The organism is Kistimonas asteriae, assembly GCF_018263925.1.
Lineage (GTDB): Bacteria > Pseudomonadota > Gammaproteobacteria > Pseudomonadales > Endozoicomonadaceae > Kistimonas > Kistimonas asteriae.
This window is the reverse complement of sequence record NZ_JAEVHF010000018.1, coordinates 1-57,671: the sequence shown is the minus strand read 5'-3', so window position 1 is coordinate 57,671 and position 57,671 is coordinate 1. Positions and strand designations below refer to the sequence as shown.

Here is a 57,671-nt window from a genome sequence, read left to right as displayed (position 1 = left end):
GCGGAGATCTCCGATCTTCAGGATGTCCTGGTCTATCAGTTACAGGGGCTGTCCGCTTATGCACATCGTGTACGCCCGTATGGGATCATTGATGATGAAGTGGATCGCTATGTTCCTCAGGCATTTTTTGCCACGCTGACTAACGTGAACTTTGATGATCAACGTCTGGTCACCTATACCCGTACAGCCATGCGCATGCGTGACCGTCTGCGCGATGCATACCGTCAGATCTGTGCACAGGAAAACATTGAAGCCGAACCCATGCACGGGGCTGCCCTGTTTGATATCTTGTCTGACAAGGTCACCCTGCTGACTAACGCCGCGACCGCCCGTGTGAACCGTCAGGCTGACAAAGTGGGAGAAGATATCGTCGGACTGCGTCTGTTGTGCCTCTATGGCCTGAAAGGGGTGGCTGCTTACCTGGAACATGCCCGGGTACTGGGTCAGCAGGATGTTTCACTCTACAGTGAATTCCATCGCATCATGGCCCGTCTCGGGGAAGACCCTGAGACCATGGATGAACTGTTAGGGCTGTCAATGGATATCGGGCATCTCAATTTCGGGGTAATGGCGCTGCTGGACAAGGGTTCAACGGATACCTTTGGGCATCCGCAGCCAGTCCAGGTCAATATGAAACCGGTTGCCGGTAAGGCCATTCTGGTGTCTGGCCATGACCTGATCGATCTTCAGCATATTCTGGAACAAACTGAGGGTACCGGCATCAATGTCTATACCCATGGTGAGATGCTGCCAGCCCATGCTTACCCGGAGTTAGGGGGGAAATATCCACACCTCGTTGGCAATTTTGGCACGGCATGGCAGCACCAGCAGAAAGAGTTTGCCCGCTTCCCGGGTGCGATCGTCATGACATCCAATTGCCTGATCGATCCGAACCCTGGCAGTTATGCGGATCGACTGTTTACCCGTTCCATTGTCGGCTGGCCGGGTGTCACGCATCTGGAAGGGAATGATTTCAGCTGCGTTATCGACAAGGCGCTGGCTTGTGATGGTTTCGAATATGACGAGCTGCCCCACCACACCACGACCGGATTCGCCCAGAATGCCCTGATGGCGGCGGCGCCTGCGGTGATTGAGCAGGTCAAGGCTGGTAATATCCGTCACTTTTTCCTGTTGGGTGGTTGCGATGGCGACAAGGTGGAACGGAATTACTTCACCCAGTTCGCTGCACAGGCGCCACAGGATACCCTGATCCTGACGCTGGCCTGCGGTAAGTTCAAATTCAACGACATGGCATTCGGTGATATTAACGGTATTCCGCGCTTTCTGGATGTTGGCCAGTGTAATGATGCTTACTCGGCTATTCAGCTGGCACTGGCGCTGGCCGAGGCCTTCGATTGCGGCGTGAATGATCTGCCGTTGTCACTGGTACTGTCCTGGTTTGAGCAAAAGGCCATCGCGATCCTGCTCACCCTGTTGGCACTGGGTATCCGTGATATCCGGGTTGGCCCGACGGCGCCTGCCTTCCTGACCGATAATCTGATTGAAGCCCTGAATACCAAGTTTGGTCTGCGCCTGATTTCTACGGTGGAGCAGGATCTCAACGACATTCTTGCCGCGTAATAAGAGAAGCCGGAGGTGAAGTATTCGGCGTTTCTGGAGTTTTTATGCAATTAACCTGTGTGGGAATTCAGCAGGAAACGGCGGATGTCGTCAGCTTCCTGTTTCTTGCCGATCAGCCGGTAGACTTTATTCCAGGGCAGTTTATTTCCCTGATGGTTTCCATTGAGGGACAGACTGCCAGCCGGGCGTACAGTATCAGCTCATTGCCAGGCGACTCACGCTTACGTCTGACCATCAAACGGGTGCCGGTTGGTCGGGTATCCAACTATTTACTGGACACTATTCGGATTGGTGATCGCCTCGAGGCGCTATCTCCTGCGGGCGAGTTCCACTCTCAGGCTGCCGGAAATAATCCGTGGTTGCTGTTGGCTGCAGGGTGCGGTGTCACACCGTTATTTTCCATGTTGAAAGCACGTTTGGCAGAGCAGTTTGATGCGGATATCTGCTTGCTCTGCAGTGTGCGCTCTGAGCTGGATCGGATCTTTTTCCGTGAGTTGACACAGTTAGCGGCACATTACCCGAACTTCCGGTTGCACTGGCTGGATGACAGCGCCGGTGAATGTTTGGATATGACAAGCCTGGCAGCGCTGGTTGATGATGTTGCCGAGCGAAGCGTTATGATCTGTGGCCCGCAGGGCTATATGGACGCTGCCCGGGATATGGTAACGCGCTCAGGGGCGAATAATGTCCATACGGAAGCGTTCCAGCCACCTGAGCGAGAGCAGGTAGTGTCCGGTAATAACGGATTCACCTTATCTGTCGGTGATATGAGATTGCCTATTGCTGAAGGGCAGACTGTTCTGGAGAGTCTGGAGCAGGGCGGTGTCCCGATACTGGCAGCCTGTCGCAGTGGTATCTGCGGATCCTGTAAATGTCAGGGAGAAGCAGAAAGGGTGGAACGCCTTTCCACGGTTGGGCTGAGTGCTGAAGAGATTGAGCAAGGTTATTTTCTAGCCTGTTCTGCACGGGCTATTGGCGATATGACTGTAGTCGTCAATCGGTGATGGCGTAAGTAGTGATGTTATTGGCCGGTCTTGTGATCGGCCAAAAAACATCTGCTGGATCAAGCATAAAGGGACTCAAGTGTGTGTGCGTATTATAAGGTTGTAGAAGTATTGCGTGTTTCTCAACGCAATGTAGTTTAATAGTCGATGGGTATAGCTAACGGCAAATACCTGCTTCTCGAAGCTGTTTCAGAGTAGTGTGTGCATTGTTGAAAAAGTAATTAACCTCTGCGACATCCTGATTAATCATGACCTGGTAGTTGCTACCTGACTGTTGAATGCTACAGCTAGCCTGCGTTATATCCCATGGATTTATGTCTGCCATAAGTATTTTTAAAGTGTTGAGTGCATTATTAAAAAAATAGTTAGTCTCTGCTACATGGCCGTTCATGATTACCTGATATCGCTCTCCCTGTTTTTTTATACTGAAGGTGGTTCGCGGGTCGGAATAGCCAGGTGGATAAGCGCTACAGTATATTGTTGTTGTTTGAATAGCGTCGTTATAGATTTCCTGTACTGTGATATTGCTCCCCGGCAGTAGGTTAATCAGCTCTGCAACAGCGGATAAGGGAGATAATATTGCTATTAATATAATGTTACTGGTTGCTTGTTTGATCATATTCATGTCGATAATTACCTCTGGTAAATCAGTTCTATTTGCTCATTTCGCGCCAGTCTTGGCAGCGTGTAGTGGTTTCTTTCAGGAAGCCTATAATCTCTAGTTGACGTGATATCAGTCCTGAACCATCTCGTTTTATTTCAGGATGCGTATTGGCAATGTGTTTGTTGATGCTATGTGCGTTGAAATCATGTGAGCAGGACGGACACTCTACAGGTAGGCTGGAAATGGTCTTGAGTGAGCTAGTATCAATGAGTTTTAAATAGGTATGGTGATTTCTTAATCGCCCCTGTGTTTTTTCATCGCAGTAGGGACATTTTAAAGGGTTTTCATGCGTAGGCCTTACCAGTTTTTTGATGTTGTTCTTGCGTTTAAATTTAACACTGCACTGGGAACAAATCACTTTGCAACAGCACCGGGTAACGAGTGGTTCTTGATATATCCTGGGCTCTTTGCACGATGAGCACATGATTGCATCAATTAGCATTGCGCTGCAGGTGCCTGGATTTATATGTTTCGTATGGACTATAAAGCCCGCATTAGTGATAACGCTATATCTTGGCTGACCTGTTGAGCTTATTTGCATGAGAATATCCAATAGTTGATATAGTTTGGCTGTAGCGACCTTTATAAGTTGTACTGTTGCCACATAAAATATGTGGTCACATCTTTCTGTAAAAATTCCCGTTAACGGAAGCATGATTATGGACTGATAAATAGGTAAGTGATTGCTAAGGAAAACTGTCAAAAGGGTAAGAGGCGCTGGCATATGATCATAGCTAAATAATTATTGAGGAGGTTTAATCTTTGTTGGCATTTTTTGTGTTTTTCGTTATTACGGATCAAATAACTCAAGCTCAATAGTGAAATACCTGCTGGTTGTTCCGATAGTAACGGGAAGCGGGTACAGTCATTTTCTCTTTACTGCTGCAATGAGGCGTAAAATGCATCTGGATAGCGCGCTGATCCCCGCGATTCTCGCATACAGTAGCTTGTTTTTGAGCCTGATTTCAGTGCTGGCAGCATTGTTTTTTGCGCCGTGGCAGGCAGTAAAGGCGAAGGCTTCCCGGCAGCACAGTCTCTATGCAGCCATACTGCTTTTGGTGGGTTTCTGGGTATTGGGCGTTAGGCTATCAGGCGCAGGTATTACGATCCACATGCTGGGTATTACCGCCGTTGTTGTGTTGTTTGGCTGGAGTCTCGCGGTCGTTGCTGGTTGTATTGCTCAATGTTGTCTACTGCTGCTAGATCTGTCTGATGCATACAGTCTGGGGATTAACCTGATGTTGATCGTTATTGTTCCAGCATCCGTCAGCAGGCTGGTGCTCTGGTGTATCGAAAAATTGCCGTTTACTAACCTGTATGCCTATATGCTGGGCGGTGGTTTTATCGGTGCGATTTTATCGGTTATTGTCAGTGCTACTGTTTTGGTCGGATTATCATTCTGGCCGGGCGCCGAATTGCTGCATGCTTCCCTGGCGAACATTACTCCCTACCTGTTCATGCTGGCCTTCCCCGAGGGGTTTCTCAACGGCACAGTAGTGACTGCGGCTACCGTATTTGCGCCAGATATTGTGCGTACCTTCAATGAGGACAAATACCTCAGTCGTTAAACGGTTCGGATATTTTCCGGCTTGCGCTACGACTCCCGGCAGCAGTGGTGCATAATGTTGGGCTGAATTCACAGAGTGCTTTCCGTTGCCGAGTATCATGCGCAGAATCCATTTGTTAAGCCCCCGTCTTGCCAACCAAATCGCCGCCGGTGAGGTGGTGGAGCGGCCGGCATCCGTGGTCAAGGAGTTGCTGGAAAACAGCCTGGACGCAGGTGCAGATCGCCTTGAAGTGGATGTGGAAGCTGGCGGCGTTAAACAAATCAAGATTCGCGACAACGGCCACGGTATTCCTCAGGATGACCTGGCGCTTTCACTGAGTCGGCATGCGACCAGCAAGATCAGCGCACTGGAAGACCTGGAAGCGGTAGGGACTTTGGGCTTCCGGGGGGAAGCGCTGGCTAGTATCAGTTCCGTGGCCCGCCTGACCCTGACGTCCAATGTGGAAGGGCAGGAATCCGGCTGGCAGGTGTTTGCTGAAGGACGAGATATGGAAACGGTGCAGAAACCGGCGCCGCATCCCATTGGTACCACGGTCGAAGTCCGTGATCTGTTTTTTAACACACCGGCACGGCGCAAGTTCCTGCGGACTGAAAAAACGGAATTCAGCCATCTGGAAGAAGTGATTCGGCGGCTGGCGCTGAGCCGTTACGATGTCGGTTTTACCCTGCGCCATAACCAGCGGGTGATTCACCAGCTACGACCGGCGAAAACCCAGGCGGAAAAAGAGCGGCGTGTTGCCAGCATCTTCGGGGCGAAGTTTATCGAGAATGCTGTGGCGGTGGATGTTGAAGCATCGGGCTTGCGTCTCTGGGGCTGGGTAGGGTTGCCGACCTTTTCCCGTGCCCAGGCGGATTTGCAGTATTTCTACGTCAATGGTCGTACAGTTAAAGATAAGCTGGTGGCGCATGCGGTTCGTCAGGCCTACCGGGATGTACTGTATGGTGGCCGTCATCCGGTGTTTGTGCTGTTTCTGGAACTGGATCCGGCGCAGGTGGATGTGAATGTGCATCCGACCAAGCATGAAGTGCGCTTCCGTGATGGTCGTATGGTGCATAACTTTCTCTACAGCACACTGAATCGGGTGCTGGCAGAAGTGCGTCCGGAAGATCAGTTGCCTCAGTCTGTCGTGCAATCCAGGCCTGCGACCATCAGTGGGATTGATGCCGGAGAGTTTGGGGGACAAGAGCGGATGCAACTGCAGCAACCCGTTTCTGCACCATCCTCCTCATTTGCGGCGTCTTCACTCTCTGCGGGTGGCAGTGTGTCACCTGTACAGCAAAGTTACAGTTACTCCGTTGACCGAAAGCCTGACGCGATGCCGGTTCGCGAGCAATTGAATGCTTATCGCAACCTGCATGAGCCGGCAGAACAGTCTGGCGAAACCGGTATTGGGCAGGTGACCGCTTCCTTGCCGGTTAGTGATGACGAGGATATTCCTCCCCTGGGCTTTGCTATTGCTCAACTGAAAGGCATTTATATTCTGTCTGAAAACCAGCATGGGTTGGTGTTGGTCGATATGCATGCCGCCCATGAGCGTATTACCTATGAACGCATGAAAACATCCTGGCATGAGCAGGGGATCAAAACACAACCGTTGCTGGTTCCCGATTCCCTTGCCGTCAGCAGTCGTGAGGCTGATGCCGCCGAAGAGCATGATGAACAGATTCGTCGTCTTGGTTTTGTACTTGAGCGTATGGGGCCAGAGACGATGGTTGTACGACAGATACCTGCATTACTGCGTGGCGCGGATGTAGAAAAACTCGTACGCGATGTGATTGCGGACTTCACTACACATGGCGCCAGTGATCGCATCGAAGCCCATATCAACGAATTGCTGGCTACTATGGCCTGCCACGGCTCTGTACGTGCCAATCGTCGTCTAACGGTGCCGGAAATGAATGCGCTGCTGCGGGATATGGAACACACCGAGCGCAGTGGACAGTGCAATCATGGGCGACCAACCTGGACGCAGCTCTCTCTGGAAGAGCTGGATAAGTTGTTTTTACGCGGCCGTTAAAGCGGAATCGATCTAAAGGTGGCAAGACTGGCTTTCAGTACGGCAAGTGGAGGAAGCCAGGTAACCAGCATGGCACAGATGAGTAATAGTGCACCGGATACTACCGGCTGGCTGAGTGGAATGGGTTTGCAGGCAGACCCGAATGAGCGCTTGAACCGGGTGCCGGAAATATCAAACGCGTAGATCTCATCCAGCAACAGGTGGATCAGGAAACCAACCCCCAGGAAAATTCCCAACAGCCAGGCAAAGGTGGCACTGACACCGACCACATGCCAGGCGATATCTGTCACAAGTAAACTGAGCGTCAGACCGGTCAACAGCGAATGCCAACTGCCTCGGTGTACCGTGAATTGTTTGAAAAGCGGCAGTGCGAGCCAGCGCAGGCAGAGATAGACGCCTATGATGATCAACCAGACTTGTGTCAGTGGCTGGGTGTGACTGAGGCGCACGATAATCACCACCGTCAACAGCAGGGCAATACAGTTAAAAACCACTTTCAGGGATGAGGAGTTATCGGCATCCACATCCGGTAGAAGGCCGCCAAGAGTACCGGTGAGCCAGAGCACCATGCCTTCGCTGGTTGTCGAGACACCGGCTGCTATGGCGGCACTGGCAAGTAAACCGCTGCCAATGCCCGCGAGGCTCAGGTGTGTATTAAAATTGGCCATGGCATCCTTGAGTACGCTTATCAAACAGAAGGGGCGGAATTCTAATGGCTGGATGCTCAGGAGCAAGTCATTGCAAGACGTAAAGATAAGATAAAAGGATCACCCTGGCAGGCGGTTTCGATTAGAATGCACGGCTTAATTTTTTATTTGAATGTAAGATAGTTGTACTTGTTTTTATGACCGATAACCGCAAACCTCTCGCCATCTTCCTCATGGGGCCAACGGCTTCCGGGAAAACGGATCTGGCGGTATCGCTCGCGCAACGGCTGCATTGTGACATCATCAGCGTTGATTCTGCCCTGGTGTACCGCGGAATGGATATCGGTTCTGCCAAGCCGGATGCTGAATTACTGGCCAAGGCGCCCCATCGGCTGATTGATATCCGGGATCCGTCCGAACCGTATTCTGCGGCTGAGTTCCGTCAGGATGCACTGAATGAAATGGCGGACATTTCCGGGAAAAGGCGTATCCCGCTGCTGGTCGGCGGTACCATGCTGTATTTCAAAACGCTTCGGGATGGTCTGGCGGAATTGCCGGCGGCTGATGACAAAGTGCGTCAGGAAATCATGGCACAGGCAGGGCAAGAGGGTTGGCCTGCCGTGCATGAACGGTTGACTGCGGTTGACCCGGTGTCTGCTGCCAGGATTCACCCGACGGATCCACAACGGTTATCCCGTGCGTTGGAAGTTTATCTGGTCAGTGGCCGGACCATGACGGAACTGCGAGAAGAGCAGGCTGAAAATAAGGCTGGCGGTGATGATTTCCCCTACCGCCTGATCAACCTGGCCGTTGCCCCTGAAGAACGCAGGGTTTTGCATGAACGGATTGCGCTGCGCTTTCACCAGATGCTCGAACAGGGCTTTATGGATGAGATGAATCATTTATATGCCCGCGGTGATCTGGACTGCAAACTGCCGGCGATTCGTTCTGTCGGTTACCGGCAGGCATGGGAGCATCTGGCAGGGGAACTAACATTCGATGAGATGGTCGAACGTAGTGTGATCGCAACACGGCAACTGGCAAAACGTCAGCTGACCTGGTTGCGGAGCTGGCCTGACCTCAACTGGCTAGACAGCCTGTCACCGAATCTGGTGGATGACGCCTTGAAAGTTATCACCCCTAACCTCACATAGAGGACATGGTTTTTCGGAAGGCTGATGTGCCGAGGGTCAGACGGCTCACAGGTTATTGATTGTCATCTGCAAGTTGGCCATGCAGTAGCTAGTATTACTTATTGTACGTATAAGGTGCCTGACCTAAGGTTGCTCGACCCTTGCAGGCTGTATGTGGAGTGATCAATTTCCTGTCTACGCAGGAAGAACATGCTACTCTAGATATACAGTCTTATCGGACTAGAGCACAGGCTTTAAATAATTCGACAAATAAGAAGGAGTACGGAAATGTCAAAAGGGCATTCCCTACAAGACCCTTACCTCAACGTTCTTCGCAAAGAGCGAGTACCCGTATCCATTTACCTGGTTAACGGCATCAAGTTGCAGGGTCAGATTGAGTCTTTTGATCAGTTCGTGATCCTGCTGAAGAACACCGTCAGTCAGATGGTTTATAAGCACGCAGTTTCCACTGTTGTTCCAGGTCGTCCCGTTCGCCTGCCCATGCAGGAGCCTGGACAAGAGGTTCAGGACTGAATCCTGAGGTCTGGTGCTCTCTGAATCTCGAGCTGTTTACGAGCAATCGCCCGGGCGAGTTCCGTACCTCTCCTAACAGGATTTGCAAAAAACCGGATACCGTTTCTAACGGTATCCGGTTTTTTGTTGTTGCCGAGTACCGGCTGATACGTGCATATTGCGCCTATCCATTGATTAATCAGGAGCTGTAGTTTGTTTTTTGAGCGCCATGAAGGTGGTGAAAAAGCGGTCTTGGTGCACCCTGAATGCTATAACGAACAGGACAGGGAAGATCCTTCCGAATTTCGTGAACTGGTGCGTTCCTCCGGTGTTGAAGAAGCTGCATTTTTAACGGTACCGGGTGGTAACATCAGCCCCCGCTATTTTGTCGGTATCGGTAAACTGGAAGAGATCCGTCAGCATGTGCTTGCAACCGGGGCGGAAGTGGTTTTGTTTAACCACGCACTGAGTCCCAGCCAGGAACGTAACCTGGAGCGTGAACTGAAATGCCGCGTGGTTGACCGAACCGGTCTTATTCTCGATATCTTTGCTCAGCGTGCCCGCACCCATGAAGGTAAGTTGCAGGTCGAGCTGGCGCAGCTGGAACACATGAGTACCCGGCTGGTGCGTGGCTGGACCCACCTGGAACGCCAGAAAGGGGGGATCGGTCTGCGCGGTCCTGGGGAAACCCAGCTGGAAACGGATCGGCGGTTGTTGCGGGTACGCATCAAATCCATTCATCGGCGCCTGGATAAGGTACGCAGCCAGCGTGATCAGAGCCGGCGTTCCCGTAAACGGGCTGAGATACCGTTAGTGTCGTTGGTGGGTTATACCAATGCGGGCAAGTCGACACTGTTTAATGTGCTGACCGAATCGGATGTCTATGCTGCCGATCAACTGTTTGCAACCCTTGATCCGACGCTGCGCAAGATTCAGATGGTGGATTTTGGTTCTGTTATCCTGGCCGATACGGTGGGATTTATACGTCATTTGCCGCATAAGCTGGTACAGGCTTTTCGGGCAACGCTGGAAGAGTCGGCGGGTGCTGATCTGCTGTTGCACGTGATCGACAGTCATGATCCAGAGCGACAGGAGAACATTGACCAAGTGGCCTTGGTGCTGGAAGAGATTGATGCCCATGAGCTGCCGCGTCTGGATGTCTATAACAAGATCGACCTGATGCCGGGTGTTGAACCTCACATTGACCGGGATGAACACGGTCGCCCGCGTCGGGTCTGGGTCTCTGCGATGAATGGGCAGGGATTGGAGCTGGTGCATCAGGCTGTCGCCGAGCTGCTGGCCGGAGACATTGTTCATGAATGCGTGCCACTGGGCTTTGGCAATGGGCGGTTACGTGCGCGCCTGTATGGCATGGGCGTGGTCCAGTCCGAAGCGTATGATGACAACGGACAACCTTTGTTGGAAATACGCATGCCCCGTGATGAGCTGGTTCGGTTGCTCAACCAGGAAGGGATGGATGCCTCTGCTTATGTCCTTGAACAGGATTAATTCGGTCTGATGGCATTGGTAATACGGTACAAAATGGTATAGTGATGCATTATCGGTAAGTACGTATTCATGCTTGGTCTTCTGCTATTCTGGTGCTCGCTGACCGCGCATGGTTGCTTCCGGTATCCGTGAAACTCTACAATCTGCGTTATTGGCAATCAGGAACGTAGCCACAAGGCTGCGGATGCCAGGGGCAACTGCCGTTATGCCGTACCGGCTTTCGGATCTTTATCCGATAGTAGTGGCGGCACCGCTCTTTCCCTGTATCCTTGCAGGATGCTCAGACAGTAGTTGTGCAACTCTGACGACGGAGAACTCTATGGCCTGGAACGAGCCGGGTGGAAATAAACAGGATCCCTGGGGTGGTGGAAACCGTGGTGGTAACCAGGGTCCGCCGGATCTGGATGAGGCATTACGCAAGTTTCAACAGAAACTCAGCGGCATTTTTGGTGGCAAGGGTGGCCCTTCTTCAGGCAGGCGTCCTTCCGGTGGTGGGGGCGGTGGCGGCCTGGTGGTCGGCGCGGTCGTCATCGCGATTGTGGCGTACCTGTTCAACGCAATTTATGTGGTGGACGAAAAGGAGCGGGCGGTTATCCTCCGCTTTGGTAAATATGTAGAGACTGTCGACCCTGGTCTGCATATGTATTTTCCGCCATTTGAAACCAAATTTCAGGACGTGGTAACCGAATACCGTTCGTACCCGGTCAGCCAGGAAATGCTGACTGAAGATGAGAATATCGTCGAGGTCGCGTTATCGGTCCAGTACAACATTTCCAATCTGCAGGATTATGTGCTGAATGTTGCGAACCCTGATAAAGCCTTGAAAGAGGCGACTCAGAGTGCGCTGCGCCATGTGGTTGGTAGTTCTGAAATGCACTCCGTGTTGACAGAAGGCCGTGAGGTGCTCGGTGATGAAGTTAAGGAGCGTCTGCAGACTTACCTGAACAACTACGGTACCGGTCTGTATATCAGTAAGGTCAACGTGGAAAGTGCGCATCCACCCAAGCAGGTGCAGGCAGCGTTCGATGACGTCATCCGTGCCCGTGAGGACGAGGAGCGCGCCAAGAACGAAGCGGAGGCCTATGCCAACCAGGTCGTGCCGGAAGCCCGAGGTGATGCCCAGCGTATCCTTGAGGAAGCTAACGGTTACCGTGAGGAGGTGGTTTCCCGTTCAGAAGGTGAGGCGGAACGATTCACAAAGCTGCTGGCGGAATACAAGAAAGCGCCCGGTGTTACCCGTGAGCGTCTCTATCTCGACACAATGCAGGATGTTCTTGGCTCAACCAGCAAGGTGCTGGTGGATGTCAAAGGTGGTAACAATATGATGTACCTGCCGCTGGATAAGTTGATGGAGAAGCAGAAAAAGAGTTCTTCCTCAACCGGCGCCACCGGTGAGCTGACAGCGCAGGAGTTGGATGAGCTGGCGGATCGTGTCACGGCTGAATTGAACCGTCGCGCATCCAATGCCCGGACAGGGAGGAGTGTACGATGAACTCTAAAGCCATGACTGCCCTGATCCTGATCGGTGTCGTATTACTGGGTGTTATCAGCAGTGTGTATGTGGTGTCCGAGCGTGAACGTGCGGTACTGCTGCGCTTTGGTGAAATCGTCAAGCCGGATGTGAAGCCAGGGCTGCATTTCAAGATACCTTTTATTGACAAGCTGCGTGTGTTCGATGGCCGTATCCAGACCCTGGATGTGCCACAGGAACGTTTCTTCACTCAGGAGAAGAAAGCCGTTATTGTCGATGCCTACATCAAGTGGCGTATCGCAAATGTGCAGGAGTTTTACCGGTCCACGTCCGGCGATGCATTCCGTGCCAATACCCTGCTGTCCCAGCGTGCGGGTTCACGCTTGAGGGAGAAGTTTGGTGTTCTGACATTGAACGAGGTCGTATCCGGTCAACGTGATGAGCTGATGACCGAGATTACTGAGACCCTTAACCGGTCAGTAGAGCGGCTGGGTATGCAGGTGCTGGACGTACGGGTCAAGAAGATTGACCTGCCTCCTCAGGTCAGCGACTCGGTCTTTGATCGGATGTCATCTGAGCGTCGTAAGGAAGCCCAGGAGTATCGCTCCAAGGGTAGCGAGATGGCCAAGGCGATTCGCGCGAATGCGGATCGTGAGCGTCAGGTTATCATCGCTGCGGCTTACCGTGATTCTCAAAAGACTCGCGGTGAAGGTGATGCCAAGGCAGCCGCTATCTACTCCAAGGCTTATGGTGAGGATACAGAGTTCTACTCGTTCTACCGTAGCCTGAGAGCCTATCGCGAAACCTTCGACAGCAGCTCGGACATCCTGCTGCTGGAGCCTGATAGTGAGTTCTTCCAGTTCATGAATAGCGCGTCAGGTAAGCAATAATCCTGTCTGTGATAAAAACGCCCGGAACCATCCGGGCGTTTTTATGTACCCCGCACGAGTCGGATGGTATGATTGCGCAAACCGGGGAAAGCCCGGTTTTTTCATGTGCGTCGTACGGGTCAGATTGCAGAGAGATGTATGAGTTTCTGGCATGAACTTATCGTAGCCTTCTGCCTGCTGTTGGTGCTGGAGGGTATCCTTCCCTTCCTTTATCCTCAGCGCTGGCGTCGTCTGGTAGAGCAACTGGCGACGGTGGATGACCGTACCCTCAGAATCTGTGGTCTGATCAGTATGCTGGCAGGTACGCTGCTGCTGTATCTGGTGCGTTGAACCGTTAGCAAGCGAGAGCAGAATCATGACAATAGCCGACCGCTGGCTGCTACCCGACGGTATTGAGGAAGTGCTGCCGCCCCAGGCGTGGCAGGTGGAAACCATGCGCAGGACATTGCTGGATCTGTATGCCTCCTGGGGCTACGAACTGGTGATACCGCCGCATATTGAATTTCTGGAATCGCTCTCGGCTGGAGCCGGCAATGATCTGGAGCTGCAGACGTTCAAGATAACGGATCAGCTGACCGGTCGCATGATGGGATTGCGTGCGGATACAACCCCTGCGGTTGCACGGATGGACGCACATACACTGAATCGCACCGCGCCTGCTCGTCTTTGTTATGCGGGCAGTGTCTTCCATACCCGGCCGGCTTCGCTCGCTGCATCACGAACACCGATTCAGGTGGGTGCGGAGCTGTACGGCCATGCTGGTGTCGCCAGCGACATTGAGGTGATCAGCCTCATGCTGGAAACATTGGCTGCTGTCGGTATCGACAATCCACACGTAGATCTTGGTCATGTGGATATTTTCAGGCAGCTGACCAGCGCTGCTGGCCTGAACAGTATTCAGGAAGCAGAACTTTTCGACGCACTGCAACGCAAGGCGAACCCGGAGATTCAGCAATATCTGGCCGATTGGGCTGTTGCTCCCTCCATTGGGCGTATGCTGACGGAGTTGTCACGCCTCAGTGGTGGGCGAGAGATTCTGGGTGACGCAAGGACGATGCTGGTTGATGCACCTGCATCCGTCATTGAGGCGATCGATACCCTGGAGACGATTGCGGATCACCTTTCAGAGGGATATCCGCAGGTTGAACTCTATTTCGACCTCTCTGAACTCCGGGGCTATAACTACCATACGGGTGTCGTGTTCTCCGCCTACCTGCCCGAAGAAGGGCAGGCCATCGCCAAGGGTGGACGTTATGACGGCATTGGTGAGGTTTTTGGCCGGGCACGCCCGGCCACGGGTTTCAGTACTGATTTGAAAGCCCTGATGCGCTTGGGTAATGGTGAGCCAGAGGCTATACGTGGCATTCTGGCGCCCGTTGATGCTGATAAAACAGTGGTCAGACATCTGCGCGAACAGGGTCAAAAAGTGATCTACAGTTTACCTGGACAAACCGAGTCTGCCCGGGATATCGGATGTGATCGCGAACTGAAACTGACAGATGGCAGCTGGCAGGTGGTACCGGTGGGCTGACGTCAACGTCAGAAGGAACTGGGTGGGTGCCGCCGGTAAACGACAATAGTCTTTCCGGGCGGACATTTTTTTTTTACTGAGACTTTATCATGGGCAAGAACGTAGTCATTCTGGGAACCCAGTGGGGCGACGAAGGCAAGGGCAAGATTGTTGACCTGCTGACTGATCAGGCATCTGCTGTCGTGCGTTTTCAGGGCGGCCATAATGCGGGTCACACGCTGGTTATTGACGGCGAAAAGACCGTACTTCACCTCATTCCATCCGGTATCCTGCGTGACAACGTAACCTGCTATATCGGCAATGGTGTTGTACTGTCTCCGGAAGCCCTGCTCAAGGAGATGGCTGAGCTGGAAGAGCGAGGTGTGCCTGTTCGTGAGCGTTTGCGCCTGAGCCCGGCCTGCCCGCTGATCCTTTCCTACCATGTCGCACTGGACCAGGCGCGTGAAGCGGCTCTGGGCAAGGACAAAATTGGCACCACCGGTCGTGGTATCGGCCCGTCTTACGAGGACAAGGTATCCCGTCGTGGCCTGCGTCTGGGGGATCTTCTGCATCCGGAGCGTTTCGCGGAGAAACTGAAATCCGTACTGGAATATCACAACTTCGTTCTGCAGCACTACTACAAGGCCGAGCCCGTTGATTTCCAGAAGCAGCTGGATGAAGCGCTGGCCATGGGTAAAGAGCTGGCACCCATGATTGATCGCGTCAGCGACAGCCTGCACGACCACCGTCGTCAGGGTGAGAGCATCATGTTCGAAGGTGCCCAGGGTTCCATGCTGGATATCGATCACGGTACGTATCCTTTCGTGACCTCTTCCAACACAACCGCCGGTGGTACTGCAACCGGTAGTGGTATGGGTCCCCTGTATCTGGACTACGTGCTGGGTATTACCAAGGCTTACACCACCCGTGTTGGCTCCGGCCCGTTCCCGACCGAACTGCTGGATGAAGGTGGTCAGCACAATGAAACCGGTGCTTATCTGGCGGAGAAAGGCCACGAGTTTGGTGCGACAACCGGTCGTCCCCGTCGCTGTGGTTGGCTGGATGCCGTTGCCCTCCGCCAGGCTATTCAGATCAACAGTGTTTCTGGCCTGTGCCTGACCAAGCTGGACGTGCTGGACGGTCTGGAAACCGTGAAGGTTTGTACGGCTTACCGTAATGCCGAGGGTGAAGAAATTGTCACTCCGATCGACATTGAAGAGTATGAAAGCCTGACACCGGTTTACGAAGAGTTGCCCGGCTGGTCAGAGTCTACCTTTGGTGCCAAGAGCCTGGACGCACTGCCGGAAAACGCCCGTGCTTATATCAAACGGGTAGAAGAGATTGCCGGTGCGCCGGTGGATATTATCTCTACCGGCCCTGACCGTAACGAGACCATTATCCTGCGTCACCCTTTCGCCTGATCGCTGATTAAGGTGATGTGCCGACCCTGTATATCAGGGTCGGCCTCTGTGGAATTGGGGGTTAGCCTGTCAGGGCGTGAAAGTACCAGTTCACCAGAAATACACTGAGGATGGTGGTGATCAGACCTCCGAAGGTAATCCAGAACTGCCGACTTAAGCCATGCATCTCGGTGCGTACGGCTGCGATATCTGTTTTCATTTCCGCCCTTACTTCCTTGATTTCAGCCCTCACCTCTTTAATGTCTGCTTTCAGTGAGCCAACCTCTCCATGCACTTCTGAACGGAGATCCCTGACATCTGAAGCAACCGATCGAACATCTTCCCGTAGATCTGACATGGTTTTTTCATTGCGAAACTGCATTTGCAGCATAGTCTCCTGAAAGACCATTAAATCCTTTTTCGTGGCGACATGCTCAGGATCCAGCGATTTATCCATTCTGCGCGCCAAATCTGCATTGATGCCTATTCGTGTTAGCTCGTCAAACAGGCTGGTATGGTTCTCTTCAGGCATATTGAATGATTCCTTCAATACCATTTTTGCTTCTTAAACCGGTGCAGGAAAGGTAGACGCAGCAGGAAAAACCGGCAAATTACCGATAAGCCGTCATCGCTAGTCACGAGAGGGCTGCGTATACTATGCAGCAGGCTATCAGTGAGTCCGACCATGGCATCAGCGTTGATGCAGGCAGGGCTTCAGGCAAACAGATTTGATCAGGATGACCCATGCCAGAATGGTGGAGAGACGCCGACCCGAACGCGAAGCAGGAAAAACAGAGTTATGACAACCCTGTGCCCAGCCGCGCCTTGATTATGTCCTACCTGGATGACCGGGGGGCGCCTGCAACTCATGACGTCCTTTGCCGTGAGTTCGAGCTGGAAGAGGACGACCAGGTCGAAGCCCTGCGACGTCGTTTGATCGCCATGGCGCGGGATGGTCAGTTGATCCAGACCCGTAGGGGGGCGTTCGGCCTGCTCAACAAGATGGACCTGATCACCGGCAAGGTGCAGGGGCATCGCGATGGGTTTGGGTTTGTCCTGCCTGATGGGGACGGCGATGACTTGTTCCTGACTTCCCGCCAGATGGGTGAACTCTATGACGGCGACCGGGTGGTTGTCCGGGAAACGGACGTGGATAACCGTGGCCGACGCTACTGCGCGGTCGTTGAAATCCTTGAGCGCAGCGTCACCCAGGTCGTCGGAAAATATTTTGAACGGGATGGCACGGGGTTCGTAGAGCCTGATCATCGTCGTATGACCAGTGAGATAATGATCAAACCGGGACCACTGTTGCCACTGCGTGGCCAGTATGTGGTTGTGGAGATCATTGAGTATCCCACGAGGCGTGCACTGGCGACAGGTATCGTCAAAGAAATCCTTGGCGACAAGATGGCGCCGGGCATGGAAGTGGAAATTGCGGTGCGCAGCCACAATATTCCCCATACCTGGCCGGAAGACGTTGAGGCGCAGGTCAGCGGCTTTTCGCCCAATGTACCGAGCCGGGACAAGAAGCATCGAGTCGATCTGAGAGAGCTGCCGTTTGTCACCATTGATGGTGAGGATGCCCGTGATTTTGATGATGCCGTCTATTGCGAGAAAAAGCGCAGTGGTGGCTGGCGTTTGTTTGTCGCGATTGCTGATGTTTCCCATTATGTGAAGCCTGGCACCGCACTGGATGATGAAGCGAATAATCGCGGGACATCTGTCTATTTTCCCGGGCATGTCATTCCGATGCTGCCGGAGGTGTTATCCAACGGCCTCTGCTCGCTGAACCCAAAGGTGGATCGGTTGGCCATGGTCTGTGAGATGACCATCAGCGGCCGCGGTAAAATCAGCGGCTACCAGTTTTATGAAGGGTTGATTCAGTCTCATGCCCGGTTGACCTATACCGAGGTCAGCGCGCTGTTGGAGCATCCGGAGAGTCCTGAAGGGCTGCAGGTTGCCAAAACCTATGGGAAGCTGGTATCTCACCTGAATACCCTTTACACGCTCTACAAGGTATTGCATGCCGGGCGTGTTGAACGTGGCGCCATCGATTTTGATACGGTGGAAACGCGGATTGTCTTCAGTGAAGATCGCAAGATTGAGAAGATCGTACCGACGGAGCGTAATGATGCCCATCGGCTGATCGAGGAATGTATGCTCTGCGCCAACGTGGCGACGGCCAGATTCCTGGAGAAACATGCGCTGCCGGCGCTTTATCGTATCCACGAAGGGCCCAGCAGCGAAAAGCTGGAGAACCTCTACAGTTTCCTGGGGGAGCTGGGGCTGTTCCTGCCAGGCAAAACCCAGCCCGAACCCAGTGACTACCAACAGCTGCTGGAACGGATCAAGGATCGCCCCGACTTTCTGATTATCCAGACCATGCTGCTGCGCTCATTGAGCCAGGCGGTCTACAGTCCGGATAATATTGGCCATTTTGGTCTGGCTTATCCTGCGTATGCCCATTTTACGTCGCCGATTCGGCGCTACCCTGATCTGTTGGTACACCGTGCCATACGGTATGTGATTCGCTCTGAGCTGCCCTCCCGCCATGTTAAGCGGGTTGAGGGTGCCACCGTTCTTAAGAAACAATCCATTTTCCCTTATGAAACGGCAGAAATGCTGGCGCTGGGTGAGCACTGTTCCATGGCGGAACGGCGCGCTGACGATGCGACCCGCGATGCCATGGATTCCCTGAAATGTCAGTATATGCAGGGACATATTGGGGAGGTGTACGACGGATTGATCGCCACGGTGACCGGCTTTGGGTTGTTTGTTGAACTCAATGATATTTATGTGACCGGTCTCGTACATATCAGTAACCTCCCGGGTGACTATTACCATTTTGAGTCGTCTCAGCAGCGTCTGGTGGGTGAGCGTACGGCCATGATGTTCCGTCTTGGTGATGCGCTGCGCGTGCGCGTCGTTCGGGTCGACCTGGATGAAAAAACGATCGACTTTGAACTGGAAGATGCGCCGCAAAGTCGTCGTAAAGGCCGTACAACGGCACGTAAACAGGAAACCACAAAAGACAGACGCCGTGCCGCGAGGACTGAGGATAGACCATCCGGCAAAAAGCCTTCGCGTAAAAAGAAGGTAAAAGGTGGTAAGGCCAGCGGTAACAAAAAGGCGAAAGCGGGTAGTAAGCCAGCCAAAAAAACGACTGACAGTAGCACACGTAAAGCGATAAAAAAGCCAGCGGCTAAAAAAGGGACCGGTAAAGCACCGGCACGGACACCGAGGAAACGCTCCATCACACGATAATGGGGCGGTGAAGTTGTAATGCAGCCCGGTTGTTTTGACTGCTGGGCGGAGAGAGTCAATGAGTAGTAGTGAAGGTTGTTTTGGTGTTCATGCCGTCCAGGCATTGTTGGATACACGTCCAGATCAGATTCTTGAAATCTGGTTCCAGCGGGGCAAACGCGGTGGACGGATTGACCATCTGATCCAGCAAGCGGAAGAGACCGGTATTCCTGTGCGTTTCGTCGACCGTGAGCGATTGGAACGAAAGGCAGACGGTAATCACCAAGGCGTGGTTGCCATGGTGCGTGAAGCCCGGGTGTATCGGGAAAATGAACTGTATGAATTGCTGGATAATCTCAGTGAACCACCGTTCCTGCTGATTCTGGACAGTATTACCGATCCCCATAACCTGGGTGCCTGCCTGCGTTCCGCCGATGCGGCGGGCGTGCACGCGGTGATTGTGCCTAAGGATAATTCCGCACCACTTAATGGGACCGCCCGAAAGATTGCCTGTGGCGCAGCCGATACCGTGCCATTGGTGACAGTCACTAATCTGGCTCGAACCATGCGTGAGTTGAAAGAGCGTGGGATCTGGATGATTGGTACAGCCGGTGAAGCCAGCAGTAATATTTATACGACAGATCTTGTTGGATCACTGGCATTGGTTATGGGGGCAGAGGACAAAGGCATGCGCCGGTTGACCCGTGAACACTGCGACGCTCTGGTACACCTGCCCATGAGTGGTACCGTGAGTAGCCTGAATGTATCGGTTGCCACGGGTGTCTGCCTGTTTGAAGCGGTACGTCAACGGATCAAGGCCTGAGTGGATACGTAAATAACAAAAGCGCAGTTGTGGGTGTTTGGGGGGGAGTATGAAAGGGGTGATCCTGGATTGGGCAACACTTGGCCCTGGCGTTGATATCAGCCCATTGACTGATATTGACCTTGAGTGGACTGTATACGATATGACCTCTCCGGAAGAGGTCGCAGAGCGTATTCAGGATGCGGCTGTCGTGTTATCCAATAAAGTGGTCATCACCCGTGAGCATATGGCAACGTTTCCGGCCTTGCGTTACATCGGTGTCATGGCGACAGGGATGAACAATGTTGACCTTGAAGCTGCCGGTCAATGGGGCATCAAGGTCACTAATGTGACCGGTTATGGAACAGCCAGCGTCGCGCAGCACGCATTTGCACTGATACTTTCTCTTGCTACATCACAACCACACTATGCCCGGGCAAGTCGGGATGGCACCTGGTCTGCCAGCCCGATGTTTTGCCTGTTGGATTATCCAATCATGGAATTGCAGGGGCGCAAGTTGCTCATAATCGGATATGGTGAACTGGGGCAGGCGGTTTTCCGTCTGGCTGAAGCATTCGGTATGGAAGTCTTGATTGCAGCGATTCCCGGTTCACCCACCTGTGCGAGAGACAGAATGGCGCTTGATGAAGGATTGGCTCAGGCGGATGTGGTCAGCCTCCACTGTCCGTTGACCGAGCAAACACGGCATTTGATTGATAGCCGTCGTTTATCATTGATGCAGCCTCACGCGTTGTTAATTAACACAGCACGTGGTGGCCTTGTGGACGAAGATGCGTTGTCAGAAGCGCTGAAACAAGGACGTCTGGGCGGAGCAGGTTTCGATGTACTCAGTGAAGAACCGCCCGTTAATGGTAATGTGCTTCTGGATAGCAATATACCTAACCTGATTGTGACACCCCATTGTGCCTGGGCATCCAAGTCAGCACGCCAGAAGCTGGTAAATATGGCAGCTGATAACGTGATAGCATTTCTGACCCGCTGATGTATCAGTGGTTTGGTTTGACTTGGCCTTGTGTCGGAGAGGAAGAGGCAGGTCTGTTGGGTTCTGCTTTTCGTGCGCCCTGAAAACGCCCTTCATGGCAAATGATATAAAAAGGTCTTTGCCGCAGCTGTTCTGCCAGTGCTGTGATGATGGGGTCTTCTCCGGGAAGTGAGTCCAACGCATATAGCAGCGCCATTCTTGATACGGAATCCAGTTTTGGTTGCTGGCACTCCAGAAAAGCGATCATAAATAAGCGGGTGATGGCTTTCTGGATTCTTTCCTCACCAGCAAACTTTATTTTTATGCTGTCCAGTTCGTCCAAAATAATGTCATCCATGCGACATATATGAATATGGCCGTTTCCATAGGTTATGGTCGTATAGTGATCCGATGAAGGTTGATCCGGGTAGAAGCCCATTGTTACGTCGACAACATAATGAATGTTATCGGGAAATTTTCCGGTACCCGCTACAGTAAGGCGGTCTGTTGTGCGAACTGTATCAAGGTAAGTTGCTCCCTCACGTCCCCTGGCGATGACCGAGCTACTTGGCTCAAAACGTGCGTATTCCAGTAATACTTTGAGCCGCTCCACAATGTTATTAAATTGGCTGTGATTGAGAACGATGAGATCGGTATCCCGTGGTGTCATGGATGCCTGCATATGACCACTGGTTATACCGGCCGGTAAGTGTTCAGCTTGCTCATAGAGTAGGTGTAAGGTTGAGTTCCACAATGAGAGAGTATGTGATGTTGGAACGCCATACTACCGGTCAGGACGACGGGCATAGGGGATTCGCCAGAGTTAAGGTGGGCTAGGATACCTGGTATTTTCTGGTGGAAATAGTTACGTAAGGCTTTGGTGCGTTCACTAACGGTATGAGCAAGAGGAAGAGTGAAGACGTTGGTCAGAGGTGGACGTTGCTCAGGTTGTGGTCTGTCTGGTTGCCTTTCCAGTTCATGAGCCACATTTGAAGAGAGATAATAAGCCGATATTTCAATATCCAGATAGAATGCAATATAGGTAAGTATAACTCTGCATGATAAGTCATCATCAGGTATATTCTCGCCTATAAAACTAAGACGATGACTGAGTACTGTAATCGAAGGGACTTCTTCCAGAGACAGGTTCAATACTTTAAGTCTGTTGGTAATATCCATGGGTACGGCTACTTGCGCCTGCGATGGTCTGGATGAATCACTGGGTTGTTCTGTCTGTAATATGATTTCCTGCCTTCGTTGATGGGTATTTTGGTGTTTTTCAAAGTCACTACTGCATTTCTGGAATGCTGCGTTATTGGTTATCATTGTTTTCAATGGCTTATCAGTGTCTTTTGCCTTTTTCGCCTTGAGTTTTTGAGGGTAATGCCGTAACAGCAGTTCATATCGCTTCTTCCAGGCATTAATCGTACCTTCACGGAGTCTGCTCAATCTTTCTTTCAGTGATTGAGTGGACGTAATAAGCACTTCAAGGGCGGCCATTGCCGTAATGTTGCTGGATGTTTCACTTTCCGTCTGCAGATCAAGCAGGGTATTGATATGGTCAGATATATTGCCAAGAGCTCGTCGTGCTGATACATCGGCGGTATTAAATTGTTTTATGGTATTAATAAACTGGTTTGTGATTTCCCGTGATGCCAATGTGTCTTCATCAAGCAGCGATATGATGAAGGGCCTGATATCAGGGATCAATGACTCACAGTGGTTGATGTGGCGGGACATCTCCCTGACTTGTAAGTAACCGGATATCAGGGGCGTCAGAACATCGACGGGGAGTGTCTCCAGCTCTGGAGAAGGGGTTTGCAATTGTTGGTGCGCTTCATTTAGGTTTGTTGATCTAAGTGAGGCTATAGCGTTATTTGTGTTCTGGCAGCGCAATGCCTCCGATAAATTGTTCATCGCAGTTTCTGCAGGGATCCGCCTTCTACTGGTTTTGACTTGTAGCCATCCGGTTTCCTCATCGGAGGACGCTTCTTCTCGTTCGATGTGTTCAACGACTGCAATGTCGTCGGTGGTTTCACTGTCTGTCTGTACCATGACGGGGGTGGCTGCTACTTTAGTGGCACCAGGTGAGTCTTCCTCTATAGGGGAGCCTGCGCCATCTCTCTGATTTGTTTCTCTTGTTTTTCTGTCTTTCGTTTTCTTTTTGGGAGGGACTACTTTTTCCTGAAAATATTCGGCAAGAAATTTTAAATTGTTTTGATGGAGTTGCTCGAGTTGCCGTGTGTTTTCTTCCAATTGCTCTTTCGCATGTAAATATAAGGGCTCTACCGTTTGTTCTGATGTTGTCACAAGATTATAGGTAATCATACGTTCCGCCCATTGTTGAAACTGGGTTAGCAAGGAGCGTAGTGTTTCAATATTCAGGGAGTATTGTTGTGGTGTCGAAGCAGAAACATGTTGTTGATAAAAATAATTAAAACTCTGGTGTCCCGCACTAAGACTCATGGATAAATAATCATATAGTGCGAACAGGCGACGGTTCACGCATTCTTGATGCCATTTATTAGGGTCAATAACTTGGCTGACTCTATCAATCAGTTTTTCCATGTCGGATTTTTTTCGTGTTTTTTTGCGTCGTATCTGTGCACGGGGTTGAGAGCCTTCCTGAGGCTGGTTAGCATCGCTGGGCGGCAGCATAGAGGCTAATCGCTGAAGTGTCATTTGAACGAGATCCCAACGCTGTGCATGAAAGTAAAAAATCAGTTGTTCCGCATAATTCAGGTGGGTTTCAATGAAATTTTCAGCATCAGGCTGTGGTTCATAGTGTCTAAATGGACGGTGATCCCGATACTGCTGCAGTAATTCTATTAAAAGCTGTTGGTAAGTCGTCAGGTACTCAGGTTTTGGTTGTTGTTCAGCCGCCTGATGTCTTAGATAAAAAATTTCACCGCTGGCTAACCATGATAGTGCCCGATAAAACACGTGATTCATTATGGTCTCACTGCATCTCGGTTCGTTAAACGGTGCTTGCAGTGAAAAGCGCTGACCAAGGTTGATCGAGGCAATCGTTTCACCGACAGGCATGCCTTCTCCCTGTCGGTCGTCAATCGCCTGCCGGTCATTGACTCTGCTTTCTATGATGCACTTAAGCCAGAGGCATACCGTTTTCAGTATGGGTTTCAGTAGATGAACAAGGTGTTCGCTGTTTTGCTTATGTTGCAGGAGAAACTGTTCAGTGTTCTCCATTATATGTTGTGCAATACCGCCCAGCATCAAGGCTGCTTCACTACGTTGTTCGTAGGTGAAAAGGATACTGAGAGTGATACTGGGACTTTCTGTCTTTCCAAATGGGTGCTTATCAGTACTACTGGCAGGATAGCTGCGAGCGAATTGTTCGTAATCCTGGCTTAAGCGCTCAAATACTGGAAGAAACCTATTCAGGTTACGCTGTATTTTATTCATCTGGTTCCAGTTCTGGCTGGATATTTGTTGATAAAGTTGTTTGACTTCCTTTTGGAAAACCTGCAATTCATTACTGCCTGCTTGCAGAACTTGTTGTGTCAGACCTTTTATCGGGATGGATTGCTTTTTCTCTGGCTGTCTTGTTGTCGCCTCCCCCCTTTCAGGCTCATCCTGCGCGGATGAGCTGGCTGGATGCATAGGTAGTGTAATGGCTGTATCTTTTGCAGAATCCGAGCCAGCCGTTTTTTCAGCTGCTTTTTTTTCTTCGTTTTCTTTTTTTTAGGTGCTGCAGGTGTTGTTTTAGGTCTTGCCCCGGAGCCTGGAGGAAAATCAGACGTAGACGGCTGTATCTGGGTACCTTCAGGCTGAGATTTAGCCATCAATTCTTCTGGATTCTCGGGGTGTGTCAGCAGAGACTCTCCGAAAAAGCTGGAATCAGGGGTGTCTTCCAAAATTTGAGCTTCTTCTGTAGATATCAGGGTTGGTGAAGGTATCTCTTGACTTGTTGCAATGTTACTTATATCCATTGGTTTTTCTTGAAACTGATTCCAGGAAAAAACTTCATGGCATGAAGACCATGATTTTACAGTAGAGCGGAGTTTTATATCGAATCTAGGACCATCACTTTTTGTGGTACTGACTGCAGGATCTGAATGCCATAGGCGTTTTATTTGGCTAATCGGTAAATTGATGGATGGGATAGTGAGTTCAGATGATGTTTCCTCAATAGAAAGTGACTCCAGGGGAGGCATGTCCTGGTCACTCACTTCAACTTGGAGCACTTTCTTTTTTAAAATAGAACGATCTTCATCGCTACTTGATGCGGAAGAACTATTTTCGGACGAACTAAACAGGGCGCCCTGTCTGGGCTGAACGCCGAGTATTTTCAGTTCATGTAACAATTCTTGCTGAGTCAGGATCGGGGGCGGCGGCGGAATACTGATTTTTCGCGACGAGCCGAATCCATATGAAGACGCTAAATCAACAACTAAGTCAGCAGCGCTTATAACTGTTGTATCTGAAGAAGGGGAGGTTGAGGGGGATGTCGTAATCGGTTTCATATTGTGTTTGCGTTATCAGTTTTTATCTGTTGGTAAGGCACCTGGAAGATGCAATACATCACAACGTAATGTGACAACTGAATCGCAATGGAGTTCATTGGATGAGATTAAATACGTCTGGAGTTAGTCAGATACGGGCTTATCAATGGATGATCTACGTTGCTGTTTTAGCTGACCAACCCATTGGGTAAGGTTGGCCGTCCCCTCAGTATCACGAATAAAGATATGGGCATGTCCCAGCCCTTTGACGGTTCTTTTCCAGGGGGGATTGATCCGAATGCTCCACTCAATGCCGCGGTATTGGGCACTGTCAGGCAAATGTTGACGGAGCAGCTCCTCAGACTTCTGCTTCAGTACGGCTTCATCCCAGACGGATTGGGATGAGAACAACAACAGATGGGCAATGCCATCTTCGAGCCAGTAAGGGAATCGGTTTATAGTCAGGCGATACCCCAGTTCGCAGCCGTATTCACTGCATTGTCGGGCCTGCTGCTCATCCAGACCGAAGACATCTTCGAAGATCACGGTTTCCGCCGTTTTCTTCTTGGAAAGATAGGCTGCTCGGTGTTTTTCGTAGGCCTGATTGACGGAGGGATGACGCTCAAGGGGTTCGGCTGACAGGATTTTTTCCCAAGACGCCGGAGAAGCGAACACCCGGAGTGGACTTAAAACTAAAAAGAATAGCCACGTGAATAATTTGGATGGTTTTCTCATATTTATAAGCCCTTACCGCACGGCTTGCCTATGGAATAACTATAGACTGCAGGTATCGTGGGAATACTCGTCAGCAGCATTGACAATGTGGTTAGTCGTTATTGAGGTTTCAGGGGGAACGCCATAGCCTTTAGGCCATTCAACAGAGAGAAGACTGTTATGAGGCCGATGGTCAGAACACGCACTTAAGCCACAGCATCCCGAGTCCATGATGCTGTGGCGTAACGGATTATCCTTCCTGCATGCCGCAGAAACGTTATTTCGCTTCTGACGGAAATCTATTGTGTCCTTGAATAATGCCTGGAATCTTTCGCTATCGCGCACATTGTTGCTGATGGTGCCCTTTGACCTGTTGGCGTCACTGGGAATGGATGTCTATTTGCCAGCGGTACCTGAGATGACATCGGTGTTTACGACCTCACCCGGTGCAGTACAGCTGACCCTGTCACTTTATATGCTGATGCTGGGTTGCGGGCAGCTGGTGTTTGGTCCCTTGTCTGACCGGTTGGGCCGTCGGCCCGTGTTGTTGGCTGGTATTCTGCTGTTTATTGTGAGTTCTGTTGCCCTGGTTCAGGTGTCGACCATTGAAGCCTTTATAGTCTGGCGATTGTGTCAGGGGGCTGGAGGGGCTGCTTCCCTGGTAGCAACGTTTGCTACGGTTCGGGATGTATACGGACAACGTCGTGAAGCTGCCACTGTCTATGCATTGCTGGGGGGAATGCTGGCATTCGTACCGGCACTGGGGCCTGTAATAGGCGCACTGCTGATTGATTGGGCGGGTTGGCATGCGGTGTTTTGGGGATTGGCCGTGATTGCGATCCTGGCTGGCCTTCAGGCCGTAATCGCGTGGCCTGAGACTCGAACCGTTGTCTCTGGTATTGATCTGAAAACGGCTTTTCTGCAGGTGATACGATCCAGAGAATTCTGGTTGTATACCGTGGCATTTGCCGTAGCGATGGGGTCTTTTTTTGTTTATTTCTCTACAGCACCCCGAATACTGATCGGCAAACTCGGTTATTCCCCCCTGGCCTTCAGTCTGCTGTTTTCAACGGTTGCGCTGGTCATGATTGTGATGAGTCGTTTTGCGGGGCGAATTGTCAGTCGATATGGCATTCCCGGCACGTTACGGCTGGGGATGGTCGCGATAGGTATCGGCGCCTTGTTGATGTTGGTGGCCCATACTTTCTCGTTTTCAGGCACGGCCTCCCTGTTGATTCCGATGTGGGTTGTGGCCGTTGGTATCAGCTGTACCTGTGCGGTATCTGCCAATGGCGCACTCGCTGAATTTCAGTCCATCGCTGGTACGGCAGTGGCCCTGTATTACTGCATTGAAGCATTGTTGGTTTGTATCGTAGGTACCGTTGTTGTCACCGTGTTGCCTGGTGATACGCTCTGGCCGTTGATTGTTTTTTGTGGCGGTGGCGCCGTGGTTGTTCTGGCCGGTACGGTGTGGGTTCGTCCTTAATTCAGTCTTTATAGAAAGCAGCCCCTTACAGGCTGCTTTCCGGAAGATAAAGCAGAATGACGGATCCTGCTGTCAGGGCTGCCATGCAGACGTTAAACGTACGCAGTGCCCGGTCATGTTGCAGAAAACGCCCAATGGCCACACCAAATCCGGTCCAGAGAGAAATACAGGGCAGGTTGATCAGGCTGAAGATACCGGCAATGACAAGGGCTGAAACGGCATAATCCGTACCGGCCAGTGTGAATGCTGACATGCTGCCAATCGCCATGATCCAGGCTTTGACATTGACGACCTGGAACAGTGCGGCCTGCCACAGCGTGAATGGTTTGGCTGGCCCATCACGCTGTTCAGGGCGGCTGGCATTGGCAATTTTCCAGGCCAGAAAAATCAGGTAGGCAGATCCGATGTATTTCAGGATGGTCTGTAACACCGGCCATGTTTGGAAGGCATTGCCTAGCCCGAAAGCAACGGCCAGCAGCAGGATGAAAAAACCGCTGGCTACCCCGGCAATATGGGGCAGTGTTCGGAAGAATCCATAATTCGCACCACTGGCGGTCAACATAATGTTATTTGGACCCGGCGTGATGCTGGAGGCAAAAGCAAACGTCATGAGTGGTATATAAAAACTATGCCAGTCGAACATTTTGTTTTTACTCTGTTTTTTCTTGTTGTTGATGTGGCGTTGGTTAGGGAATCTGGATGGTGCCTTCCAGGTATTTGACGGCACCTCCCCGAATGTAGACCCGATCACCCTGCAGTTCGCATTCCAGCTTGCCTCGACGTGCCGAGATCTGTTCAGCACGAAGCAGTGGTTTGTCCAGCTTTTCAGCCCAGAAGGGGGTCAGCAGTGTGTGTGCCGAGCCGGTGACGGGATCTTCCTGAATATCGACCTCAGGGCCACCAAACCAACGGGATACGAAATCAACGGATTCCCGCTCTGATGCTGCGGTGATAATCACGCCCCGTTTGATCGTGCCATGGGGGAGCTTGGTGAAATCAATACTCAGCTCCGCCACCGTTGCTTCATCCGGCGCCAGGATGAGCAGGTCATCATGGGACGTAAAGGCTGCCAGTGGCGTAAAGGGCAGTTGTTTGGTAATGGTATCAGGCAACCGGATGGGGGATCGGTGATTCATGGGAAAGTTGAGTTCAATGAGCTCACCATGAAACCGGACCTTGAGTTCACCGCTCAGGCTGTCAAAGACCTGTTGATGGGTACTGTCGCCTAATTCATGCCGAATGACATAGCTGGCCGCGAGGGTTGCGTGGCCACAGAGCTGTACTTCTGTGCCGGGTGTAAACCAGCGAATATGGTAGCGGTCGTTATGCCTGACAAAAAAAGCGGTTTCTGACAGGTTGTTTTCCTTGGACAGCTGTTGCATGCAGGCATCAGGCAGCCAGCTTTGCAGTGGCATCACTGCCGCTGGGTTGCCACCGAACAGGCGGTCAGTAAAGGCATCAATCTGGTAATAGGGTAACGTTTTCATTGTTTTTCCCCGTTGCTGAAGACAATCACGACCCGTTTATTGCGTTGCCCTTTATTCTCAATTTTGCTGATTCTGACGAGACCGATTTCACGGGTATTCGCTACATGGGTACCGCCACAGGGCTGATAATCGGTAGTACCAGTCCTTACCATCCGGATTTTGCCCGCTCCCCTGGGCGGCTGAACGGACATCGTTCGCACGAGCTCGGGGTTGGTATCCAGTACAGATGCTTCCAGGCATTCAATGGAGATGGGCTCTGCCTGCCCGATGAGGGCATTGAGCTGTTGTGTCAGTAGTTCTTTGTTCGCGTCGAAATCGCCCATGTCAAAATCCAGCCTGCCCTTGTCGGCGGTCAGGGCGCCGCCGGTCACCCCGCAGGGAATCAGGGAGCAGAGCAGGTGCATGCAGGTATGCATGCGCATATGGGCGTAACGGCGTGACCAGTCCAGTGTGACCGTCACAGTGTCACCGGGTTGCAGATCAAGGGGTGCCTCGCTGATCTCGTGCACTATCGTTCCTGATTCGTGATCTTTTCGTGTATTGGTGATCGTGAACTGGTTGCCGTTACTGGCATTGATATGGCCGGTGTCGCCAGGTTGTCCCCCGCCGTTGGGATAGAAAATGGTTTCTGCCAGCACCACGTTCTGATCCTGAATACTGGAGACTGTTGTTGTCAGCACTTTCTGATAGGGATCCTGATAGAAGACCGGCGCAGAATGGTTCATCGGCTTGACTCTCTGGTTGCCATTGTATCCCTACAATTTGTGTGTTTTGTCGTTTTCATTGCTCTGTTGTGATCTTAGAATGGCGTGAAATAAGATCAATAAATTAATTGTCACCATGACAATGCCTGGATATGCAGAATAAGAATTTAGAATCAGAGCAGGACTGGATCCCCGAACTGGCTCGCTTTTCGGGACCTCGCTATAAAGCATTGGCCGATGCCATTGAGGAAGCGGTGGGCAACGGTCAGCTGGTGGCTGAAGCGCGGCTGCCTACCCATCGATCCTTGGCAGAACAGCTAAATGTGACCGTAGGAACCGTTACCCGGGGTTACGCAGAAGCTGAACGTCGTCGTCTGGTGGTAGCTCGGGTTGGCAGCGGTACGTTTGTTCGCGGCAAGCGGTGGAACCGGCCGGATTTCAGTATTCCGGCAGAAACCGACACGACGCTGCTGGATTTAAGCCTGAGCCTGTCAGTACCGGCTTGTCGGGAAAAAATGCTGGCCGATACCCTGGACCGGTTGAGTGACAATAGCGCCAGGCTCGCCTCGTTACTGCAATACCATCCTGAGCAGGGATTACGGCGACACAGGGATATGGTTGCCCGTTGGCTGGAACGGTTTGGGATTTCTGCTGACCCTGCCTGCATCCTGATGACCAATGGCGGGCAACATGCCAATAGTCTTGTGCTGCGAGCCATGACGCGTCCCGGGGACACGGTCCTGTCTGATTATCTGACGTATCCCGGTTTTATTTACAGTGTACGACAGCAGCAGCTGCGTCATGTCGGTGTGCCGATGGATGCTCATGGCATGATGCCTGATGCGCTGGTGGAGTGTTGCCGACAACATCAACCCCGGTTGCTCTATCTGATGCCGGCGCTGCATAACCCTACCTCCATCATCATGCCGGAAGCGCGACGTCGGGACATTCTCGCGATTGCTGCCGAGTTCAATGTATTGGTGCTGGAGGATGATGTGAAATTCAGTATGCCAGAAAATCGCAGCACTGCCATGGTGTCGATGGCGCCGGAACAGGTGATCTACAGTGGCAGCTTCTCCAAATCCCTGGGGGGCGGATTACATATGGGGTTTGCGGTTTGTCCGCCAGACCTTGTGGAACGAATTGGACAGGTGTTGCGCGGGGATTGCTGGAGTGCGACACCGCTGATGGCGGAAGTGGTGATGTCCTGGCTGGATTCCGGCAAGGCGTGGGAACTGATGACCTGGCAGCGGGATGAAATCGCTGCCAGGCAGGCGATGGTTGCAGATACGTTGAACTGTCATGATTTGCAGTCCCAGTCTTTTAGCTTTCACTGCTGGCTCAGGTTGCCGGAACCCTGGCGCGCCAACACGTTTGTCTCTCAGTTGGAGCAACAGGGTGTTCGGGTACTGGGTGCTGAGATGTTTGCCGCCGGTAGCTCGCCGGCGCCTCAGGGAATTCGCTTCTGCATCAGCAGTCTGGCAGAGCGACGGCAGCTTCAGGAAGCACTGGAGATTATCCGGGATACGTTGGCGCTGGAGCCGATCCAGAAACCCATAGTGTTCTAATGATTGAGGTCAGTATTTGTACGTAGTAATTGCGTTATCCTAGACGTGATGGACAACAATAAAGAAGCGAAGAACAATCCACCCGGAGCGGTAATGACAGAAAGAAAACAATCAGGCCAGCCTGACGATATTCGTCACATTCTTGAAACTGCGGAACCCCTCCAGTCCACCGTGGAAAACAAGATGACGCGCCGTGAGTATGAACGGCAGAAGAAGGAATTACAGGTTGAATTGCTGAAGGTTCAGAGCTGGGTCAAGGAGACCGGGCAGAAGGTCGTGATCCTGTTCGAGGGGCGTGATGCGGCCGGTAAGGGCGGCACCATCAAGCGAATGATGGAGCACCTTAATCCGCGGGGCGCCAGGGTGGTGGCGCTGGAAAAACCCAACGAGGAAGAGCAGGGGCAGTGGTATTTTCAGCGTTATATCAAGCATTTGCCATCACGGGGTGAAATCGTGCTGTTTGACCGTTCCTGGTACAACCGGGCGGGGGTCGAAGTGGTCATGAAGTTCTGTTCCCGCAAAGAACATATGGAGTTTTTCCGACAGGTGGCAGACCTGGAGCGGATGCTGGTTCACAGCAAGATCCATCTCTTCAAGCTCTGGTTTTCAGTCAGCCAGGAAGAACAACTTAGACGCTTCCAGAAACGTCGGCATGATCCACTGAAACAGTGGAAACTGAGCCCGATTGATCTTGCCTCCCTGGATAAGTGGGACGACTACACCCGCGCCAAGGAACAGATGTTCCACTACACGGATACGGCTGATGCGCCCTGGGCGGTAATCAAGTCCGATGACAAGAAGCGTGCGCGGATCAATGCCATGCGGCACCTCCTGCATTCGCTGGATTACCCCAACAAGAACCGGGATGTGGTCATCGCGCCGGAACCGGAGATTGTGGGTGGTCCGGAATTGAGTAACAGCTAACGCGCTTACCAGGCTCAAGGAATGAGCCTTGGGTAACGGCTGCCATTGTTGCAACGGGTTTGACGGCAGCCCTGAACGCATAATAATGATTATTCCCTCACCCGACTGACGCGTACCTCTCATGACTTCTGATATCAAACTCACTGAGTACAGCCATGGTGCCGGTTGTGGCTGCAAGATTTCCCCTGCGGTACTCAATGTGATTCTGGAAAGCGGTATTGGGTTACCGGATTTTCCCAATCTGTTGGTAGGCAACAGCGCCCGGGACGATGCGGCCGTGTATGACATGGGTAATGGCGAAGGGGTTATCAGTACCACAGATTTCTTTATGCCCATTGTGGATGACCCTTTTGATTTTGGCCGCATCGCGGCTACCAATGCTATTAGCGATATCTACGCCATGGGCGGCACGCCGGTGATGGCCATTGCCATTCTCGGCTGGCCGGTGAATGTTCTGGCGCCGGATATTGCTCGAAAAGTGGTGGATGGTGGACGTCAGGCGTGTCTGGATGCTGGCATTCCTCTGGCTGGTGGCCACAGTATTGATGCGCCGGAGCCTATTTTTGGTCTTGCGGTCACCGGCCGGGTCAGCCTTGAGCATCTCAAGCAGAACAACACGGCACAGGCCGGGGACTCCCTGTATCTGACCAAACCTCTGGGTATTGGCATTCTGACGACCGCAGAGAAAAAGAAACTGCTGAAACCAGAACATCAAACCATTGCACGTGATGCGATGTGTACGCTTAACAAGCCCGGCGAAGCCTTTGCCCGGTTACAGGGCGTCTCGGCCATGACTGATGTCACGGGCTTTGGTCTGCTGGGCCATTTACTAGAGATGTGTGAAGGCAGTGGGTTGCAGGCTGTGGTGGAAGAGCAACAGCTTCCCGTCTTGCCTCATGTTGATGAGTATCGTACGCAGGGTGCGGTGCCCGGTGGTACCGGGCGAAACTTTGCCAGCTATGGCGATAAGGCATCGTCATTGACTGAACGGCAACGGGATCTGCTCTGTGATCCGCAGACCAGTGGCGGTTTACTGGTTGCTGTTAATCCGGTGTCAGAGCGCGACTTCCTGACGGTTGCCACGGACCATGGGCTCGTTCTGGCGCGCATTGGTGAGCTGAAACCGCAGGATGGTGATAGACTCGTAGTGGTAACCTGATGACCCGGTATTTGGTACGGACGTCAAAAATGATGTCTGTCAAGAGGGGGGCGGGTTGCCCTGTAAATCCTCTGTTCCTTGGTGTAGATTGCCGATACACTACCCAACTGGGGCAGGGGACCCGGAGTGATAGCATTCAGGTGTATGTCACCGGGCAAAATGCTATATAGTGAAACCGGAAGCCGTGGTGGCTTCGGTAAACTTGAAGAAATCAGCCTCAGGCTGGTACACGTAGAAAGGTGAGAGTTATATGTCAGGTCAGTTAGTCGAAGGCGTCGTTAAGTGGTTTAGCGAAGAGAAGGGCTTTGGCTTTATTGAGCGTGAAGGCGAAAAGGACGTATTCGTACATTACCGTGCTATCAATGGCACTGGTCGCCGTAACCTCTATGAAGGTCAGCAGGTTTCTTTCGAAATCACCCAGGGACAGAAAGGTCCTCAGGCTGAGAACGTTACCATTCTCTCCTGATAACCCTCCGGAGCTGCAGCGGTCACTGACCTGACAGGTATCTGTCCTGACCATCACAGTCGGGACAGAAGTGTGGAAGAGTAAATGAGCGGTAGAGCCGGAGATTCAGTCTTACTGGCAGCTTCATTGATCTGGCATGCTGAGATTCAGAGTATCGTGAGATACTGCCCGTGACCTCTGTGAAACTGCATAAAAAAAGAGGCTCGATTTTCGAGCCTCTTTTTTTATGCAGTGAATTTCTCACGCCATTCTTTTTTTACACCGCCTGAACACTATGACACGCTTTCCCTTTAATCGCTTGGATCAAATGGGACGATTACCGTAGTTGGATTCAGGTTTCTTGGGTGGGTTGGCGGTGATATTGGAAGGAACGGTTTCTATCGTCCCGCCTTTACTGAGAAATTCTTCTATTTGATTGGTGAGCATATCACGAAGACGACGGCGTGATTCCACCGTTCTTTCTTCCGCTGATTCCTCTTTGCTTCCCAGATAAGAAAAATCAACACCATCCACGACATTCGCTTTTTGAGGCTTTCTCCGTGCCATAGCCATTCCCTCTTTATTGGCCTGGTTGCCAGAACATCCTGCTGGCTCCATTGTTATCGCTCTTATTGTTATAGCGCATGCTTCATGCAATGCCAGTTTCATTACATATCTTTTTTTACCGGATTTCCATGAAAAGCTTATGACAATTGATTTTTTAAAAGAAAATAATCCTGACTTTTAGCTATAAAAACAGGTGTTTTCAGCCTTCGTCACGGGTTCCCTGGAGTGTCGCGACAATCTGGCGTGAGCCCCCGTGGTTTCGGTGTTCTCCCAGGTAAATACCCTGCCAGGAACCCAGGGCCAGTTGTCCATTGCGTAGGGGGATCATCAGGCTGGCACCAAACAGGCTGCACTTTATATGGGCAGGCATGTCATCCGTGCCTTCGTAGGTGTGGAGAAACCACGGTGAACTCTCTGGCACCATATGATTGATGTGGCGCTCCATGTCTTCCCTGACTGTCGGGTCGGCATTCTCGTTGATGGAAAGTGATGCAGAGGTATGCTGGATAAACAGGTGCAACAACCCCACGGCATACTCATTGAGAAAAGGCAGTTGTGACAGGATATCGTCAGTAATCAGGTGAAACCCTCTGGGGCGAGGTGTCAGCCGGATCATTTGTTGTCGCCACATGTTCCTGAACCCTCCATTATTATCACGCAATAATTATGTCACTATTTCGCCAATAGCCACTATTCTGATCCCCCTGATTCCATTGTTTGGGTATTGGGAGACCATGGCAGATTACCTGCTCAGCATAGATGTGGGGACGCGGAGCCTGAGGGCCGCGCTGGTATCGGTGACAGGAGACATCATCGGGCAGTCCGTCATGCCCCTGGTTATCCACAGGCCTGAAGCGCAGCAGGCGGAGCAGTCCAGTCAAAACATCTGGGAACAGTTAATTAACGCTGTCCGGCACTTGCTGGCAGACAATCCCGATGTCCATCCTGGGCAAGTGCTCGGGATTGGTTTTGACAGTACCTACTCCATGCTGTTTCTGGATCAGGAAAAGCAACCACTGTCCCTTTCTCAAACGCAAACACAGGCTTTTGATGTTCTTCTGTGGTGCGACCACCGTGCCATGGCAGAAGCGGATCAGCTTAACGGACTAAACCGTGCTTCATCTGCGTCAAAGTCCGGTGGTCGCGTCACCGCTGAAATGCCGATCTCACGCTGTCTCTGGATGAGTCAGCACCGTCCAACATTCTGGCAGGCTACCGCGCATATCATAGAACTGTTTGATTTTCTGGTGTTGAAAGCGACGGGAGAGTTGGTCCGTAGTCCGTGTTCGTTCAGTACTCGCGCGCGTTATCTGGCCACAGAGGATAGGGGTATTGGTCTTTCTGAGCGTACGGAGGGGCCAGATTCGCCCCATGGCGCAGCGGTCGGCAAAGGATTACTGGCAGATGTTGCCAATCAGATGGGGTTACTGCCAGGTACACCGGTAAGCACCGGTACGGTCGATGGTTATGCTGGTACGCTGGCAGTCATGGGGGCAGGGCTGGAAGGGCTGGCTCCACCAGAACGGGAACGCGGTTTGACGTCTCGTATCAGCATGGTGGTGGGAACGTCCAGTATTTACCAATGTTTTTCGTCACAGACTGAAACCATACCGGGTATATGGGGACCTTGGGATAATGGTGACCTGGCAGGCCTCAACGCCTATACCTGCGGGCAGAATGCTGTAGGTGCGTTGCTGGATCATTTGCCATGCCGTCATCCTGCATCGGCTGAGGTGTCACGGCTGGCTAAACAGGAAGGCATCAGTGTGTATGATTACCTGGAAAGACGGCTGACGGCTCTGGCGAAAGAGCAGCCAATCGCAGAACTCACCCGGTCTTTGCACATTTTGCCTTTTTTTGCAGGTAATCGATGTCCCATTGGGGACTGCCATCTTACCGGCATGGTCTCAGGTCTCGGGATGGAGTGCGGACCGGATGCTATGGCGCTGCTTTATCTCGCAACGATTCAGGCGCTGGCGCTGGAGGCGCGTCATGCGCTTGAGTGTCTGTTACAGGCAGAGTTACCCATTGAAACCCTGATGCCCGCCGGTGGGCTTACGTACAATCGGTTATTCATGCAGGAACATATCAATGTGCTGGGGATGACAGCCATTCTGAATCAGGCACAAAACCCGATGCCTTTAGGGGCTGCCATGATGGCGGCCGTGGCGGCTGGTGTTTATCCCGATATTCGCAGCGCAATGGTAGGCATGAGTCAGGTGGGAGAAACTCTGGAACTGGAACCTGAATTACGTGCATATTATGACAGGAAGTACCGAGTATACCGGGAAATGCATCAGGATCAGGTCAAGTACGCCACTGTCATGAACGAGGAGTATTGAATCTTATTGCGGTTGTATCTCCGTTAACCAACGTAAATTAGTTAAGCTGTCACTTCTGGTGCAAAAGCTCGGCTCTTCTTCTGCTGGATAGCGCTGCATTATTTTGTCATTCAACTTGGATAAAGATTCCATGTGTGAAGCTAGTGCTGTAGAAGAATGGCTTGGTCTATATCCTCTGAGTGGCAATGGTTCCAATTTATAAGTTGTTTGCATTGCTGGTAATTTTATTTTTCTCCTTACAAGAGCAGAACGATCCGCTTTTACTGCGATAAATCTGTCTTCAGATAGACTCCAATATCCCCCTTTTCCTGATTCATCAGCTGCTTTTTTTGTTTTTGTAAAAATTTTTTGGAGAGATAGGTTATGGCGAATACTATTTTTCCAGCCCGAGAGTTGAGTAATATCAGGGAAACGGGTTTTAAGCGCTTGATACAGTTGTTGAAGTGTGAGTTTTTCCCCCCTTGAAGACATGAAATAATTGCATTTTTGTAGGTGAATTTAACGTCAGATGGCTGTGCTACTGGGAAATCGTCTGCATTGCTGTCCAGTAACTGCTCCATGGTAAATGGCTGTCCTTCAACTGAGATATCTTCCCATTGCTCAGATTTGACTGTTACTGATGAAGGTGGGGTATTTAATCCACTGTCCGCTACTGGTTGAAGGTAGTCATCAAAATCCTCAGGCTCTTTTTTGATGTGAATACCCGATAATGAATATTCAGGAAATAATTCCTGTAGCGCTTCATCTTCTTGAAGATCAAAGTCTTCCAGTTGTTTTTCTCCTGCGCCCGATGCGCCAATACCGCTTAAGTATCCGATGCCTGAGTCCGCATAGGTTATTGATGATGAGGATGTCGTAGCTTCTGGTTGAAAGAAGGAGCCTGTGACCCCTCCTGTCGGAAGTGTTGGATTTGCCATCTTGACTCCTTAAGTCGACTATTTAATAACGGTGAGTTCCCATTTTAAAATGCATTTTTTTGACTTTCTTTGTTTATAACAACTTGGTTGCAATAACTGGATGAAATCAACGCGGTTTGTCCAGATGAATAACCATAAGTGTTTTTTCGATGACCACACTTGGGTGGATGGTACCTTACTTTACCTTTCTAGTATTTAGAACGTATTTTGCAAAATAATATGATTTTATTCGATTTTTCTGCATTAAACTCACTTCTGAAAGCATCAAATAACAACCAGACAACCGTCACACAAAGGGAGTACCGCCATGACGACACAAACCTTGCTGAATACGGGCGAAACCGGCAATACCGCAAAACTGACCGCAATTGTTGACCTTCTTGGGCGTGTGGGTCTGTCGGTGATTTTCCTTCTCGCCGGTATAAGCAAAATCCAGTATTACGAGGCGAATGCCCAGTTCCTGGCCAGCGGTGGCTTGCCGGCTGAGTTGCTGCCACTGGTGATTGCCTTTGAGTTAATCGGTGCCATATTGCTGGTAGTGGGTTATCAGACCCGTCTTGCGGCATTGGCGTTTGCCGGTTTCAGTGTGGCTACGGCGCTGCTCTACCACAATAACTTGGCTGACCAGATGCAGTTTCTGCTGTTCTTCAAGAATATCGCCATGGCGGGTGGTTTTCTGGTGCTGGCAGCCCATGGTGCCGGTGAGTTCAGCATTGATGCCAAGCGCCGCAAGTAACAGGCAATACAAAACCTTCAATGACAGGCTGGCCCGCGTCAGCCTGTGAATCAGGTCAGAAAGTGGGGTATTCAACATGGGATTACTGGTCAACGGACAATGGCACGATCAATGGTACGAGACAGAGACAAGTGATGGAGTATTTCAACGTGAGAGCGCCCAGCTGCGCAACTGGGTGACTCCAGATGGTCAGCCGGGACCGGCCGGCGAAGGCGGTTTCAAGGCGGAAAGCGGGCGCTATCATCTGTACGTGTCACTGGCCTGTCCCTGGGCGCATCGTACCCTGATCTTTCGCAAGTTGAAGGGACTGGAACCGCACATCTCTGTCTCTGTCGTCAGCCATGACATGTTGGATAATGGATGGTCATTCAATACTGAAGAAGGTAGTACCGGGGATACGCTGCAGGGCTTTGATTATCTTCACCAGGTTTATACGGCCAATAAACCGGATTATAGCGGGCGTGTCACGGTGCCGGTATTGTGGGACAAACAGCAGGGTCGCATTGTCAGTAATGAATCTGCCGAGATCATCCGGATGTTTAACCGCGCATTCAATGGGCTGACCGGTAACACGGATGATTATTATCCCGAGCACATGGCGACCGAGATTGATGCTGTCAATGAATGGATTTACGACAGTATCAATAATGGTGTCTATCGCAGCGGGTTTGCGACGACACAAAACGCGTATGAAGAAGCCTACAACCAGCTTTTCAAAGCGCTGGACCAACTTGAAGACCGATTGTCTCAACAGCGCTATCTCATAGGGGAAACTCTGACAGAGGCGGACTGGCGGTTATTCACAACGTTGATCCGGTTCGACGCGGTCTACCATGGCCATTTCAAATGCAATCGCCAGCGGCTGGAGGATTTCCCGAATATCAGTCAGTATGTGCGCGAGCTGCATCAGTGGCCGGGTGTGGCTGAAACGGTGGATTTCCATCACATCAAGCGCCATTACTACTTCAGCCACACCATGATCAATCCCTCCCGGATAGTGCCGGTTGGGCCAGTGATTGATTACAATCGTCCGCATGACAGGGGGCGGCTGTCGTAGGTCGAGGGCGTGAGCGCAGATACCAACGGTGAGAGTCGACCCTCTCACCATTTTTTGGTTTTTTGCCAGGTAATCTGGCCTCGGGAAATCGTGAAAATAGCCAACAGGTGGAACTGGCATGTTAAAAACAACACTTGAGCAGTGGCGGATGTTCAAGGCTGTCGTGGATCAAGGTGGTTTCAGCCAGGCTTCGCAGGCAGTACATAAAAGCCAGTCGACCATTCACCACGCCGTACATCGGCTGGAAGATGCCCTGGGTGTCCAGCTGCTGGAGGTCAAGGGACGTAAGGCGGAACTGACGGCCGCCGGTGAACTGATGTTGCGCCGCGCTAACTACCTGCTGGAAGAAGCCATGAAGGTTGAGGCGGTGGCTGGCACCTTGAGCGCAGGCGTGGAAACCAGCCTGAACATCGCCGTGGATGGTGCTTTTCCCCAGGAAGTACTGTACAACGTGCTGAATGCTGTTTCAGCGCAGTATCCCCTGTTACGCATTGAGTTGATGGAAACCATTCTGTCTGGCGCCAATGAGTTGGTGGAGCAGGGAAAGGCAGATATCGCATTGACGCCCTTGCTTATACCGGATGGCCTGAATGAAGAGATCTGCCAGATTACCTTTGTCGCTGTCGCCAACCCCAACCATGCCCTGCATCATCAGGGACGCGAATTGACCTACGAAGACCTGAAGGCGCACCGGCAGATTGTCATCCGTGATTCCGCTCTGGATACCCGCATTGATGCCGGCTGGTTAGGTGCAGAACAGCGCTGGACCGTGAGCCATATGGGGACGTCTATTGACCTGGTCAGCAAGGGATTCGGCTTTGCCTGGTTTCCGGAATCCTCCATCGGCGATCACCTGAAGGACGGACGACTTAAGCCTCTGCCGCTGGAGAAGGCACAGCGACGCAGTGCCAGTCTGTACCTGAACTTCCGTGATGCTGACCAGCTGGGGCCTGCAGCACGCACGTTCCTGGGAGAATTACGTTATCAGACGCAGGATCTGGTCGTTGATTGATGTCATGATTCCATTCGAAATAATGAAATATTAAGCGTCAAAAACAGACATTTTTTTTCGGTTTGTCATCGTTTTAAATCACAGGCAGAGCATGATTTTAACGACAATGGAGGCAAACCATGGATTATTTCAGACCCGCCGACAGCCGTGGCCATGAACAGGCCGGCTGGCTCGACAGTCGCCACACGTTCTCATTTGGACATTACTACGATCCCCGGCATATGGGGCTGTCAGTCCTGCGGGTGATCAATGATGATACCGTCGCGCCCGGTGCCGGCTTTGATACCCATGGCCACCGGGATATGGAAATCATCTCCTATGTGATGGAAGGCGCTATCGAACACCAGGATAGTCTCGGGAACCGATTCGTTGTACCTGCCGGTGAAATTCAGAGGATGAGTGCCGGCAGCGGTATCTTTCATTCCGAATACAATACGTCCGGTACTGAGAATCTCCGGTTTCTGCAGATCTGGATAAAGCCCAATGCGCAGGGCATAAAACCCGGTTATGAACAGGCGCACATTGAACAGATGGATCAGCTGACGCCACTGGTGACCCCTGATGGTCGTTCCAATTCATTGCCTATTCATCAGGATGCAAGCCTCTACCGGCTACGATTGGGAGCGGGTGAGGCAAAGACCTTGGAGATCGGTACTCGTCAGGGGTATTTGCATGTTATCAGCGGGCGTGCGCAGTCAGAGACTACCGCATTACAGGCAGGCGATGGCATGGGTGTGATTGTGTCTGAATCGTTGACGGTTGTCGCCGAAGAGGATTTCGAAGCGCTATGGTTTGATTTGCCATAACAACAGGCGGTGACATCAAATCAGCGTCAGTTTATCCAGCACGACCTGCCAGCCAGCCGGTTCCCACATGTATTTATCAAACTTGTGCAGATCTTCGGCGGGACGAAGCGTGATCAGCGGTTCACCTGACGATTTCTTGATGGGCAAATTGAGGGCATGCTCATTCCGGATGATCTTGCGGAAAAATTCGCGGAACAGCTCATAAGCAAACGCATATTTCTGCAACTGCTGGGCGGTGACATCCGTCCTCGCCATACCCCGCAGGTAGGAATACGCAAAATAATGCAGCCGGGCGGATAGTGCACTGAGTTCCTGCTGGTACATAAGCACATAAATATTGGCAATCAGGCTGGGAATGCCGCCCACCAGACCTGCGCCAATGGCCGTGTTGGGGATCAGGTTGCTGATCATCTGGAAAACCTGGTTGGCGGCCTTGGCAGCCTTGATCTTGATAATGCTGTTGCAGAGTCCTTTTATTTCGGGGAATTCCGTCCCGATCTGGTTACCGATTTTTCGAAATTCGTGGATGTGTCGCAGGGTTCGGGCTTCGGCATGGCCGTGTTTGATGGTGGCGAGCACGTTCACCTGCGTGACCGTTGAAAAAGCCGTGCCTGTCAGCGTCACAACAGAACCAAAAATATCTTTTTTCTGTCGTCGTTTCAGATAGGACAACACATAGGGAGATCCCTCGTGCTGAATATCCCTGAAGATGGACGCTTCGAAAGAATCCTGGAACCCCATACTGTCATTGAGTTCCAGTTCCAGCTGAACCAGGGGGTTCTTGAAGATTTCCGGTTCTGAACGAGCGGCATTCGCATTGATAATTAGATCGTAGATATCACCGACGTATGCACCAATGGGAAGTACATTCGCTTCCTGCAACAAACTTTCGCCGGCAAACAGGCTCTCCCAGTCCAACTCTGGAAAGGCCATGGAGCCAAAGCTGAGGTCTTCAGCGAAGGTGTTAAAGGTATTGCCGATCACGTCATCGGCAATACCGCCCAGGTTCGCCACAATGTCGGGGGCGAAGTCATCGCGGAAACCAGCGGCATCGGTATTTTCAGCCAGTTGACCGACTCTCTGCCGGAGTTGCTGCGCCCGTGAGGGCGTCGGAACATTCACCAGTGGCGCGGACGAGGATTGGGTTTGATGTCGGCTGAAAGCAGAGCGCAACCGTTTATGCACCTTGTGAGCCCCCCGACGTAGCGCACTGCGCTGGGCAGAGGTTGACTTGGTGACAGGGGGTGGTGTGTTGGACAGTTTATGGCAAAAGGCTCTGGCGATCTTCTGGGTGATCTTGAAGTGGGCTGACATCGTCATACTCCGGTCTGGGAAGCACAGTGCGTTATAACGGCACTGCCTACCCTCTAAAGTAGAACGCATTCGCTCTGCTGCAGCGATAATGTTGATCGTGCTGCCTATTCTGAAAAAATAGTACAGCAGTATGCAGCACATGAAGGGTCAGGATTTGTGAAAAAAAGCCAGCATGCGGGTTCCCAATCTGTGCAACCGGCTGGGTTGAGAAGACTGTTCTGTTGATGAAGTGGCAGCGTGATCCCTAAACAACCCACTAAAGACAAACCCCAGCAGGTTGGCGAACACACCAATGACAACGGGATTATTCGCCCAGATGGAACCTGCATGCTGCAATTGACAGCCGACGATGGCTATCAGGCCAAAGGAAACACCAAACCAGTAGTCCCGGGCTGTCACTGAAAAACCGCAGATCACGGCGACGAGCGGAACCAGAACAATAGGACTCCAGAAGTTGTAGGCATACACGAGCACATCAATCACATTGTTAAAGGAAAAGGCAAACACCAGTGCCAGAACGCCAACGACCAGCGTTGTCAGACGGGCCCATAGAAGGCTGTGACGCATCGTGAAGGAATTGTGGGAGAGTGGCGTGATAATGTCATGAATGGCGGAAATTGCGGCCGCATTCAGAAAACCTGATGCGGAGGACATGATCACCGAGACCAGACCAACCACGACAATGCCCTTTATGCCCGGCGAAAGCAGGACGTTGATCAGATAAGGAATCGATTGATTGGGGTTAATGTCGGGGTTGATCAACAAGGCAATCAACCCCAGCCCGCCCACAAGCAGAAAGAACGGTATCGACAGAAAACCACTGGCAATGACTGCCCGCTTGGTGGTTTTGGATTGCTTTGCCATGATAAGGCGCTGAATGTAGGGCGGTACCGTTGATTCACCGAACATGAACGTTAGAAATAACGGAATAAACATGGGCCAGAAATGGGGCAAGTCCAGCGGATTAGTAAAGCCGGCTGGTGTTCTTTCCACAATGGTTGGCCAGCCACCCACTGTGTTTAAACCAATAAAAAACAGTGCAGGCAATGCAATGACCAGTATCAGGAATTGCAGAATATCGGTGTAAACAACCGCGCGCATGCCCCCGACCGCGCAATACATAATAATGATGCCAAACCCGAGTAATACCCCAATCTTCGGATCAATGGTGAAAAAAGCTTCAATAATCTGCCCCATGGCATTGACCTGCGCGCCCAGGATACCGGCGCACACCAGTACTGCAAAAACACCGGTCGTTATTTTTGCGGTTTTACCATACTGCTTACCAATAATGTCACCAACCGAATAACAATCGCTGAAACGATCCATTTTGGGCGCCAGCACGAACCCGATGAAAAGCTCCTTCAGGCTGAAGCCCAATAGCGCAAACGCGTAAATCATGCCCATGTTGAAGACTTTCTCAGCATTGCCAAGGGTGTAACCGCCACCAATGAAAGAGGCTGATAGGGTGGCAAATATCGCGAAAGTTCCAAAAGAACGCTGGCCGACCGCAAACTGTCCAAAGGTATTGAGTTGCCTGCTTGAAAAAATACCTATAAAGATGTTGAGAGCAAGAAAAAAAACAATGATGCTGATATCCAGCCCGTGCATACAACACTCCTGTTGTCATAATTAGCCTGAAGTTTTTCGCCTAAGTTAATAAAGTAGATGGAGAAAGAAAAAAGTCTACTAACAGTTTTGTTAGTTAGTAGTCATGATGGTTGAAGTTATAAGAGTTATTTTCTTTTGTTGGAGTGTCTATTTCTCTAACATGATTTAATTATTATGAATTTATATATCTGACAGTTGTCAAAAACCATGATTTATATGTATCTAAATGTTTTTGAATCGTTATGAGTTAATGGTTTTTATATGAATATCAAATCGGCGCCCCCTGTACAAGGTTCAAGTAGAGTGCAGAGCGATTCTGAAACTAGCGATGCTAAAACTTCGAAAGGAGATATGAGTGTTTCTGATCAGTCGAAGCCAACGACTGGTTTTCGTAGTCCTAGAAAAACGCCTAAAAGAATGAAAAGATCGGTACGATCTACACCTGATGGATGTACAAGAAAAGAAATGACTTTAGTCAATAAACTTGAGAAAAAAAAAGCGTCGGAACCAGGGAAAAGGGTTGGAAATGATGTTTTTGGTGATTTATGGGATTCCTTAATGTCAGTGATGGTTGTGATTGAAGAAAACAACTTTGAAGCTTTGTCTAATGAATATAGCAAAGAAAAGCTATACGGGATATGGAGTAAAAACCAGAAAGAAAATCAGTTGCCATATACATTACTGGATTGGGATTTATGTACGAATCTTGTAAGCATGGGGCTTTCAAATCCACAATATTGGCAATATAGCCATGAAATTATTGAAGGCACTGCCTGGGAATGTCTTGATAGTTATCTTAATGCGAAAACAAAACGTTCAAACGTTAATGGTAATATACGAGGTTACTTATTGAAAATATTCCCTAAAGCTGAGTGCTTGAATATGGGGCATATTAATAATTTGCCAGTAAACGATGTGAGAGGAACTGATGAAGAAGGTGCAAAGTTATTTGGAAGTGAAAAAGAATGGTGTGAGATAAAAAAATATCTTGTTCTTGATGATGATGCCTTTGATAATCGGTGGGAATGTATTAATAATGATTCTCTTGGTATTCCAGAAGAACTGCAAAGGGTCGTCAGGGATTTTTTGGCGATGATTCCACAACTTCCTGATGAGACTGATGATGATGCAGAGAGGCATCCTTATGACGGCCACGTAATAAGGAGAACTGACACAACAACTGAATTTAATGTCAGTGAAGATGCAAACAGAATGAATTCAGAAAATATCCATGCAATGTTGAGTTTTCCTCTTCGCAATCAGATTTATTATGGTTACGATACTATCACCTTACAAAGGTTATATTTTATCTTGAATGCAATTTTATACATCAATAAATACCATTTTATTGTGTTAGACGATAAGCATCCAGAATTAGAAAGAGATCTGTTGTTTCATCGGCGTCAATTTTGTAATAAAAGTATCATACCATTTCTTGTGTCGTTTATTCCTAGTCAGTCATCCATACCTACAGATGGAAATCTCAGAGGTGATAATGTTAATCTAGAAAATTTGCGGGAGTATTATCGTCTACTTGAAGAGAAATTATCAGATGATGAATATACTGAGCCCGCAACCAAAATAAGCAAAATACAAACTGCTTCAGATAGTAGAAGCCCAGATAGAAGTAGTTTAGTTGAAAGGAGCCCAGCTAATAGGAGTCTTAATGAATTCAGTTCAGTTGCTCATCGTCAAGTTGAATCGGTTGATTTTGCTAACGAATCCGCTGGATTACATACAGGACCCGATTCGGCGGAATCTAAATCTGAAGTTGATGTTGAGATTATGGAAGAAAGTATTGATCGTGAAGAGGCTAATGAATTAAAGCGTGAGTTAACAGCAAGTAAGGCGGAAAGTGAAGAATTAAAACGTGAGTTAGTTGAAAATAGAGTAGAAAAGAAAAAGTTACAGTATGAACTACGTATTAGAAAAATAAGCGAGGGAATAAAAGATGGGATAATAAACTATCAAGCAAAAGGAGTTTACAGTGAAGGTGAAGGTAAGCCTGAACGTTTCATTGGGAAACCGAATTATTGTGAGAATCTTATGAGTAATAAACAGGGGGTTTGTTTTTACAACGCAGCAATGGAAATATTATATAGCATGATCAGTTGTGATGATTTTGCTAAGTTTATAAAAGGTTTCAAACGTGCAGTTGATATGATGGCGACTGATGATATGTTGTTCGCTGCGGAAGAAGTGCATTTGTGGGATTTTAGGACAGAAGGTCATCAATATTGCCTTGGTCTATTGGATTTCATGGAAACGATTAATGACCTAAGAATGAAAGATGCTAGGAGTAAATCGGAAAAAGAGTATAAGGGTATTGTAAAAAATAAAACCATCGCTTTATTAAATAGTTGCAGAGAAATAAAGCCGCTGAAAAGATTTTTTAAAGTGCCGAGGACAAGTGAGGATGGGAGTGGGCCTTCTATTATCAAAGATCTGATTATAGATCACCAGTCTCTTCCTGAGTTTATAGAAGCGCTATTGAACCACTTAAATAGAATTCTTATTGATTTCTCATTATCTGAAGAATATGTCATACCGCTACATTTTGATAGCTATGATGTAAAGTCAGGATTGGGAGAAAATTTTTGGTTAAGAAGTGCTGCTCTCGGCAACAGAAAAGGGTTAGTGTTCAATGTTGAAGTTGACTTCAATGCTAGAAAAAAATATTTTTCGCTACAGTCAATCTTATTTAATAATATTGTAAGTGAAATTGATGTTGCAAATATGAAGAGGCAGCCGTGGAATACAACCAATATGTTTAAGCGCTCGTTTGCTACAGAGAGCTGGGATAAATGTAATGATGAATCTTATGATGATATTTTAACATTCACAACACATTATCCGGTTCTCCAAGAAGATCAAAAATTATTACTTCTGAATTTGCATTATGTTGGAGATATAAGTTTTAGTGCCAGTGGTAATGCAAGAGACTTTATTATAAATACTGATCAAAATTTCTTGAAGGTTGTTTTTTATTGCGTAAAAAGAGATGGTTTTTTCATGAGGAGATATAGGTTTGACACTATGGTGTTATATTCCGACCCTCTAGGTAACAGGTGTGGCCATTATTTCACGGCAAAATATTCTACTATTGGCAGCGTCGGTTCATGGATGGTGCTTGATGATCTTTCAGCTGATCCAAAGAGTGATATGGTTTATTCATGGCGTGAGTTTGCGTTGGAGCGAGAAGCAGTTCCAGAAGTGATTCTTTGTGTTTCCGATTGCTGTGATGAAAAGGTTGATGGCTTAGAGGAAGAAATGTATCAGCAAAAATTCTAATTAGCTGATTTGATGAAATAATTTTGTTAAAAATTGCCAAGGTCTTTCATTAGGTATTTTTACTGGTTTTTAGGAGTCAATGTATATTAGGGGGGGCGTATGAAACCTAGTTGTAGTTATAGTGCTAATCTACCGAGTAGGTCATTGTTAGCTGTAACGGAAGAACCTGCTGATGCGAGTTATGATGAAGTTCTTCCAATTTCTGAGATGAAAATAGAAGTTGATGTTGCTGAATGTGGGCAAGATCAGTTGTTAGTAGGTAGATGTGAGGAAAAAACGGCTAAAACACCATCAATATCATTATATCGAAGAACACCCTATGCAAACCAAGTCATGCTTTCGCAGGCTAACAAACTTCAGGAGGCTATCAAAAAATATGAGGTTGTTCTACATCGGCATAATTTTCCTAAATTCAATAATGATCCTGCTCTGCATGATCAACGTTATTTTGCATTGTGCCGTATTCAGGAAAGGATCGAGCAAGATACAAGATTTCAAGGAGACCCATCATTACTCTCTTATGCAATAGGTTGCCTTTTTTCATTCACTAAAGTCGGGCGCTGTGATGACTATTGTGATTTGGCCACAAAGGAATGGTTGGATGATAGAGATAAATATAAAAACCTTAGATTGACACTATTTGAATATGCGAATATTTCTGACACGGACTTTGATAACCATTATTTTTTGTGTATTGACGTTGGTGGTAAAGCGTCTCTAAGTCATCAACATGACGTTAGACCTGTGCGTATCCGTCCTCATATACTACCCGACGAATTACAACATTGTGTACTTGTTGACCCATTTTTTGGCAAGAGTTTAGTATTTAGTGGCAGGACTGAAGAAGTAAGGAATAGTGTGTGGGAAAGATATGTGTCTGATGTCACTGCACGCATGGGGCATCCTCAAAAAGGCCAACTTAAATTAAGCCGACATTGCCAGTTTAAGAATTATTTGGATGATGAAGAATGTGTATATGTTAAAAAGATTGCAGAACAATACTTTATTTCATATTTGTTGAAGGATTGCAAAGTATTAGACGATGCACTGAATTTATTGATTGATTTAACAAAACTGCCATTGCTGGCACCTAATGAACATTGCCGTGATTTGAATCGAGCTGAGTGGACTGAAGAAGTTATTAGGGCACTAATAAGCAGACAGATTGATAATCGTAAGGGATTACACGAAAGTCAATCTGGTATTGATGTTAGAGAGTGTCAATACTTAGAAGATATGATCGGTTTAATTTTTGAGCCGAGTATTGCAGCAGCATCTCATAAAACTGATACGCGTGAATCTAAATCACGTACAAGCACATACTTATTGTGGCCTCCCTATGTCAGAAGGTGTACACGTTGGTTAGGAGCACCCTATCGATCTTTGCGCAGGGTGACGCGTGTTATAAACCCTAGTTTTTTATCGAAGGAAAAAAATATTCTTTGCTGTGGAATCATTGATAATGATATACAAGGTAATGAGCAGGTAAGAAATAAAGAGTACTACTATGCGACACAAACTTTTTGGTTTGATTACGTATTACCTAACCTGAAAATGATTAGAGAGAATCCTGCTGATCCATCCATTAGAAAGGAGGTCAAAGACGTATTTTTGTTAGATGACGAGCGATTAGAACGGTGGCTTGCAAAGTATGATAGTGTCCGAGAGCAGAAACATCAATATCTGGATTATGCATCTCTTGTAGTAGATAATATGAACTCTATTCTAAAACAATACCTTAAAGAGGGTATTTCGCTTTATGAAATTGTTCAGCATATTTCTACTGTAAGAGATGAGGGAGAGTGGGCTGTTTGTTGGGAGAGAACTAAACGTTTTTTGAAAGAAGCAATTGAGTGGATGAAAGAATGTAATGCAGAAGATCAAAATAATGATAATAGCAGGCGTGCAGAAGAAGCCGCAAGCATATTAAATATTAGCCTGAAAGATGTTGCTGACTATCCTGCGCTTTATGATCAAAGGGAGGATGAAAAAGTTAGAATCCATCGTCGCAGACGAGCGATACTGGATATGGCTTCGGAACCTACAGTGAAAAATATTCATGATGTTGTTGAAAGTATAAATAATAGAGTCGAAGTGAAAGTTCCCGTTAAACTTATAGGGAAAGGGGAGGCAGTGACCTTTACAGACGTAAAGTCAGCTTTAACACAGTTCTTGAATAACCGAAGAAGAAAAAGAAGTGATGCACTCGCAAAGCTTTATTTGGCAGAAGGTAAGCAGGTTGATTGCTGGCTGGATAATGCGCAAAAGTTTGAGGAAATGAGTAGGAATAAATATAAAGGAGGCGTTTTAGAGATGCTGCCGATATCAAAACGGCTCTTTTTGAGAGAATTGTTACTGAACTATTTTGCTGAGTGCCAGAAGGGTAATCCTAAAGCTTTTGGTAAAGTCTTACGACTTCTGGATTGTAAAGAGAAACCTAATATTATAAGAAAGCGCTTGGAATTGCTTAAACCGTATTTTATTAATGAAAGTGCTAGGACTTCAGTCTATTTAATAAAATTTGGGTTTAGTCACGATGAAATAGCAATGCTTAGGCGTCGCTATCGTGACGAAGCAGTTCCTGCACCTCGAGTGTTGGATCAGAAAATTTTAAGACTGCTTTTTAACCCGGAAAACCGATATTCTATCGCTCAAGTGGATCACGAGCTTAGCCAAGAGTCTCTTGATTTTCATCATTCAGCTATATTCAAAACTCTAAATTTATTTCGTAGAAAAATCAAAGATAAAACACCTGAAGAAATAGCGAGTTTTTACCATGTCAGCCCTGAGGTGGTTGCAACCTGGAAAGACGTTTACGAAACCCGTAAGGTTGAGTTGGATAATGAGAATTTAACAAGAAAGCGAAAATCAAGGCAAACAGGAGAGGAGTCGGTCATTAAGAAAATAAAGTTAGAGAAAGCCGAGTCGGCTCGTGTTGATTTTCCTGATGCTAATGTATTGGATAAAAAGCCTATAGCAGGTCCAAGCCAAGCCTTTGATCCTTTGGAAGGCATTGAGGAAAATACAAAGTTAACCCGTATTCAGTTATTGGATCGGTTTTATGGCACAGGCAGTCGGCCGTTGCATAAATATGAACGCAATTATTTGCTAAGTCATTGTACGGTTTCACGTAACGGTGCGGTCTATTGGTTAACACAATTTTCCGAGAAAATGGCAAGTCTTGATATTGAGGATTTTGCTGAACATTACCGTATACCAACTGAAAAAGCAGAAACCTGGCATCTCAATCAAGACAACGATAACGTTACTTTTGATAAAGGAGCAGCTGATAGAGCTATGCTTTTGGCAACGTTTGGTGCTCAAGCAAATCTAGTAAAAGCGAACAGGCGAAAAATTGCTCAGAACGTTGTTTTAAAACACCCAATGTATAGCTCTAGACAAGCCATGGCTATTTGTACTGCTTGGGAAAATGATGACGATGTGAAGGAGAGAAAAATCGATAGTGTTCGTAAAACTTACGGTTTTGAATATAGTGAATGTGAAACGTTGGTTGAGAGTTACCTTTCTTCAATTGTGCACCAGCGCGGTGTTGAAAAATCATCGTTATCCAAGGCTACTAGTGATCTCTTTCGCTCATTCTATGAAGATTCCACAGGGGCTTCTTCTACTAAGGGGGAGCTGATTAGTCGATATTTGACTCAGTGTCCTGATGATGTCACTGAATCAGAATTAATAACGCAATTTAAGCAGTTTGAGAAATTAATAAAGAAAGGTTATTCAGCGGATGAAATAGCAAAAAAAATGTCCCTTGATATTGGCGATGTTAATAAATGGCTTGTTTCAGCTAAACATAAAGTACGCATGTTAAAGGATGAAATGGTTACAGATCAAATAAAGCTTTATGATCGAATGTGGGGGGAAGAATCTGAGCCTATAACACCATCATATGCTGCCGCTGAACTTGCCCTTGATGTTAAGTGGGTTAAAAGTCAGTGCCAGAAGATAACAAAAATTTTTAATGGTCAGCAAACGATCGATTCAATGTCAGAGTGTTTGGGATTACCACTTGATAAAGTTAAATCATGGAATGCAATCTATCATCTAAGAGCTCCATCAACGAGAAAAAAATAAATTGCGTGTAACCTAAACGTAGTTACTTATCATGTTTGGCTATTATGAATCTTGATTTTTTAATCATATGCTGTCTTAGTGTGATAATGAGATGGTTTGAAAAATGAAGTGTTAAATAAATGCATTATTTATGAATTTATTTGTTGTTTTGTTGTTTTGTTGTTTTGTTGTTTTGTTGTTTTGTTGTCTATCTCAGTGAGAGACTTTTTGTGAGTAAATGATTGTTGTAATGACTGGAAATAAGGTAATAAGTTTTTCTTTGTTAGTGTGGTAACCATAGCTACGAAGCGTTAAATTCGTAGTTTATTTTGGAGTCTATGTTTTATGATGGTTTTTAGATTTTTTGAATGCATATGCCCATGTTGTTGTAATCCTGAATCTGATTCTGAGGTTTATGAAATGCAGGCAGGGAGGCAATGGCAAAATTATAATGTAAACATAGATGAGAAGGGGAGTCGTTTTGAGGGGTATTTTGCGCAAAAGGAAGGCGAGACATTTGAAGCCTGGAATACTCGACTAAAAAATATGAGAACTTTTAAAGACATAAATACACAGATGGAAGACAAAGATTTTCCTTGGAAAAAAAAGAGCAGTAACCCATTTCCAGTGCCTGCAAGAGCAATCATTGCAGGTGGAACACATGCTCCCCAGCCAGTATCAGGATCTAGTGGACCGGTTTATAGGGACAGTGAACGATCGGCAACGTTTGGGACAGGCCTCTTTAGTTCATCTGGAGGGGGCGGGGGAGCCAGAGCGTCAGGAGATGAGATAAGGGGGACGTCTGAATATGAAGAAAAAAGAAGACAAGCAGTGCTGGATACAGGCTCTTTAAGTGAGGCCAGAAAATTGGGGAGTCAAATTGAAAAGGGGCTTCAAAATTTGAGAGAAACTTAAGGGTAAACCTTCTCATATTTGAAAATGAAATAAAGTAGGGTAGTTTTCTCATAGCTGTAAAAACGAGAGCTGTCGTTTGAAACATGGCATGTTTTTACCGATAAAAAAAGAGCGCACAAGGCGCTCTTTTTATTGGGTATTGCTGTCTTACTTGGAAGTGAACTCCGGATAGGCTTCCATACCACATTCCGCCAGATCCACACCCTCGTACTCTTCCTCTTCGCTGACGCGGATGCCAGTCACAACCTTCAGCACGCCCCAGACGATCAGGCTAGTAACGAAGACCCAACCGAAGATGGTAGCAGCACCGGCCAGCTGACCCAGCAGGGTAGCGCCGCTGTTGGTCGCAGGCACAACCAGCAGACCGAACAGGCCGACAGTACCGTGGACAGAGATGGCACCGACCGGATCGTCGATCTTCAGCTTGTCCAGCGCCAGGATGGAGAGGACAACCAGCACACCACCGATGGCACCGATCAGGCTGGCCTGAACCGGGGTAGGGGTCGAAGGCTCGGCAGTGATCGCAACCAGGCCGGCCAGTGCACCGTTCAGGGACATGGTCAGGTCAGCCTTGCCGAACAGCAGGCGGGCAGTGATCAGGGCAGCCACAACACCGCCAGCGGCAGCAGCATTAGTGTTAACAAAGACCATAGCAACCGCGTTGGCGTTCGCGATATCGCCCAGCTTCAGGACAGAACCACCGTTGAAGCCGAACCAGCCCATCCACAGGATGAACGTACCGAGAGTCGCCAGCGGCAGGTTGGCACCGGGGATGGCGTTGATCTCACCGTTCGCGCCGTACTTGCCTTTACGAGCACCCAGCAGGAGAACACCGGCCAGGGCTGCAGCAGCACCGGCCATGTGGACGATACCGGAACCGGCGAAGTCAGAGAAACCGAGGTCACCCAGGTTGTAGAGACCGAAGACGTCGCTGCCACCCCAGGTCCAGGCACCTTCCATCGGGTAGATGAAACCGGTCAGGAATACGGCGAAGATCAGGAAGCTCCACAGCTTCATCCGCTCGGCGACTGCACCGGAAACGATGGACATGGCAGTGGCCACGAACACGACCTGGAAGAAGAAGTCAGACGCGCCGGAGTAGATGGAACCACCTTCGAAGCCGTCTTCACGGCCGGCGAAATCGCTCAGCGTGCTGGCGACGTGATCATCACCGACCAGGATGCCGTCGAGCAGGTAACCGCCGCCGTACATTATCTGGTAACCGCAGATCAGGTACATGATGCAGGCAATGGCGAACAGGGCGATGTTCTTGGTCAGAATTTCAGTGGTGTTCTTGGAGCGGACCAGACCGGCTTCCAGCATGGAGAAACCGGCGGCCATCCACATGACCAGTGCGCCACAGACAAGGAAATAGAACGTGTCTATGGCGTATTGCAGGTGAAAGAGATTGTTTTCCACAGTAAACCCCCCAGTTTACGTTAGCGTGCCGGGCATCGGGATGCCGGCGTGCCGTGTATTCGTTATTAGATAGCGTCGGTGCCGGTCTCGCCGGTACGGATTCGGATTGCCTGTTCCAGTGCGGTGACGAAAATCTTGCCGTCGCCGATCTTACCGGTGTTGGCGGTCTTGCTGATGGCTTCGATGACCTGATCAAGCATGTCGTCGCCGATGGCCACTTCGATCTTGACCTTGGGCAGGAAGTCCACGACATATTCCGCACCCCGGTAGAGTTCGGTGTGGCCCTTCTGGCGGCCGAAACCTTTGACTTCCGTGACGGTGATACCCTGTACGCCGATCTCGGAAAGAGCTTCACGTACATCGTCGAGCTTGAAGGGCTTGATGACTGCTGAGACCAGTTTCATGGCATTTTCTCCTGAGCTTCTCATTCTTTGCGTGTCCGGGGGGCTGAACCCGGACAAGTCTACGCTTTTCGGTTTCGGGTTATAAGTACTTGTCGCGCTGGATCATGGCCGGACAGACGGTGGAAACCGGATGCCGGTGACTGGTTAGACGACAGAATGCGGTTTTTGTTGTTGTCATGGTGCTCCTCGCTGTCGTGAATCGGTGTGCCCCGTGTTGGCTCACTGCCCAGGGCGGTTGCTGGCTTAATTGCAGTCATCGTGCCAGTTATTGAATACTGTGACGAAATGCCCGTTTTCCGGGGTTTTTAGAACAGTAGACTGGATGACTTTCACGCTATGCGCAGATATCGTGCACTGTCAGATGCAGGCTCAGGGGCGAAAATGTTGGGCTATGCACTATCATGGTGCACCTTTCTGGTGCAATGAGATTGTCACAGAGGCTGGAACGGGGGAGCAGGTCACTATGGTGGTGCAGTCCAATACGGCAATGGATCTGGTGTATACGTGGGTCGATGGCGCAGACCCGGCCTGGCAGGCTGAAAAAGAACGCTATGCCCATGAGGCGGGTTATTACATCGGGAACCGGAACTGCCGCTGGCAGGACAATGAAGAATTGCGCTATTCCTTGCGCTCTGTGGCTGCCTACTGGCCATTTGAGGGCACGATTTATATCGTAACGGCGGGGCAGACGCCGGCTTGGTTGAATACGGAACACCCATGTATTCGGGTGGTTGATCATCGGGAAATCATTCCTGCGGATTACCTGCCGACCTTTTCATCAACGGGCATCATTGCGCGACTGCATCACATTCATGGGCTTCGAGAGCGCTACCTTTACCTGAATGATGATTTCTTTTTTCTTCGCCCGGTGCAGGAACGGGACTTTTATGACGGTGAATCCAGCCTGTTTTATGTGAATGAACAGCGTGTTGATGATGCGAACCATGTATCAGAAACCAGCCATTCTGATCGAAATGGCGTTGTTTTCAGCCGTACCTTCATGCAGAGAGAATTTGGTGTAACGGATGCTTTCCCCATGCCGGAACATGCCCCCAAGGCGATGCAGCGATCCTGGGTGATGCAGTTGGAAAAACAGTTCCCTTCATTATTTCAGGATGCCATGCAGGGGCGATTCCGTCGGGCGGATGCACCCATCATTGATGATCTGTTCTTCCGCTGGCTGCATCATCTCGGGCGGGCGCAGTATCGGCAAAACAGGAATTGTTACATGGAAAACTGTACACCGGATTCCGCTGAACAGTATGCCGCGCTGTTGGAGGGTCGTCATGATTCCCTGTGTCTGTGCATCAACGATATCTCGGATGATATGTCTGAGGCTCTGTATGCGCCTTACCAGCAGCAGATGCAGGGGTTTCTGGCGGCACGTTTTCCGGAGAAGTCCGATTTTGAGTGTGATTGAAGACGTTCGGGGAATTGCACAGGAGAAAATAGTGCGGACACATTGCCCGCACTATTGATGATCAGCGGGGGTTGTCGGAGGAAATGCAGCGTTTGACCACATATTCCGACGTCATACACTGCAGAACGCCGCTGTAGGAAATATCAAATTCGATAATATCGCCGACATGGTGGATTTTACTGGCATCCGTGATGTCGAGGATCAGGTGGTCACTGCTGCCCCCAATCACCAGGATGCCTGAATCCCGGGGCGTAATCTGGTTGATATCAATATCCTGCTTGCCGATGGCACAGATGGCGCGCCGGCGAATACCCCGGTCTACAAAAACAGGCTTGTTCCCGAACGCATCCAGTGCGGTGGAATCGGCCGGTACCGAGGGCTTCAGTTTGACCTCAATGATTTCACACTGCAGAGAAAAGGCAGACTGGCAGGTGCCGGGCACCGGATCATCATTGAGGCCGATGCCCATCAGCAGTGAGGCGCCCAGCCGCAACTGGTTCACCGCTTTTGGCAGGCCACCCCGCAACATCAGGAAAAGACCGGCGGAGCTGGCGCCGCTGATGACATTGAGCTGAACATCAAGTGCTTCTTCAATGCGACTGGCAATAGTGGCCAGTTCTGTCTGGTTGTTGGTTGTGGGTTCTACCCCCCCATAACAGGCCAGGTTTGCACCAATACCTTCGAGTTGCAGTCCGGGTAACTCTGTCACGGTTCTGGCCAGATGCAGTGTCTCTTCTTCAAAGAAGCAGCCTTCACGCAAGTCGCCAAGATCATGCATCACAATCACGCCATGGGTGATGCCGAGCTGACAGGCGGCTTTGGACAGAGCCCTTAGCGTGGTTTCTTCGGAGTTCAGGGAAACCTGGGCAAATCTGACTACCGCCTCTACCTCACTCATTGCCGGGAGTCGCAGAAGCATTTTCTTGACCGGCAATCGCTCAAGGCGTTGCAGGTTGATGAGACGCGAATCCGCCAACAGCGTGATACCCCCCTCCACCATGGCCTGCGCTATCTCGGGATTGGCGCAGGCCAGTTTAGTGACGCCGGCGGGCTCTACGCCATGACGATGGCAGAGCTCTACCATCGCGTGGATGTTGTTCCGAATGCTATCGAGGTTGACCGTGAGGCAGGGGTAAGCGTACATCAAAGAACCTTATTGCAACGTTAATGACTCGACGATGGGAGGTACGATAGGCATTCTTCACAATAAAAAGAGCCCCGTTATTGCCTAAGATCAGTCTTGAACCGGAATGTTCAAAAAATATCTGTTGATATGCCTTGGTCTTGCATCGATCAGGTAAAGTGCGCCGGCCCTGCTTGCGCAGGAATACGTCAGACGATACATTCCCTTTCCTTAAGAATGATGCGGTGGCTGAGAGATATGGCTGCCTGAGCGCATTGGGATGTGGGGATATCCTTTTGCGATTATTCGGAATTTTACTGTTCACGGGGGCAAGATATCCCCAGCATCAACGCTATCCCGTGCGAAATAGAGGGTGTATCTGCAAGATGATCGACAAGGCCGCATTTGTGACTTCCATTGCTGGTAAGCTGAACACCCTGCTGGCCGGTGAAAAAGGACCGGTACGGGATGATCTGGAAAAGAATATCAAGGCGATTCTCCACAGTGCCTTCTCCCGGATGGAACTGCTGACCCGGGATGAGTTTGATGCCCAGGTTGCAGTGCTGCAGCGAACCCGGCAGATGCTGGAAGAACTGGAAGACCGGGTGGCAGAGTTGGAGAAGGCAACACAATCTTCAGAGAACGCATAAGTATTCCTGATTACCACTGTGGCTCAGCCAGCTTGAGAAGCCTTGCTGGCATGGGGCAGGTTCGCGCAGCCATGTAACCCAGCCTTGATACCATCGCCTTCAAATCAAAGCGCCGGTTAAATCGATAACAGT

49 protein-coding genes and 1 pseudogene (1 of these 50 running past the window's edge) are annotated in these 57,671 nt (G+C 49.7%); 30 read left to right on the top strand and 20 right to left on the bottom strand.

The genetic code is table 11. The annotated features are described in order from the left end of the window. Both hcp and KHS78_RS18025 read left to right on the top strand, forming a co-directional pair. Positions 1-1,581: the 3' portion of a hydroxylamine reductase gene (gene hcp, locus KHS78_RS18030; protein WP_343216935.1), read on the top strand. 84 nt of this gene lie to the left of the window's left edge; 1,581 of the gene's 1,665 nt are visible here — the last part of the coding sequence; its start codon lies off the left edge, out of view; the stop codon is at positions 1,579-1,581. A gap of 44 nt (positions 1,582-1,625) precedes the next feature. Beyond that, on the top strand, positions 1,626-2,585 hold the full coding sequence (locus tag KHS78_RS18025) for a flavin reductase family protein (protein ID WP_211830029.1): 960 nt from the start codon (positions 1,626-1,628) through the stop codon (positions 2,583-2,585). 157 nt (positions 2,586-2,742) lie between these two features. Here the strand turns inward: KHS78_RS18025 and KHS78_RS18020 are convergent, their stop codons facing one another. Continuing rightward, on the bottom strand, positions 2,743-3,210 hold the full coding sequence (locus tag KHS78_RS18020; protein WP_211830028.1) for a hypothetical protein: 468 nt from the start codon (positions 3,208-3,210) through the stop codon (positions 2,743-2,745). A gap of 938 nt (positions 3,211-4,148) precedes the next feature. Here KHS78_RS18020 and KHS78_RS18015 point away from each other — a divergent pair. Then, positions 4,149-4,817, top strand: a complete 669-nt coding sequence (locus KHS78_RS18015; protein ID WP_211830026.1) for an energy-coupling factor ABC transporter permease — start codon at positions 4,149-4,151, stop codon at positions 4,815-4,817. A gap of 97 nt (positions 4,818-4,914) precedes the next feature. Continuing rightward, the gene (gene mutL, locus KHS78_RS18010) at positions 4,915-6,834 is read left to right on the top strand and encodes a DNA mismatch repair endonuclease MutL (RefSeq protein ID WP_211830024.1); all 1,920 of its coding nucleotides are present in this window, start codon (positions 4,915-4,917) and stop codon (positions 6,832-6,834) included. Here the strand turns inward: mutL and KHS78_RS18005 are convergent. Next, positions 6,831-7,502: a metal-dependent hydrolase gene (locus KHS78_RS18005; protein WP_211830022.1), complete on the bottom strand. Its 672-nt coding sequence runs from the start codon at positions 7,500-7,502 to the stop codon at positions 6,831-6,833. The two genes, mutL and KHS78_RS18005, sit on opposite strands and share 4 nt — an antisense overlap. Positions 7,503-7,678: 176 nt before the next feature. Here KHS78_RS18005 and miaA point away from each other — a divergent pair, with 176 nt between their 5' ends. The 8 genes from miaA to KHS78_RS17965 all read left to right on the top strand — a co-directional run bounded on the left by miaA (position 7,679) and on the right by KHS78_RS17965 (position 15,928). After that, positions 7,679-8,635, top strand: a complete 957-nt coding sequence (gene miaA, locus KHS78_RS18000) for a tRNA (adenosine(37)-N6)-dimethylallyltransferase MiaA (RefSeq protein ID WP_211830021.1) — start codon at positions 7,679-7,681, stop codon at positions 8,633-8,635. Between the two features lie 267 nt (positions 8,636-8,902). After that, positions 8,903-9,148, top strand: a complete 246-nt coding sequence (hfq, locus tag KHS78_RS17995; RefSeq protein ID WP_211830020.1) for an RNA chaperone Hfq — start codon at positions 8,903-8,905, stop codon at positions 9,146-9,148. 192 nt (positions 9,149-9,340) lie between these two features. Further along, a complete protein-coding gene (hflX, locus tag KHS78_RS17990; RefSeq protein WP_211830019.1) occupies positions 9,341-10,636 on the top strand; it encodes a ribosome rescue GTPase HflX in 1,296 nt (431 codons plus the stop codon). Positions 10,637-10,955: 319 nt separating this feature from the next. Further along, entirely contained in the window at positions 10,956-12,128 is a 1,173-nt protein-coding gene (gene hflK, locus KHS78_RS17985; RefSeq protein WP_211830018.1) for an FtsH protease activity modulator HflK, read from the top strand. Next, the gene (gene hflC / locus KHS78_RS17980) at positions 12,125-12,997 is read left to right on the top strand and encodes a protease modulator HflC (protein ID WP_211830017.1); all 873 of its coding nucleotides are present in this window, start codon (positions 12,125-12,127) and stop codon (positions 12,995-12,997) included. The genes hflK and hflC overlap by 4 nt, the downstream gene beginning before the upstream one ends. A 138-nt stretch (positions 12,998-13,135) precedes the next feature. Continuing rightward, positions 13,136-13,327: a DUF2065 domain-containing protein gene (locus KHS78_RS17975; RefSeq protein ID WP_211830016.1), complete on the top strand. Its 192-nt coding sequence runs from the start codon at positions 13,136-13,138 to the stop codon at positions 13,325-13,327. Between the two features lie 25 nt (positions 13,328-13,352). Further along, positions 13,353-14,528, top strand: coding sequence for an ATP phosphoribosyltransferase regulatory subunit (locus KHS78_RS17970; RefSeq protein ID WP_211830014.1), 1,176 nt, complete (start codon positions 13,353-13,355; stop codon positions 14,526-14,528). Between the two features lie 89 nt (positions 14,529-14,617). Continuing rightward, positions 14,618-15,928 (top strand): adenylosuccinate synthase, encoded by a 1,311-nt coding sequence (locus KHS78_RS17965; protein WP_211830012.1) that lies wholly within the window; start codon positions 14,618-14,620, stop codon positions 15,926-15,928. A gap of 61 nt (positions 15,929-15,989) precedes the next feature. Here the strand turns inward: KHS78_RS17965 and KHS78_RS17960 are convergent, their stop codons facing one another. Further along, entirely contained in the window at positions 15,990-16,439 is a 450-nt protein-coding gene (locus tag KHS78_RS17960; protein ID WP_211830011.1) for a hypothetical protein, read from the bottom strand. 212 nt (positions 16,440-16,651) lie between these two features. Here KHS78_RS17960 and rnr point away from each other — a divergent pair, with 212 nt between their 5' ends. From rnr to KHS78_RS17945, 3 genes are read left to right on the top strand one after another with little or no spacing between them, the layout of a single operon-like run. Then, entirely contained in the window at positions 16,652-19,171 is a 2,520-nt protein-coding gene (gene rnr / locus KHS78_RS17955) for a ribonuclease R (RefSeq protein WP_211830009.1), read from the top strand. A gap of 58 nt (positions 19,172-19,229) precedes the next feature. Further along, positions 19,230-19,973, top strand: a complete 744-nt coding sequence (gene rlmB / locus KHS78_RS17950; protein WP_211830008.1) for a 23S rRNA (guanosine(2251)-2'-O)-methyltransferase RlmB — start codon at positions 19,230-19,232, stop codon at positions 19,971-19,973. A 49-nt stretch (positions 19,974-20,022) separates the two neighbouring features. Next, positions 20,023-20,955: a D-2-hydroxyacid dehydrogenase gene (locus tag KHS78_RS17945; RefSeq protein WP_211830007.1), complete on the top strand. Its 933-nt coding sequence runs from the start codon at positions 20,023-20,025 to the stop codon at positions 20,953-20,955. A 4-nt stretch (positions 20,956-20,959) separates the two neighbouring features. Here KHS78_RS17945 and KHS78_RS17940 read toward each other — a convergent pair whose 3' ends face one another. The 4 genes from KHS78_RS17940 to KHS78_RS17925 form a co-directional block, all read right to left on the bottom strand. After that, positions 20,960-21,604, bottom strand: a complete 645-nt coding sequence (locus tag KHS78_RS17940; RefSeq protein WP_211830006.1) for a hypothetical protein — start codon at positions 21,602-21,604, stop codon at positions 20,960-20,962. 23 nt (positions 21,605-21,627) lie between these two features. Continuing rightward, a complete protein-coding gene (locus KHS78_RS17935; protein ID WP_211830005.1) occupies positions 21,628-24,555 on the bottom strand; it encodes a hypothetical protein in 2,928 nt (975 codons plus the stop codon). After that, a complete protein-coding gene (locus tag KHS78_RS17930) occupies positions 24,465-25,418 on the bottom strand; it encodes a hypothetical protein (RefSeq protein WP_211830004.1) in 954 nt (317 codons plus the stop codon). The genes KHS78_RS17935 and KHS78_RS17930 overlap by 91 nt, the downstream gene beginning before the upstream one ends. A gap of 123 nt (positions 25,419-25,541) precedes the next feature. Next, the gene (locus KHS78_RS17925; protein ID WP_211830003.1) at positions 25,542-26,072 is read right to left on the bottom strand and encodes a DUF3605 domain-containing protein; all 531 of its coding nucleotides are present in this window, start codon (positions 26,070-26,072) and stop codon (positions 25,542-25,544) included. A 340-nt stretch (positions 26,073-26,412) separates the two neighbouring features. Between KHS78_RS17925 and cml the strand changes: the two genes are divergently transcribed. Beyond that, entirely contained in the window at positions 26,413-27,597 is a 1,185-nt protein-coding gene (gene cml / locus KHS78_RS17920) for a CmlA/FloR family chloramphenicol efflux MFS transporter (RefSeq protein WP_425513977.1), read from the top strand. Between the two features lie 25 nt (positions 27,598-27,622). Here cml and KHS78_RS17915 read toward each other — a convergent pair whose 3' ends face one another. From KHS78_RS17915 to KHS78_RS17905, 3 genes are read right to left on the bottom strand one after another with little or no spacing between them, the layout of a single operon-like run. After that, a complete protein-coding gene (locus tag KHS78_RS17915) occupies positions 27,623-28,240 on the bottom strand; it encodes a LysE family translocator (RefSeq protein ID WP_211830001.1) in 618 nt (205 codons plus the stop codon). A 43-nt stretch (positions 28,241-28,283) separates the two neighbouring features. Further along, positions 28,284-29,084, bottom strand: coding sequence for a PhzF family phenazine biosynthesis protein (locus tag KHS78_RS17910; protein WP_211829999.1), 801 nt, complete (start codon positions 29,082-29,084; stop codon positions 28,284-28,286). Continuing rightward, positions 29,081-29,809 carry an alanyl-tRNA editing protein gene (locus KHS78_RS17905; RefSeq protein WP_211829997.1) on the bottom strand — a complete coding sequence of 243 codons (729 nt, stop codon included), beginning with the start codon at positions 29,807-29,809 and terminating at the stop codon, positions 29,081-29,083. The genes KHS78_RS17910 and KHS78_RS17905 overlap by 4 nt, the downstream gene beginning before the upstream one ends. A gap of 131 nt (positions 29,810-29,940) precedes the next feature. On the opposite strand from KHS78_RS17905, the gene KHS78_RS17900 reads away from it, so the two are divergent. The 4 genes from KHS78_RS17900 to KHS78_RS17885 all read left to right on the top strand — a co-directional run bounded on the left by KHS78_RS17900 (position 29,941) and on the right by KHS78_RS17885 (position 33,905). Then, a complete protein-coding gene (locus tag KHS78_RS17900; protein WP_211829995.1) occupies positions 29,941-31,356 on the top strand; it encodes an aminotransferase-like domain-containing protein in 1,416 nt (471 codons plus the stop codon). Positions 31,357-31,449: 93 nt separating this feature from the next. After that, positions 31,450-32,280: a polyphosphate kinase 2 gene (gene ppk2 / locus KHS78_RS17895; protein ID WP_211829994.1), complete on the top strand. Its 831-nt coding sequence runs from the start codon at positions 31,450-31,452 to the stop codon at positions 32,278-32,280. Between the two features lie 121 nt (positions 32,281-32,401). Next, positions 32,402-33,439, top strand: coding sequence for a selenide, water dikinase SelD (gene selD, locus KHS78_RS17890; protein WP_211829992.1), 1,038 nt, complete (start codon positions 32,402-32,404; stop codon positions 33,437-33,439). 250 nt (positions 33,440-33,689) lie between these two features. Continuing rightward, entirely contained in the window at positions 33,690-33,905 is a 216-nt protein-coding gene (locus tag KHS78_RS17885) for a cold-shock protein (protein WP_211829990.1), read from the top strand. 303 nt (positions 33,906-34,208) lie between these two features. On the opposite strand, the gene KHS78_RS17880 is transcribed toward KHS78_RS17885, so the two are convergent. Together KHS78_RS17880 and KHS78_RS17875 are read right to left on the bottom strand one after the other, a co-directional pair. Continuing rightward, positions 34,209-34,553: a hypothetical protein gene (locus KHS78_RS17880; RefSeq protein WP_211829988.1), complete on the bottom strand. Its 345-nt coding sequence runs from the start codon at positions 34,551-34,553 to the stop codon at positions 34,209-34,211. Positions 34,554-34,650: 97 nt separating this feature from the next. Next, complete coding sequence (locus KHS78_RS17875; RefSeq protein ID WP_211829986.1) at positions 34,651-35,082, bottom strand: secondary thiamine-phosphate synthase enzyme YjbQ; 432 nt, start codon at positions 35,080-35,082, stop codon at positions 34,651-34,653. 103 nt (positions 35,083-35,185) lie between these two features. Between KHS78_RS17875 and KHS78_RS17870 the strand changes: the two genes are divergently transcribed. Further along, positions 35,186-36,793 carry an FGGY-family carbohydrate kinase gene (locus tag KHS78_RS17870; protein WP_211829984.1) on the top strand — a complete coding sequence of 536 codons (1,608 nt, stop codon included), beginning with the start codon at positions 35,186-35,188 and terminating at the stop codon, positions 36,791-36,793. Positions 36,794-37,053: 260 nt separating this feature from the next. On the opposite strand, the gene KHS78_RS17865 is transcribed toward KHS78_RS17870, so the two are convergent. Then, complete coding sequence (locus KHS78_RS17865) at positions 37,054-37,710, bottom strand: hypothetical protein (protein ID WP_211829982.1); 657 nt, start codon at positions 37,708-37,710, stop codon at positions 37,054-37,056. A 307-nt stretch (positions 37,711-38,017) separates the two neighbouring features. Between KHS78_RS17865 and KHS78_RS17860 the strand changes: the two genes are divergently transcribed. The 4 genes from KHS78_RS17860 to KHS78_RS17845 all read left to right on the top strand — a co-directional run bounded on the left by KHS78_RS17860 (position 38,018) and on the right by KHS78_RS17845 (position 41,321). Then, positions 38,018-38,446, top strand: a complete 429-nt coding sequence (locus KHS78_RS17860; RefSeq protein WP_211829980.1) for a DoxX family protein — start codon at positions 38,018-38,020, stop codon at positions 38,444-38,446. A 76-nt stretch (positions 38,447-38,522) separates the two neighbouring features. Next, the gene (locus KHS78_RS17855) at positions 38,523-39,503 is read left to right on the top strand and encodes a glutathione S-transferase family protein (protein ID WP_211829978.1); all 981 of its coding nucleotides are present in this window, start codon (positions 38,523-38,525) and stop codon (positions 39,501-39,503) included. Positions 39,504-39,621: 118 nt separating this feature from the next. Then, a complete protein-coding gene (locus KHS78_RS17850; RefSeq protein ID WP_211829976.1) occupies positions 39,622-40,515 on the top strand; it encodes a LysR family transcriptional regulator in 894 nt (297 codons plus the stop codon). Between the two features lie 119 nt (positions 40,516-40,634). Then, the gene (locus KHS78_RS17845) at positions 40,635-41,321 is read left to right on the top strand and encodes a pirin family protein (protein WP_211829975.1); all 687 of its coding nucleotides are present in this window, start codon (positions 40,635-40,637) and stop codon (positions 41,319-41,321) included. 15 nt (positions 41,322-41,336) lie between these two features. On the opposite strand, the gene KHS78_RS17840 is transcribed toward KHS78_RS17845, so the two are convergent. Next, on the bottom strand, positions 41,337-42,635 hold the full coding sequence (locus KHS78_RS17840) for a hypothetical protein (RefSeq protein ID WP_211829974.1): 1,299 nt from the start codon (positions 42,633-42,635) through the stop codon (positions 41,337-41,339). A 147-nt stretch (positions 42,636-42,782) separates the two neighbouring features. Then, positions 42,783-44,246: a sodium:solute symporter family protein gene (locus KHS78_RS17835; RefSeq protein WP_211829973.1), complete on the bottom strand. Its 1,464-nt coding sequence runs from the start codon at positions 44,244-44,246 to the stop codon at positions 42,783-42,785. Positions 44,247-44,507: 261 nt separating this feature from the next. On the opposite strand from KHS78_RS17835, the gene KHS78_RS17830 reads away from it, so the two are divergent. The 3 genes from KHS78_RS17830 to KHS78_RS17820 all read left to right on the top strand — a co-directional run bounded on the left by KHS78_RS17830 (position 44,508) and on the right by KHS78_RS17820 (position 52,523). After that, the gene (locus KHS78_RS17830) at positions 44,508-47,537 is read left to right on the top strand and encodes a hypothetical protein (protein ID WP_211829972.1); all 3,030 of its coding nucleotides are present in this window, start codon (positions 44,508-44,510) and stop codon (positions 47,535-47,537) included. A gap of 99 nt (positions 47,538-47,636) precedes the next feature. After that, positions 47,637-51,629, top strand: a complete 3,993-nt coding sequence (locus tag KHS78_RS17825) for a hypothetical protein (RefSeq protein ID WP_211829971.1) — start codon at positions 47,637-47,639, stop codon at positions 51,627-51,629. A 324-nt stretch (positions 51,630-51,953) separates the two neighbouring features. Then, a complete protein-coding gene (locus KHS78_RS17820; protein WP_211829970.1) occupies positions 51,954-52,523 on the top strand; it encodes a hypothetical protein in 570 nt (189 codons plus the stop codon). Between the two features lie 147 nt (positions 52,524-52,670). On the opposite strand, the gene KHS78_RS17815 is transcribed toward KHS78_RS17820, so the two are convergent. From KHS78_RS17815 to KHS78_RS17805, 3 genes are all read right to left on the bottom strand, one after another. Beyond that, positions 52,671-53,942, bottom strand: a complete 1,272-nt coding sequence (locus KHS78_RS17815; RefSeq protein ID WP_211829968.1) for an ammonium transporter — start codon at positions 53,940-53,942, stop codon at positions 52,671-52,673. 65 nt (positions 53,943-54,007) lie between these two features. Further along, positions 54,008-54,346: a P-II family nitrogen regulator gene (glnK, locus tag KHS78_RS17810; RefSeq protein WP_211829967.1), complete on the bottom strand. Its 339-nt coding sequence runs from the start codon at positions 54,344-54,346 to the stop codon at positions 54,008-54,010. A 59-nt stretch (positions 54,347-54,405) separates the two neighbouring features. Beyond that, complete coding sequence (locus KHS78_RS17805) at positions 54,406-54,603, bottom strand: hypothetical protein (protein ID WP_211829966.1); 198 nt, start codon at positions 54,601-54,603, stop codon at positions 54,406-54,408. Positions 54,604-54,737: 134 nt separating this feature from the next. Here KHS78_RS17805 and KHS78_RS17800 point away from each other — a divergent pair, with 134 nt between their 5' ends. Next, positions 54,738-55,766, top strand: coding sequence for a stealth family protein (locus tag KHS78_RS17800; RefSeq protein ID WP_211829965.1), 1,029 nt, complete (start codon positions 54,738-54,740; stop codon positions 55,764-55,766). Positions 55,767-55,827: 61 nt separating this feature from the next. Here KHS78_RS17800 and KHS78_RS17795 read toward each other — a convergent pair whose 3' ends face one another. Beyond that, a complete protein-coding gene (locus KHS78_RS17795) occupies positions 55,828-56,910 on the bottom strand; it encodes an alanine/ornithine racemase family PLP-dependent enzyme (RefSeq protein ID WP_211829964.1) in 1,083 nt (360 codons plus the stop codon). A 365-nt stretch (positions 56,911-57,275) separates the two neighbouring features. Between KHS78_RS17795 and KHS78_RS17790 the strand changes: the two genes are divergently transcribed. After that, positions 57,276-57,539 carry an accessory factor UbiK family protein gene (locus KHS78_RS17790; protein ID WP_211829963.1) on the top strand — a complete coding sequence of 88 codons (264 nt, stop codon included), beginning with the start codon at positions 57,276-57,278 and terminating at the stop codon, positions 57,537-57,539. Positions 57,540-57,549: 10 nt separating this feature from the next. Here the strand turns inward: KHS78_RS17790 and KHS78_RS17785 are convergent. Then, positions 57,550-57,671, bottom strand: a pseudogene (locus KHS78_RS17785) (IS1595 family transposase); the annotation flags it as partial.

Coding starts and splice junctions, on each gene's coding strand:
- hflK (WP_211830018.1), top strand. CDS start 10,956: ATGGCCTGGAACGAGCCGGGTGGAAATAAACAGGATCCCTGGGGTGGT.
- KHS78_RS17875 (WP_211829986.1), bottom strand. CDS start 35,082: ATGTGGCGACAACAAATGATCCGGCTGACACCTCGCCCCAGAGGGTTT.
- KHS78_RS17885 (WP_211829990.1), top strand. CDS start 33,690: ATGTCAGGTCAGTTAGTCGAAGGCGTCGTTAAGTGGTTTAGCGAAGAG.
- KHS78_RS17905 (WP_211829997.1), bottom strand. CDS start 29,809: ATGAACCATTCTGCGCCGGTCTTCTATCAGGATCCCTATCAGAAAGTG.
- KHS78_RS17790 (WP_211829963.1), top strand. CDS start 57,276: ATGATCGACAAGGCCGCATTTGTGACTTCCATTGCTGGTAAGCTGAAC.
- KHS78_RS18005 (WP_211830022.1), bottom strand. CDS start 7,502: ATGGCCAATTTTAATACACACCTGAGCCTCGCGGGCATTGGCAGCGGT.
- KHS78_RS17960 (WP_211830011.1), bottom strand. CDS start 16,439: ATGCCTGAAGAGAACCATACCAGCCTGTTTGACGAGCTAACACGAATA.
- KHS78_RS17935 (WP_211830005.1), bottom strand. CDS start 24,555: ATGCATCCAGCCAGCTCATCCGCGCAGGATGAGCCTGAAAGGGGGGAG.
- KHS78_RS17835 (WP_211829973.1), bottom strand. CDS start 44,246: ATGCACGGGCTGGATATCAGCATCATTGTTTTTTTTCTTGCTCTCAAC.
- rnr (WP_211830009.1), top strand. CDS start 16,652: ATGCCAGAATGGTGGAGAGACGCCGACCCGAACGCGAAGCAGGAAAAA.
- KHS78_RS17910 (WP_211829999.1), bottom strand. CDS start 29,084: ATGAAAACGTTACCCTATTACCAGATTGATGCCTTTACTGACCGCCTG.
- KHS78_RS17870 (WP_211829984.1), top strand. CDS start 35,186: ATGGCAGATTACCTGCTCAGCATAGATGTGGGGACGCGGAGCCTGAGG.
- KHS78_RS17855 (WP_211829978.1), top strand. CDS start 38,523: ATGGGATTACTGGTCAACGGACAATGGCACGATCAATGGTACGAGACA.
- KHS78_RS17945 (WP_211830007.1), top strand. CDS start 20,023: ATGAAAGGGGTGATCCTGGATTGGGCAACACTTGGCCCTGGCGTTGAT.
- glnK (WP_211829967.1), bottom strand. CDS start 54,346: ATGAAACTGGTCTCAGCAGTCATCAAGCCCTTCAAGCTCGACGATGTA.
- mutL (WP_211830024.1), top strand. CDS start 4,915: ATGCGCAGAATCCATTTGTTAAGCCCCCGTCTTGCCAACCAAATCGCC.
- KHS78_RS17840 (WP_211829974.1), bottom strand. CDS start 42,635: ATGTCAGCCCACTTCAAGATCACCCAGAAGATCGCCAGAGCCTTTTGC.
- KHS78_RS17940 (WP_211830006.1), bottom strand. CDS start 21,604: ATGACACCACGGGATACCGATCTCATCGTTCTCAATCACAGCCAATTT.
- KHS78_RS17800 (WP_211829965.1), top strand. CDS start 54,738: ATGCACTATCATGGTGCACCTTTCTGGTGCAATGAGATTGTCACAGAG.
- KHS78_RS18015 (WP_211830026.1), top strand. CDS start 4,149: ATGCATCTGGATAGCGCGCTGATCCCCGCGATTCTCGCATACAGTAGC.
- KHS78_RS17900 (WP_211829995.1), top strand. CDS start 29,941: ATGCAGAATAAGAATTTAGAATCAGAGCAGGACTGGATCCCCGAACTG.
- hflC (WP_211830017.1), top strand. CDS start 12,125: ATGAACTCTAAAGCCATGACTGCCCTGATCCTGATCGGTGTCGTATTA.
- KHS78_RS17975 (WP_211830016.1), top strand. CDS start 13,136: ATGAGTTTCTGGCATGAACTTATCGTAGCCTTCTGCCTGCTGTTGGTG.
- KHS78_RS17915 (WP_211830001.1), bottom strand. CDS start 28,240: ATGTTCGACTGGCATAGTTTTTATATACCACTCATGACGTTTGCTTTT.
- KHS78_RS17965 (WP_211830012.1), top strand. CDS start 14,618: ATGGGCAAGAACGTAGTCATTCTGGGAACCCAGTGGGGCGACGAAGGC.
- KHS78_RS17805 (WP_211829966.1), bottom strand. CDS start 54,603: ATGACTGCAATTAAGCCAGCAACCGCCCTGGGCAGTGAGCCAACACGG.
- KHS78_RS17970 (WP_211830014.1), top strand. CDS start 13,353: ATGACAATAGCCGACCGCTGGCTGCTACCCGACGGTATTGAGGAAGTG.
- KHS78_RS17795 (WP_211829964.1), bottom strand. CDS start 56,910: ATGTACGCTTACCCCTGCCTCACGGTCAACCTCGATAGCATTCGGAAC.
- KHS78_RS17880 (WP_211829988.1), bottom strand. CDS start 34,553: ATGAAACTGGCATTGCATGAAGCATGCGCTATAACAATAAGAGCGATA.
- ppk2 (WP_211829994.1), top strand. CDS start 31,450: ATGACAGAAAGAAAACAATCAGGCCAGCCTGACGATATTCGTCACATT.
- KHS78_RS17820 (WP_211829970.1), top strand. CDS start 51,954: ATGATGGTTTTTAGATTTTTTGAATGCATATGCCCATGTTGTTGTAAT.
- hfq (WP_211830020.1), top strand. CDS start 8,903: ATGTCAAAAGGGCATTCCCTACAAGACCCTTACCTCAACGTTCTTCGC.
- KHS78_RS17830 (WP_211829972.1), top strand. CDS start 44,508: ATGAATATCAAATCGGCGCCCCCTGTACAAGGTTCAAGTAGAGTGCAG.
- miaA (WP_211830021.1), top strand. CDS start 7,679: ATGACCGATAACCGCAAACCTCTCGCCATCTTCCTCATGGGGCCAACG.
- KHS78_RS18020 (WP_211830028.1), bottom strand. CDS start 3,210: ATGAATATGATCAAACAAGCAACCAGTAACATTATATTAATAGCAATA.
- KHS78_RS17845 (WP_211829975.1), top strand. CDS start 40,635: ATGGATTATTTCAGACCCGCCGACAGCCGTGGCCATGAACAGGCCGGC.
- KHS78_RS17930 (WP_211830004.1), bottom strand. CDS start 25,418: ATGAAACCGATTACGACATCCCCCTCAACCTCCCCTTCTTCAGATACA.
- KHS78_RS18025 (WP_211830029.1), top strand. CDS start 1,626: ATGCAATTAACCTGTGTGGGAATTCAGCAGGAAACGGCGGATGTCGTC.
- KHS78_RS17825 (WP_211829971.1), top strand. CDS start 47,637: ATGAAACCTAGTTGTAGTTATAGTGCTAATCTACCGAGTAGGTCATTG.
- KHS78_RS17850 (WP_211829976.1), top strand. CDS start 39,622: ATGTTAAAAACAACACTTGAGCAGTGGCGGATGTTCAAGGCTGTCGTG.
- KHS78_RS17860 (WP_211829980.1), top strand. CDS start 38,018: ATGACGACACAAACCTTGCTGAATACGGGCGAAACCGGCAATACCGCA.
- KHS78_RS17865 (WP_211829982.1), bottom strand. CDS start 37,710: ATGGCAAATCCAACACTTCCGACAGGAGGGGTCACAGGCTCCTTCTTT.
- selD (WP_211829992.1), top strand. CDS start 32,402: ATGACTTCTGATATCAAACTCACTGAGTACAGCCATGGTGCCGGTTGT.
- rlmB (WP_211830008.1), top strand. CDS start 19,230: ATGAGTAGTAGTGAAGGTTGTTTTGGTGTTCATGCCGTCCAGGCATTG.